We start from the raw sequence: 57209 nt of genomic DNA on the forward strand, positions 1-57209 counted from the left end.
CGTGTACTCAGGCGCCACCGTGCGGAATGACTAATTCAGTGGGCTACGAGGGCCAGTACGTACGCCCCCACGCGCTCGGTCCCGGCCGCGGCAGCCGGAGTGCCGCGACCCTGGCCGGGTCGGACCAGGCGGGGCGCGGCGTCGAAGGGCCCGGCGCCACGCTGCCCGAGGACGCGGCACGGGCCTGGACCACCGCCAGTGCGGCGGCCAGCTCCTCCGGGGTCGGGTTGCCCCGCACCACCTTGATCATGCTGGTCATGTTGGTCATGTCGGTCATGGGGGTCGAACTCCCTTCCTAGAGCGGGATGTTGCCGTGCTTCTTCGGGGGCAGGGTCTCCCGCTTGGTGCGCAACTGGCGCAGCCCGCGCACGATGTGGCGGCGGGTCTCGGACGGCATGATCACCGCGTCGACGTAACCGCGCTCGGCCGCCACGTACGGGTTGAGGAGGGTGTCCTCGTAGTCCGCGATCAGCTCGGCGCGAGTGGCTTCCTGGTCCTCGGCGGCGGCGATCGTGCGGCGGTGCAGGATGTTCACCGCGCCCTGGGCGCCCATGACGGCGATCTGCGCGGTCGGCCAGGCCAGGTTGAGGTCCGCGCCGAGGTGCTTGGAGCCCATGACGTCGTACGCGCCGCCGAACGCCTTGCGGGTGATCACCGTGATCAGCGGGACGGTCGCCTCGGCGTACGCGTAGATGAGCTTGGCGCCGCGCCGGATGATCCCGCCGTACTCCTGGTCGACGCCCGGCAGGAAGCCGGGCACGTCCACGAAGGTGAGCACGGGCACGTTGAAGGCGTCGCAGGTGCGGACGAAGCGCGCGGCCTTCTCGCTCGCGTTGATGTCGAGACAGCCGGCGAACTGCATCGGCTGGTTGGCGACGATGCCCACCGGGTGACCCTCGACGCGGCCGAAGCCGGTGAGGATGTTCGGCGCGAACAGGGACTGGGTCTCCAGGAACTCGCCCTCGTCCAGGACGTGCTCGATCGCCGTGTGCATGTCGTACGGCTGGTTGGCGCTGTCCGGGATGAGGACGTCCAGCTCCCGGTCCTCGTCGCTGGTCTCCAGGTCCGCCTCCTCGGGGAAGGCGGGCGCCTCGCTGAGGTTGTTCGAAGGCAGGTAGGAGAGCAGCGACTTCACGTACTCGATGGCGTCCTTCTCGTCGCCCGCCATGTGGTGCGCGACACCGGACGTGGTGTTGTGGGTGCGGGCGCCGCCCAGCTCCTCGAAGCCGACGTCCTCACCCGTGACCGTCTTGATGACGTCGGGCCCGGTGATGAACATGTGCGAGGTCTGGTCCACCATCACCGTGAAGTCGGTGATCGCGGGCGAGTAGACGGCCCCGCCCGCGCACGGGCCGACGATCAGCGAGATCTGCGGCACGACGCCCGACGCGTGCACGTTCCGCCGGAAGATCTCCGCGAACAGACCGAGGGCCGCCACACCCTCCTGGATGCGGGCGCCGCCGCCGTCGTTGATGCCGATGACCGGGCAGCCGGTCTTCAGCGCGAAGTCCATGACCTTGACGATCTTCTCGCCGTACACCTCGCCGAGCGAGCCGCCGAAGATGGTGAAGTCCTGCGAGTACACGCAGACGGGCCGGCCGTCGACGGTCCCGTACCCGGTGACCACGCCGTCCCCGTACGGCCGGTTCTTCTCGATGCCGAAGTTGGTGGAGCGGTGCCGGGCGAACTCGTCCAGCTCGACGAACGAGCCCTCGTCCATGAGGAGTTCGATCCGCTCGCGCGCCGTCAGCTTGCCCTTGGCGTGCTGCTTCTCGACCGCACGCTCGGAACCCGCGTGGGTGGCTTCTTCGATGCGGCGGCTGAGATCCGCGATCTTTCCCGCGGTGGTGTGGATGTCATTCTCTTGCGGTGCGGACACGGGGATGCGGCTCCCTGCTTCGACTGCGTCAACGGCAACGGGTCAACGTGGGCGGTCAACGGCGACGGTACGGACGGCTACTGGTCCGTAGCGTAATCGCGGGACTGCCCTGCGGCAGTGCGTCGTTTGCCACACCTACGCTGGCTTGCATGACGCCTCCCGATGCTTCAGAAGGCCGCTGGTCCGACCTGGACCGGCCTCCGCTCAACCCCGCCGCGCTCCGCCGCGGCCTGCTCCGCCCCGGCGGGCTGTGGACCTCGCTCGACGTCGTCGGGTCGACCGGCTCGACCAACAGCGACCTGGCCGGACGCGGAGGTTGTGGCCCGGAGGGCGTGGTGCTCGTCGCCGAGGAACAGACACAGGGCCGGGGCCGCCTGGACCGCCGCTGGTCGGCGCCCGCCCGCTCGGGCCTCTTCTTCTCCTTCTTCCTGAAGCCGGGGGAGTCCGTCCCCGTGGAACGCTGGGGCTGGCTCCCGCTCCTGACGGGCGTCGCGGTCGCCACCGCGCTGTCCCGGGCGGCGGGCGTGGACACGGCCCTCAAGTGGCCGAACGACCTGCTGGTCACGGTGGACGGCGAGGAACGCAAGACGGGCGGCATCCTCGCGGAACGGGTGGGGGACGGCGTCGTGGTCGGCGTCGGCCTGAACGTGTCCCTGCGCGCCGACGAGCTCCCCGTCCCGACGGCGGGCTCCCTCGCCCTGGCGGGCGCGACCACCCTCGACCGGGACCCGCTGCTGCGGGCCGTGCTGCGCTCGGTCGAGGAGTGGTACGAGGCCTGGCGCAAGGCCGACGGGGACCCGGCAGGCAGCCGGCTCCAGGAGGCGTACGCGGCGGGCTGCTCGACGCTGGGCCGGACGGTACGGGCGGAACTCCCCGGCGGACACGTACTGACGGGCGAGGCGGTGGCGGTGGACGGCGACGGGCGCCTGGTCATCGGGACGGGGGACGGGGTGCAGAGGCCGGTGGGGGCGGGGGACGTCGTGCATCTGCGCCCGCAGGGGTAGGGGTACCGGGGCCGGTTCGTGTGTGCGGGTGCGCTGTGGCCGGTCGCGCAGTTCCCCGCGCCCCTGAAGGCGTGGCCCTGATGTTCGGGCCGGGCGGAGTACTTCAGCCGCACGGCGTGCACCCCACCCGCCCCGCCAGGCCGGGAGTGAGCCAGGGCACATCTGCCGTATCGTTGAGGCGACCCGCGGCACGCGGTCCGTGACGGGCGGTCCGGATCAGTTCGCGCGACAGATCGACAGGTGGCGGCAGAGCAGTGCGCAGGGAACGGGCAGGAGGCGGCAGGTGACCGTCGACGACACCACGTCCGACGGGGACTCGGACCCCAACCCCTCTACTCCGGCGACTCCACAGGCCCCGGCGACTCCCGGGACCCCGGAGAAGAACCGGGAGAACGGCGAGGTCCGAGAAGCCCAGGAGCCCCCCAAGGCCCCACCCGCGTCCCCGGTGTTCCACGAGGTCGACCACACCGCCGAACCCTCCGACGACCCCCTCGCCATCCGCCTGGAGCAGCTCATCCTCGGCGCCGAGCGCCGGTACACCGCCTTCCAGGCGGCCCGTACCGCCGGTGTCTCCATGGATCTCGCCTCCCGCTTCTGGCGCGCCATGGGTTTCCCCGACATCGGCCAGGCCAAGGCGCTCACCGAGGCCGACGTCCTCGCCCTGCGCCGGCTGGCAGGACTGGTCGAGGCCGGGCTGCTCAGTGAGCCGATGGCGGTCCAGGTCGCCCGTTCCACCGGGCAGACCACCGCCCGCCTGGCCGAATGGCAGATCGACAGTTTTCTCGAAGGCCTCACGGAGCCTCCCGAGCCCGGCATGACCCGTACCGAGGTGACGTACCCCCTCGTCGAGCTGCTCCTGCCCGAGCTGGAGGAGTTCCTGGTCTACGTGTGGCGCAGGCAGCTCGCCGCCGCGACGGGCCGGGTCGTGCAGGCCGCCGACGACGACGAGATGGTGGACCGCCGGCTCGCCGTCGGCTTCGCGGACCTGGTCGGCTTCACCCGCCTCACCCGCCGCCTGGAGGAGGAAGAACTCGGCGAACTGGTCGAGGCCTTCGAGACCACCTGCGCCGACCTGGTCGCCGCGCACGGCGGCCGGCTCATCAAGACCCTCGGCGACGAGGTCCTCTACTGCGCCGACGACGCCGGTACGGCCGCCGAGATCGCGCTGCGCCTCATCGAGACCCTCTCGCACGACCAGACGATGCCCGCCCTGCGCGTCGGCATCGCCTTCGGCACCGTCACGACCCGCATGGGCGACGTCTTCGGCACGACGGTGAACCTGGCCAGCCGGCTCACGTCGATAGCGGCCAAGGACACCGTCCTGGTCGACGGTGCGCTCGCCGAGGAGCTGTCCCGTACCGGCGACGCCCCGGTCTCCGAGGCGGAGGCCGCCGCCGAGGCGGAGAAGGCGGAGAAGGAGGGCACGGAAGCCCCCACGTACCGCTTCGGCCTCCAGCCGATGTGGCAGCGTCCGGTGCGCGGACTCGGAATAGTGGAACCGTGGATGCTGGGCCGGCGCGCGAAGCCGGACTCTTCCTGAGCCCTTGACCCCGTGCCTAGGATCCTTCCGGAAACGATCGTTAACCGGGAGGGTGCAGTCGTGGCAGGCATGGACGAGCAGCGGTACGGAGAATTCGTAGCGGTACGACGCCACGGCGAGGGCGGTCACGTCGCCGAGCTCGTCCTGGACCGGCCCAAGGCGATGAACGCGGTGTCCAGTGCGATGGCCGCCTCGATCGCGGAGGCCTGCACGGCGCTGGCCGCCGACCAGGACGTCCGTACGACGGTCCTCACCTCCTCCCACGACCGCGCCTTCTGCGTCGGCGCCGACCTCAAGGAGCGCAACTCCTTCACCGACGCCGAACTGGTCCGCCAGCGCCCCACCGCCCGCGCCGCGTACACCGGCGTCCTCGACCTCCCGATGCCGACGGTCGCCGCCGTGCACGGCTTCGCCCTCGGCGGCGGCTACGAGCTGGCGCTGGCCTGCGACCTGATCGTCGCCGACGCGACGGCCGTCGTCGGCCTTCCCGAGGTCTCCGTGGGCGTCATCCCGGGCGGCGGCGGTACGCAGCTGCTGCCGCGCCGCGTCGGGGCGGCGCGGGCGGCGGAGCTGGTGTTCACGGCGCGCCGGGTGGAGGCGCCGGAGGCGGCGGAGCTGGGCCTGGTCGACGTACTGGCGGAAGCCGGTGCGCACGCGCGGGAGGAGGCGCTCGCGCTGGCGGCCCGTATCGCGGCCAATTCCCCCGTCGGCCTGCGCGCGGCCAAGAAGGCGCTGCGGCTCGGTCAGGGGCTGGACCTGCGGGCGGGCCTGGAGGTGGAGGACGCGGCCTGGCGGTCGGTGGCCTTCTCCGGGGACCGGGCGGAGGGCGTCGCCGCGTTCAACGAGAAGCGCAAGCCGCAGTGGCCCGGCGAGTGACACACGGGGTGCCCGTACAGGTCCCCAGGCGGGGGTGAGTGCAAAAGGCAGGGGTGAGTGCAAAGGCAGGGGCGCGTACAAAAGGCAGGGGTGCGTACAAAACCGGCCTAATCTGTACGAATGGGTGAGGACGTACGGGTGAAGGCCGTGGTCGCGCTGGCACAGGCGATGGCGGCGGCACACACCCCGCGCGAGACGTGGCGGGCGGCGGCGCTGGGCGTGCGGGACGCGCTCGGCGGCAGCTTCTCCGCGCTCTCGGTGTGGGAACGGGAGGCGGGCCGCCTCCGCGTCCTCGTCAACGAGGGGGAGCGTGCACCGGGCGAAGCGGAATTCCCGGAGGACGAGACGTACCCGGTCCACCAGTTCCCCGAGATCACCGAATTCCTGCACGAGCAGTGGGCGGGCGGCGGCGAACCGGACGCCTGGGTGGAGACGGCGGACGGCCCGGCGTCGCCCCGCCCCGGCTACTGCCACCAGCGCGTCGCGGCCCTGCGCCGCCGGGGCAGGGGCTGCTGCGTGGTCGCGCCGATCGTGCTGCACGGCAGGGCGTGGGGCGAGCTGTACGTGGCCCGGCCGCCGGGGGCTCCGGTCTTCGACCGCGCGGACGCCGACTTCGCGACGGTCCTCGCCTCCGTCATCGCCGCCGGGATCGTCCAGACCGAACGCCTGGAGGAAGTCCGCACCCTGGCCTTCACCGACCCCCTCACCGGCCTCGCGAACCGCCGTGCCGTCGACATACGCCTCGACGAGGCGGTGGAGGCACATCGCGCGTCGGGCGCGGTCGTCAGCCTGGTCGTCTGCGACGTCAACGGCCTCAAGCAGGTCAACGACACCCACGGCCACGCGACCGGCGACCGTCTCCTGGAACGCTTCGGCTGCGTGCTCTCGCGCTGCGGCGCCATGCTCCCGGGCGCGCTGGCGGCCCGCCTCGGCGGCGACGAGTTCTGCCTGCTGTCGGTGGGCCCGACGGCCGACGAGGTGGTCGCTGCGGCCGAGGAACTGTGCATGCGCGCGACGGAGTTGGAGTACGGGGACGGGGTGGCGTGCGGTGTCGCCTCCACCGGCGACCCGATCGGCGAGATCACCTCGGCCCGCCGCCTGTTCCGCCTGGCGGACGCGGCCCAGTACCGGGCCAAGGCGGCCCGCTCGCGCACGCCTGTGGTGGCGGGCCGGGACGGGGCGGTGCTCCCGCTGGCGGAGGCGCCGCGAAGTTCCCTGCCGGGGGCGGGGGACCGGAGGCGGTTCCGGGGGGCGGGGCGGGAGTAGGGCGGTGCGGGGCCGGCCGGGGCCCTGTGCGGGTCCGATCGGGCTGGCCGGGCTGTACGGGGCCGGCCGGGGCCCTGCGTGGATGTTCCACTCCTCGCGCGTGCCAGGAACCCGCCTCGGCGAAGCCGTAGAAGGGTCCCTGGCGGCCCGGAACGGGGGCGGTGCGGTGATGTTCCCCCGCTGGCAGGGGTCGGGTCCGCCGCTTCGCGCCGGAGCCCGCCAGGCCGCCGTTCCCGGCTCCGCCGACGCGCCACCAAACCCCCTCTGGCCTGGGCTTTTCCCTCCCCTCCTCCTAAAATTTCCCCGTACGCCAGAGACCGCTTGGGGGCCTTGATGGACCGGGACATACGTACCGTCGACGACGTGATGAACCTGCTGGACGGCCTGTTCGCACCGGAGGCCGACCGCTGGACCGAGGGTGCGTCCGACTGGTGGGACGGCTTCTACGCGGACCGCGACAGGCCCGTCCCCTTCTTCGTGTCGAAGCCGGACGAGAACCTGGTGTCGTACCTCGACAGCGGCTTGGTCCCGCCGGGCGGTACCCGCCCCCGTCGGGCCCTCGACCTCGGCTGCGGCCCCGGCCGCAACGCCCTCCACCTGGCCGCCGCAGGCTACGAGGTGGACGCCGTCGACCTCTCCCCGAAGGCGATCGCCTGGGCCGGGGACCGCGCCCGCGAGGCGGGCCCGGAGGTCTCGTCCCGGCTCCGCCTCCACCGCGCCGACGCGTTCGCGCTCACCGCAGCCGAACTGCCGGGTCCGTACGACCTGATCCACGACTCGGGATGCTTCCACCATCTCCCGCCGCACCGACGCGTCAGCCATCTCGCCCTGATCGGCCGTCTGTTGGCCCCGGGCGGGCACTTCTCCCTGACCTGTTTCGCGGCGGGCGAGGGTGGCATGGGCTGCGAACTCCCGGACGCGGAGCTGTACGGCGCGGCTCGTCCGCAACTCCATGGCGGGCTCGCGTACACCCCGGAATCGCTCCGCCGCATCTTCGCGGAGCTCCCCGGCCTGACGGAAGTCGAACTCCGCCGCATGCAGGACGAGCCCGCCGACTCCCGGTGCTTCGGCGAGCCGTTCCTCTGGGCGGTGCTCTTCCGGCGGGCCTCGACCCACGTGATGTGAGCGGCAGTTGACCCCTGCTCAGCCCTCGGCCGACGGGACCACGGCCAGCGCGTCGATCTCGACCCGGAATGCCGGGTTGACCAGGCCGGCCACCTGTACCAGCGAGCACGCGGGAGGCCGAGCGGCATCCTGGTGCTCGTCCCGCACGTGGCGGAACGCGGGCAGATCGCCCAGGTCGGTCAGGTACACCGTCAGCTTGACGACGTGCTGGAGGCCGGAGCCCGCTGACCGGAGGGCCGTCGTCAGATTCGCGTAGACCTGCCGCATCTGGGCCTCGGCATCCCCCTCGCCCACCACGCGGCCCTCCCGGTCCACCGGCACCTGCCCGGACACGGCGACCATCTGCCCGGCGTACGAGACGGCGTGGCTGTATCCGTTGACGGGAGGAGTCCCCTCCGGCCGGATGAAGTGCTGCATTTGGCTTTCCCCTTCGAATGATCAACTGATCAACTTCGTGGCCCTGAACCTACTCCTGGCGGCTCGGGACGGCTGGGACAGCAACGACGCAGTACGACATACCCGTCCACCGCGTACACCTGGCGGAAGCCGGGTTGTGTGGCACTCGGCGGGTCTGCGGAGAACGTGGTGTCCGTCGTGTCCAGGATCAGCCAGTCGACCCGTGCGTCCGGGCGGCCCGGGACGTGCAGGTGGACCGTGGTCCGGTCGGTGAGGTGGGGGGCGAGGCGGTTGGTGGCGGCGACCCGGGCCCCGTCGGGGACGAGCGAGAGCGCGTGGCGGCCGGCCGATGCCGTCGGTGGGTCCCGCCAGAAGGTGGGGCGTGCGGCCTCCGCCAAGGGGAGGGCGGTGGCAAGCAGTGCGGCCACGATCACAACTGCCGTACGGGTGTGGGGTATTGGCGGCAGCCTGCGATCCAGGGCGTCGATCAGGGCGAAGAAGACGATCGGCATCAGGACCGCCGAGTAGTGGTGGTCGGTGTCCCAGTACATCGGGTTGGTGGAGGTGAACCGCCAGGCCAGGGTGGGAAGTACGAGCAGGAGCAGCGGGCTGCGCAGGGCGAGGAAGAGGGTGGGGAGCAGGAGACAGAGGAGGGTGCCGGCCTTGGTGTCCAGGCCGGCGGGGGCGCCCGCGTCCGTACCGCCCGCGCTGGAGAGGTAGGTGTAGCCGCCGGCGGGGTTGAAGTGGGGGAGCACGACGAGTACGGCGAGGGCTGCCGCCGCAGGGCCCAGTACGCACAGGGTCAGGCCCGCCCGGCGGTCGCGGCGGAGCAGCAGCAGGCCCAGGACGAGGACCGTCGCCCCCAGGTCCTCCTTGACCAGGACCAGCCCTGCCGCCCACGCCGCACACGCCCGCCACCGGCCCTCCCGGTACGCCGCGAGGGAGAGGGCGAGGAGGGGGAGCGCGAAGGCCACCTCGTGGAAGTCGAAGCCGATGAGCTTCTGGACGCCCCAGGAGAGTGCGTACGCGGCGCCGATCCGGCGGCCCCCGGCGCGCGTGATCACGTACACCGACCAGGCCGCGAGAGCGGCTTGCGCGAGGAGCAGGGTCTCGACGTGCGGGGCGAGGCGGTAGAGCGGGGCGAGCGTGGCGAGGATCGGGTGGAAGTGGTCGCCGAGGAGGGGGAAGGGTGCGTCGGGGTCCGGTCCCGTGGCTGCCCTGATCTCCGAGGCGGGGAGGGTGAGTTGGGCGTACGAGCGGATCGCCTGGCCGAAGATGCCGAGGTCGTAGCCGGTCGTACGGAACCGGGCGTGCATCTGGAGCGCGTACGCGCCGTACAGGAGGAAGGCGAGCGCGGCCGTCACGGCGGAGGCGCGGCGGGAGGCACGGTGAGTGGCGCGGCGAGGGGCGCGGACGGCTCCGGGGGCTCCGGGAGCTCCGGGGGCTTCCGTGGGGCGGGTCCGGGGCGGGGTGCTGTGGGGCGGGGTGGCGAACACCGGGGGAGTGTCGCTCCCGCCCGCTGAGACGACGCTGAAGCTCCCTGAAGATCCCTTCAGGAAGGCTGCGCGCCTGCGTGAATACTGAACCGCATGAGACTGCTGGTGGTGGAGGACGAGGAGCGGCTCGCCGCGTCCCTGAAGCGGGGGCTCGGCGCGGCCGGGTACGCCGTCGACGTGGCGCACGACGGCCTCGACGGGCTGTGGCGGGCGACCGAGCACCCGTACAGCGCGATCGTCCTCGACATCATGCTGCCCGGCCTCAACGGCTACCGGGTGTGCGAGCGGCTGCGGCGGGCCGGGATCGACACCCCGATCCTGATGCTGACCGCGAAGAACGGCGAGTACGACGAGGCGGAGGCGCTCGACACGGGCGCGGACGACTACCTCGCCAAGCCGTTCTCGTACGTGGTGCTGGAGGCGAGGCTGCGGGCGCTGCTGCGACGCGGGGGCGCGCGCACCAGGACCGTACTGCGGCTGGGCGACCTGTGGCTGGACCCGGCGGCGAGGGAGTGCGGGCGGGGGGACGTCCGCATCCTCCTGACGGGGAAGGAGTACGCGGTACTGGAGTGCCTGGCGCGGCGGGCGGGGGAGGTGGTGCCGAAGGTGGACGTGATCGACGAGGTGTGGGACGCGTCGTACGACGGCGACCTCAACATCGTCGAGGTGTACGTGAGCGCACTGCGCAAGAAGATCGACGTGCTGTTCGGGCGGGCGGCGATCGGGACGGTGCGGGGCGGGGGCTACCGGGTGGCGGGCGACGGTGGCTGAGGCGGCACGCGGTGCGGCCGGGGGAGGTTCCGCCAGGGCGGGCGGTCGTGCTGCCCGGCTACGGCTACGGGTCACCTGGGTCGCCGCGCTCGCCGCAGCTCTCATGGTGGGGCTGGTGGTGACCTTCTGGCTGGTCGCCGATCGGGTGGTGCCCCGGGGGCAGGTCGAGGTGGTGGATCCGGGGGCGCAGCTGCGGTTGCGGCCGGTCGTCGACGGGCTGCTGGCCTTCGGGCTGCCGGTCGGGGCGTTGCTCGTCGCCGCCGCCGTGTGGTTCGCCGTCCGGCGGATGCGGGTGGTGCTGGTGGTGTCCGGTACCACCGGCGCGCTGCTCTGGGCGCACCTGATCTGGGCGCAGCACCTCAACAAGGCGGCCCCCTGGGAGACCAGCAGCGCGGCCTTGCGCGCCGGGTACGGGTTTGCGGTCCCGCTGACCGCGCTGCTCGTGGCCCTCGCCGCCTGGGTGGCCGCCGAGCCGCTGGGGCGCCTCGTGCCCTGGCGCGCCGGGTCCCGCCGGGCCCCCGCCGCCCTCGGTGCGGCGCTGGTCGTGGCCGGGTCGGTGTGGGGGTTCGTACGCCCGTGGGACCGCCTCCCCGGCCATGACGACGGCGGATTCCTGTGGCTGCTCGTCGTCGGCGTCACCCTCCTCCTCGTCGTCACCGGCTGGGTCGCCGCCCGCCTCACGCTGCGCCCCGTCGAGGCGATGCGTGCCGAGCTCGCCGACATCACCGCCCGGTCCCTGGACCGCCGGGTTCCGGTACCCGCCATCGGCGGCGTGCTGCACCAGCTCGCCCGCACCCTCAACGCCACCCTCGACCGGCTCCAGGCCGCCGCCGACCGGCAGGCCCGCTTCGTCGCCGACGCCTCGCACGAACTCCGCAGCCCCATCGCCAGCCTGCGCACCTCGCTGGAGTCCTCCCTCACCCACCCCGAAGGCGTCGACTGGCCGCACACCGTGCGCGGCACGCTCACCGACATCGAGCGCATCCAGCACCTCACCGACGACCTCCTGCTGCTCACCCGGATCGACGGGCCCGTGCCGGGCGTCGACGAGGAGGTTCAAGTCGCCGACCTGGCAAGCGACTTGGTCGAGGAGCTCCGCCACCTGCGCCGCAACAGGGCCCTGCGCGTCACCTGCACGGCCCCGGCCGACCTGCCCCTGCTCACCGGCAGCTCCCTCCGGCTGGAGCGGCTGCTGCGCAACCTGCTGGAGAACGCCTGCCGGCACGCCCGTACGGAGGTGGAGGTCGTCCTCGGCACGGACGGGACGCGCGAGACGGTACGCGTCGAGGTACGGGACGACGGCCCCGGCATCCCGCCCGCCGACCGCGAGCGCGTCTTCGAACGCTTCACCCGCCTCGACGACTCCCGCACCCGGGCCGACGGCGGCGCCGGACTCGGCCTCGCCATCGCCCGGGAGATCGCCGCACGACAGGGCGGGTCGCTGCACGTGGCGGACGGCGACGGGCCGGGGGCGGTACTGGTCGCGGAGCTCCCGGTCGTACGGGGCGCGGCGGACGGGGATCTCCTGGAGGACGCCCCCGGCGACGTGGCCCCGGCGGGCCGCCGTCCTCGTACGGTGCACCGGGTGGTGGGGGCGGTGGTCGCGGTGACGGTGCCGCTGCTCGCGGTGGCGTTCGTCCTTTCGGTGCGGGGGGCCTGGACGCCGGAGCGGATCGAGCCGTCGTCGGTCCCGGCCCCGGTCGACGGCGAGGCCCTGCGGGCGCCGGTCGACGCCCTGCACCCGGTTACCACCCTCCTCCGGGGAGAAACGCCCGTGAACGTCCACCTCTACGCCCCGGCCCGTACCGAGGCCGAGGCGTGGGAGCAGCTCGCCGCCGTCCGGAAGGCATGGCCCACCGTCCTGCCCGGCGGCGCCGTCCGCACCCCCGGGGCGAAGCTCCCGTTCGGCATCGGCAGCACCCTCTTCGTGGCGGGGATCCGGGAGGAGGACGAATCCGGCGTCCTCGCCTACGGAGCCCTGCCCGCCCCTGGTAAGGGCGGCACACGCACGGCCGCTGTCCTGGTGCCGGAGCCCGGGGGCGCCTTGGGCCACCACGTCGAGCTGGTTCTCGGCTGGGCCCCGCCCACCGTCGGCGCCGTGAGCTACCGGTGGGACGACGGAACCGTCAAGTGGCCACAGTTGCAGACAGTGCTGGGCTCGGACCGCCGCTGGTTCCTCACGAGGGGTGAACCCGGCGCGAAGTCGAAGGGGTACGACGTGTATGACCTCGCCGACCGCCGCACCGTCGGCAGCAGGTAAGGGTCCCGTCCCCGCTTTGCTAGTGACAGGCGTGCATTCAAAACGTAGGCTCCTGAATATGGATATGCACACCCTGGTCACCCCCGCCGCCCCCGCCACCGTCGTGCTCAACACCACCGGGACCACCGTCGAAGACGTCATCGCGGTGGCCCGGGGCAACGCCCGTGTCGAGCTGTCCGCCGAGGCCGTCGCGGCGCTCGCCGCCTCGCGCGAGATCGTGGACGCGCTGGCTGCCAAGCCCGAGCCGGTGTACGGGGTGTCGACCGGGTTCGGCGCGCTGGCGAGCCGCCACATCGGTCACGAGCTGCGGGCCCAGCTCCAGCGCAACATCGTGCGTTCGCACGCGGCGGGCATGGGGCCGCACGTCGAGCGCGAGGTGGTGCGCGCGCTGATGTTCCTGCGGCTGAAGACGGTCGCGTCCGGGCACACGGGCGTACGCCCCCAGGTCGCGCAGACCATGGCGGACGTGCTGAACGCCGGGATCACGCCGGTCGTGCACGAGTACGGGTCGCTCGGGTGTTCCGGGGACCTCGCCCCGCTGTCGCACTGCGCGCTGACGCTGATGGGCGAGGGGGACGCCGAGGGGCCGGACGGCACCGTCCGCCCCGCGGGCGAGCTGCTCGCCGAGCACGGCATCGCGCCCGTCGAGCTCAAGGAGAAGGAGGGCCTCGCCCTCCTCAACGGCACCGACGGCATGCTCGGCATGCTGATCATGGCGATCGCCGACCTGAAGCGGCTGTACACGTCCGCCGACATCACCGCCGCCCTCAGCCTTGAGGCGCTCCTCGGTACCGACAAGGTGCTCGCACCCGAGCTGCACGCGATCCGCCCGCACCCGGGACAGGGCGCTTCCGCCGACAACATGCTGCGGGTGCTGGAGGGTTCGGGGCTGACCGGGCACCACCAGGACGACGCGCCGCGCGTCCAGGACGCGTACTCGGTGCGCTGTGCGCCGCAGGTCGCGGGCGCGGGCCGGGACACCATCGCGTACGCGATCACCGTCGCCGAGCGCGAGCTGGCCGCCGCCGTCGACAACCCGGTGGTGCTGCCGGACGGACGCGTGGAGTCCAACGGAAACTTCCACGGCGCCCCCGTCGCGTACGTCCTCGACTTCCTCGCCATCGTCGCCGCCGACCTCGGGTCGATCGCCGAGCGGCGCACCGACCGGCTCCTCGACAAGAACCGGAGCCACGGGCTGCCCGCGTTCCTCGCCGACGACGCGGGCGTCGACTCCGGGCTGATGATCGCCCAGTACACGCAGGCCGCCCTGGTGAGCGAGATGAAGCGGCTGGCGAATCCGGCGTCGGTCGACTCGATTCCGTCGTCCGCGATGCAGGAGGACCACGTCTCGATGGGGTGGTCGGCGGCGCGCAAGCTCCGTACGACCATCGACAACCTCACCCGGATCGTCGCCGTCGAGCTGTACGCCGCCACCCGCGGCATCGAGCTGCGGCACGGGCTGACCCCGGCACCCGCCTCGCAGGCCGCCATCACGGCGGTACGTGCGGCGGGCGTGCAGGGGCCCGGCCCCGACCGGTTCCTGGCGCCGGACCTGGCCGCCGCCGACGCGTTCGTACGGAGCGGCGCCCTCGTCGCGGCCGTCGAGCCGGTGACGGGGAAGCTGGCCTAGCAGCAGCACGCGGAGGAGGGGCGTCCGGCACACCGCCGGGCGCCCCTCCTCCGTGCGTTGCGGATCGGCGCACCCCGCTGTTACCTTCATCGTGGAAATACTTCACCATGGAGGAATCGTGATGCAAGGCCCCCCACCCCACAGCAACACCCGCCGCTGGCTCGGCCTCATCGCCATCGCCCTCGGTGTCGCGCTGATCGTCGTCGACACCACGATCGTGAACGTGATCGTGCCCTCGGTCATCGAGGACCTGGACGTCGACTCGGCCCAGACGCAGTGGATCCAGGAGTCGTACGCGATCGTCTTCGCGGCCCTGCTCCTGCTGGTCGGCCGCTTCGCCGACCTCGTCGGCGCGCGGCGGATCTTCATCGCCGGTGTCGTGATCTTCGGTCTGACGAGCGTGCTCGCCGGGCTCGCGCCCAACGGTGAACTGCTCGTCGTCGCCCGCTTCCTCCAGGGCGCCGGTGGCGCGATGATCCTGCCGACCTCGCTGTCCCTCCTCAACGCCACCTTCACCGGCAAGGCACGCGGTCAGGCCTTCGCCGTGTGGGGTTCCACCATCGGCGCCGCCTCCGCGCTGGGCCCGCTGCTCGGCGGCTGGCTGGCCGAACACGCCACCTGGCGCTGGGCGTTCGGCATCAACGTGCCGCTGTCGATCCTCATCGCGGCGGGTGCGCTCCTGTACATCGCGCCGTCACCGAAGACGAAGGGGAGGATCGACGTCATCGGTGCGGCCCTGTCCGTCGCCGGCCTCGGGCTGCTCGCCTTCGGGCTGGTGGAGGGGCGTACGTACGGCTGGTTCGCCACCGTCCGCACGCTGGACCTCTTCGGCTTCGAGTGGAGCGGCGGACCCTCGCCGGTCCTGGTCGCGCTCGTCCTGTCCGTCGTCTCCCTGGGGGCCTTCGTGACCCGGCAGGCGGCGATCACCCGCAGCGGCGACCCGTCGCGTGCGCTCATGGACGTACGGCTCTTCTCCATCTCCTCCTTCCGCAACGGCAACATCGCCACGCTGATCATCGGCCTCGGCGAGTTCGGCATCGTGGCCGTGCTGCCGCTGTGGCTGCAGTTCACGCTCGACTACAGCGCCGTACAGGCGGGACTCGCGCTCGTCCCCATCGCCATCGGCAGCTTCGTCGCGAGCGGCGCCGGCTTCGGGCTCGCCGCCAAGGTCCACGCGCTCAACCAACTGCGGGTCGGGCTCGCGCTCGAAGTCGTCGGACTGGCCGGACTCGGACTGATCGCCGCGACCGACAGCCCGTGGTGGACGGTCGCGTTCGTCCTCTTCCTGTACGGAATCGGGGTCGGCTTCGCGACCGCCCAGGTCACGAACGTCGTGCTCGCCGAGATCCCCGACAGCAGCGCGGGCCAGGGCTCCGGCATCCAGAGCGCCTTCAGGCAGCTGGGCTCCGCGCTCGGCATCGCCGTCCTGACCACGCTGTTCTTCACCACGCTCAGCAACAAGCTCGGCGACAGGCTGGACGGGCTCGGCCTCCCGGCCGCCCAGGCCGACAAGCTCACCCACGCCGTCACCGACAGCGCGGGCGCCGCGATCGGCCCCCTCGCAGGCAACCCGCAGACCGCACCGGTCGCCGACGCCGCCCGCTGGGCGATGACCGAGGGCATCACCCTCGGCGGCTACATCGCGGCGGGCTTCGTGGTCCTCGGCCTGATCGCCACCGTGCTCATCCCGTCGGCGGGGGTACGGGCGGCCACCTCGGCGGCGGAGGAGGTCCCGGTCGCCGGTTAGGTTGGGCGGCGGTGACGTACCGGCCCGGAAGAGAGAAGCGGACAGCCTCGATGAATGCCACGGAGCGCAAGCCGAACGCGACGGAGCGCAAGCAGCGCGGCACGCCCGCCCCCGAGGGCGCCGGCGGACAGCGGGAGCGGCTGACCGAGGGGCTGCGGCTGTACGGGGCCGACTACCAGGAAGTGGGGCGGCGGTTCGCCTCCTGGCTCGGCCTGCACACCACCGACGCCGAGGCCCTGGTCCAGATCCTGTACGGGGAGGAGCGCGGCGAGCCCCTCTCCCCGGCCCGCCTCAGCGAGCGCATCCAGCTCTCGTCCGGCGCCACCACCGCGCTGCTCAACCGGCTGGAGAAGGCGGGCCATGTCGTGCGCACCCGCGAGCAGACCGACCGGCGGGTCGTCACGCTGCGCGGCAGTGCCCGCATCCAGGAGCTGACCGACGACTTCTTCCGGCCGCTGGGGGCGCGCATGGACGCCATGCTGGGCCGCTACACGCCCGAGCAGCTCCAGCAGTTCGAGGGCTTCCTGAACGACCTGCACCTCACCTTGAACGAGCAACTGGTCGAGCTGGACGAGAACCCGCCGACGGCCTCCCGGCCAGGGCCCCCTGCCTCCTAGACCAGGCCCCCGGGCGCCCCGGCCGGGCCCCTGCGCCGCACCGAGTACGTCACGAAGCCCGCGCCGATCCCCAGGAAGGCCGTACCGCCGATGACGTACGGGGTGGTGTCGACGCTGCCGGTGTCGGCGAGGGCGAGCTGCGCGTCCGGCGCGGAGGGGGTCCGGGCGGAGTCCGTGGAGGCGGCCGAGCCCGTGGAGCCGGGGGAGTCGGTGGTGGGCTGGGCGGCCTGCCGGGCCGGTGCGGACCCTCCGCCGTTACCGGCCGTCCGCCCGGGGACCTCCCCCGTCGCGTTCGCCGACGGTACGAACCACAGCGCGGCCAGCAGCCCACCGGCAGCGGTGGCGGTCAGCAGTGGTCGGAGTGCGGCCACGGTATCGATCCCCCTTGAGGCACCCGCGAATTGGTCGTGCGCGCCGATGCTAATGAAAGCAGCGGGTCCAAGGAAAGGGATGTGGGGGTGGAACCTTTCCTTCCGCCCGTCGAAACAGTCCTGAAACGGACTTACCTCCACCCCGGAATCACTGCTTCCCATGCATGACCCCGCCCGAGCAGGGGCAAAAGGGGCGGCGTAGCGTCAAAAGCGAGCAGGTGTCGAGCAGCCGCTCCCGCGAGTGGCATTGCCCACACTTTCCGCGAAAGTGGAACGGAGGCGTCGGTTCGAGGGTTGTAACTGCTTTGACGGGGATGTGCTGCCCGGCAAGACCCGGGGAGTCCCGGCGGGGCCGGGGAAGAGCGCGTGGGAAGCGGCAACGATGGAGAAGCGTGTGATCACGAACAGCAAGCGACGCAAGGGTCTGATAGCCGCGTCCGCGCTGCTCGGCGGCGTTCTGGTGCTTTCGGGCTGTAGCGACGACGGCAAGGGCGACGGCGGCAACAGCGCCGACGGTGCGAAGAAGTCGCAGGAACAGGCCGACGCGGCAGCGGCCAAGGACACCTCCAAGGCCCGAATAGAGATCACCCCCAAGGCCGGCGCCACCAACGTCGGCATCAACAGCGACACCAAGGTCACCGTCGCCGACGGCAAGCTGACGTCGGTCAAGCTCACCGACGCCGCCGGCAAGGAAGTCAAGGGCAGCATCTCCGCCGACGGCCTGAGCTGGAAGCCGGAGGGCCGCCTGGAACGCGCCACCGTCTACAAGCTCAGCGCGACCGCCGTGGACGCCGACAAGCGCAGCGCCCACGAGAACCGCTCCTTCACCACGGTCTCCCCGAAGAACAGCTTCATCGGCAGCTTCACCCCCGAGGACGGCTCCAAGGTCGGCGTCGGCATGCCGGTCTCGCTCCGCTTCGACAAGCCGATCACGAACAAGAAGGCCGTGCAGGACGGCATCACCGTCACCTCCAGCAGCGGCCAGGAGGTCGTCGGCCACTGGTTCGACTCGCAGCGCCTCGACTTCCGCCCCCAGGACTACTGGAAGGGCAACTCCACCGTCACCATGAAGCTCGCGCTGGACGGCGTCGAGGGTGCGGACGGCGTGCTGGGCGTCCAGGACAAGACGGTCAAGTTCACCGTGGGCCGCAACCGGGTCTCCACCGTCGACGTCAAGACGAAGCAGATGACCGTCACGGAGGACGGCAAGGTCGTCAAGACGATCCCGATCTCCGCCGGTTCGCCCTCCAACCCCACGTACAACGGCAAGATGGTGATCTCCGAGAAGTTCAAGGAGACCCGCATGGACGGTGCGACGGTCGGCTTCACGGACGACGACGGCAAGGGCGAGTACGACATCAAGGACGTGCCGCACGCCATGCGGCTGTCCACGTCGGGCACCTTCATCCACGGCAACTACTGGGGCAAGGGCATCTTCGGCAGCGCCAACACCAGCCACGGCTGCGTGGGCCTGGCGGACGCCCAGGGCGCCGACGACCCGAACACGCCCGGCGCGTGGTTCTTCAACAACTCGATGATCGGCGACGTCGTCGTCGTGAAGAACTCCCCGGACAAGACCATCAAGCCGGACAACGGCCTCAACGGCTGGAACCTGGACTGGGCGGCCTGGAAGGCCGGCTCGAAGGCCTGATCCGCCCGGCTCGACGGGGCTGATCCGTCCGGCTCGACGGGGTCCGGTCCGCTACGGCTTCCAGACGAACCGGACGTCCGGCTCCCGCTCCTCGTTGCGGGAGCCGTCCGTCCGCTCGGCCTCGGTGAAGCCGTGCCGTACGTAGAACCGGTGGGCGGGGGTGTTGACCTGGAAGGTCCACAACTCCAGCCCACCGGGCCGCAGTTCCTTGGCCCTGGCCACGAACAGGTCGCCGAGTCCGCGCCCGCGCCGCTCCGGGGCGAGGTACAGCTGGTCGATCCCGGCCTCGTCCAGCACCATCACACCCGCGAGCGCACCGGCCGCGCTGGCCGTCCCGCCCGCACCGCCCGCGCCGTCCTCCGCGACCCAGGTGTCGCCGCCCGGCACCAGTACGTACCGGAACCAGCCCCGCACCTCGTCGTCGCTGTGCGCCCGCCGCACGTCGGGCAGGGCGGCGTCGTACGAACGCAGCCACACGTCGGCGGCGGCCTCCGCATCGGCCTCGGTGGCCCGGCGGAGGGTGAACGGGGCCGGTGCGTGCTGGTCCTCAAGATCCATCCGGTCAACCTACCGCTGCCGCGATCGACCCCGCACGGGCTTTTCGGCGGGAGATGAGGACCGCCACCCCGTCCAGGATCCGCTCCACCCCGAACGCGAACAGGCTGTCCAGGTCCAGTTCGAAGTCGTCCTGCGCGAAGAGTGCGCCGAGGACCGGATACTCGCCGGACGCCTGGACGGCCAGCGCGCGCGGCTCGTGGGAGGCCATCCACTCCTCCGGGGTCATCCCGGTGTCCTGCCGGGCCCGGTGCTCCAGCTCCAGCGTGGTGGCCAGCCCCTGGACGTGCCCGAAGAGGGTGAGGTGGACGTGCAGCATCTCGTACGGGGTGAGCCCCTGGCCGTCCAACGCCCGCAGCACCCACTCGGTGTACCGCATGGCGTGCGGGGCGACCGTCGGCCGGGTGAGGGTCGCCATGGCCTGCGCCATCCACGGGTGCCGCGTGTACATCTCCCACAACCAGCCTGCCGCGTGGACGAGTTGGGGCCGCCACTCCGGCAGCGGACCGCCCTTCAGGGGGCGCTCCGCGAACACCGCCTCCGACATGAGGTGCACGAGCTCCGCCTTGCCCGGGACGTGCCGGTACAGCGCCATCGTCGAGGTTCCGAGATCGGTGGCGACGCGGCGCATGGTGAGGGTGGCGAGCCCCTCGGCGTCCGCGATCGCGAGGGCGGTGCGGACGACGCGCGCCCGCGTCAGCCCGCCCGGCCGCGGCCCGGCCGGGCTGACGCGCCCGGCGGGCGCCCCCGCGACGACCGTGCCCACGCCGGGCACCGGCCGTACGAGACCCTCCTGTGCGAGCGCCGCGAGGGCCTTGCTCGCGGTGGCCATGGCGACGCCCCACTCCTGGGTGATGCGCCGGGTGGACGGAACCCTGTCGCCCGGCGCGAGGGCGCCGGAGGTGATGCGGCGGCGGATGTCGTCGGCGATACGGGCGGAGGGATTCATGCGGGGAGTGTACTAGTGCACTGTGACACCGTGAAAGCCCTCAACTGCCCAGTTCCACGAGTGCACTAGGTCGCTGATTGCCGGAGCGCGGCAGGGCTGTTTACCTCGTACGCAGACAGCCTGCGTACGTTGTACGGACACCCACCGGGAGCCCCCGTGACCACCACCGCACCCCCACCCGTCACCCCCCTCGCGGGGCGCCGCGAATGGATTGCCCTCGGCGTCCTGATGCTCCCGCTCCTCCTCGTCTCCATGGACGTCTCCGTCCTCTACTTCGCGATCCCCTTCATCGGCCGCGACCTCGCCCCGAGCGCCACCCAGCAGCTCTGGATCCTCGACGTGTACGGCTTCGTACTCGCCGGACTCCTCATCACGATGGGCGCACTCGGCGACCGCATCGGCCGCCGCAAGCTGCTCCTCCTCGGCGCGGCGGCCTTCGGGGCGGCATCGGTGGCCGCCGCGTACGCCCGCACGCCCGAAATGCTCATCGCCGTACGGGCGTTGCTCGGCATCGGCGGCGCGACCCTGATGCCCTCGACGCTCGCCCTCATCCGCAACCTGTTCCGCGACGCGGGCCAGCGGGCCAGGGCCATCACCGTCTGGACGGCCGTCATGACCGCCGGGATCTCGCTCGGCCCGGTCCTCAGTGGCGTACTCCTCGAACACTTCTGGTGGGGCTCGGTCTTCCTCGTCAACCTCCCCGCGATGCTCCTGCTCCTGGCCCTCGCACCCTTCCTCCTCCCGGAGTTCAAGGGTTCGGCGGCCGGGCGCTTCGACCTGCCGAGTGCCGCACTCTCCCTCGCCACCGCGCTCCCCGTCATCCATGGCATCAAGGAACTGGCCAAGAACGGCGCCCAGTCGACCCCGTTCCTGACCATCGCGGCCGGTCTCGCCGTCGGCGCGCTCTTCGTCCGCCGCCAGCGCACCCTCGCCCACCCCATGGTCGACCTGGCCCTGCTGCGCCGCCGGATGTTCGGCGGAGCGGTCCTGGCGAACGTCGTCGCGATGTTCGGCACGGTGGGCTTCGCGGTCTTCTTCACCCAGTACCTCCAGTCGGTGCGCGGCATGAGCCCCCTCACCTCCGCCCTCTGGAGCCTGGTCCCGTCGGCCGCGGTGCTCGTCCTCGCCCCGGCGGGCGCGGCGCTCGCCGCCCGCACGGACCGCGCGTACGTCATGACCGGCGGCTTCCTCCTCGCCGCGAGCGGCTTCCTCTGGCTGACCGCCGTCCGCCCCGACACCTCCCTCGGGTACGTCCTCACCGGCTGCTCGCTGTACGTCGGCGGCATCGTCGTCGCCATGACCCTCGCCAACGAGATGGCCCTCGGCGCGGCCCCGCCGCAACAGGCGGGCTCGGCGGCGGCGGTCGTCGAATCGGGCACGGAGTTCGGCGGCGCACTGGGCATGGCGATCCTCGGCAGCATCGGCGCGGCGGTCTACACCCGGGGAATGGCCGACACGACCCCTGCGGCGGTACGGGAAACCCTGGGCGGCGCACTCGCCACCGCCCCCCAACTCCCCTCCCCTCGGGCGGAGTCACTCCTCACCACGGCCCGCGACGCGTTCACGGACGGCCTGAACTGGGCGGCCCTGGGCGCGGCGGTCGTCATGCTGACGGCGGCGGCACTGGTCTGCACGCTGCTGCGGACACGGAAGCAGACGCCTCGGGCCGGGCGGGGGGAGAGGGCGGCGGCGCGGGGGTGAGGGCGCCGGAGCCGTCGGGGCGGGCAGGGCGCGAGCTTCCCAAGGGCGCGGCCCGCATGACGCCGGCCCGCCCGGGCCAGGTATCCAAGGGTCCACCCTCCACCCCGCCACCTCAAGGAGCCCCGGATGCACCCCCAGTCACCCCAGTCGCCCCAGCAGCCCCGCCCCGTCCGCATCGCCGCCGCGAGCGTCTCCGACCTCCATCTGATGCGTGCCTGGGCGGACGCGGAGGGCTGGAACCCGGGGATCGCCGACGCCCAGCCGTTCTTCGCCGCCGACCCGCGAGGCTTCCTGATCGCCCGCCGCGAGGGCGACGACACCCCCACGTCCTGCGTCTCCGTGATCCGCTACGACACCGACCACGCCTTCCTCGGCTTCTACCTCACCCGCCCCGACCTGCGCGGACAGGGCTACGGAATCCAGGTCTGGAACGCAGGCATGGAACGCCTGGCAGGCCGCAACGTCGGCCTCGACGGCGTAGTCGCCCAGCAGTCCAACTACCGCAAATCCGGCTTCACTTCAGCCTGGACGAACACCCGCTACGAGGGAATCCCGGAGGGCGGCACCTCCTTCGGTTCCCTGGGTCGCGCTCCCGCCGACGGCGCCACCTCCTTCGGCGGCGCTCCCGCCGACGGCGTCACCGTGGTCGACGCCACCACGCTCCCCTTCGAGCTCCTCGCCGCATACGACCGCCGTTTCTTCCCGGCCCCGCGCGACGCCTTCCTCGCCTCCTGGCTCACGGCCCCGCACCGTACGGCCCTGGCGGCGATCAGCGACGGGAACCTCGCAGGTCTGGCCGTACTCCGCGGCTGCCCCGGCGCCTCCCGCGTCGGCCCCCTCTACGCCGCGACCCCCGACATCGCCGCCACGCTCCTCACCACCCTGGCGGCCACCACCCCCGGCATCCCGATCGCCCTGGACGCCCCCGACTGCAACCCCGCCGCGATCCACCTCGCGGAACGGCTGGCCCTGACCCCGACCTTCGAAACGGCCCGCATGTACACGGCCGGACCCCCGGACATCGACCGCACGGGCCTGTACGCGGTCACCACCCTGGAACTGGGCTGACTACCTCTGCACCGTCAGCCCGCGCGGATCGGGCCACCCGGCCTCCGGCTCGTCCGCCCCGGTGTAGATCTCCAGCCCCGACAGATACCCGTCGGCGGTGAAGAGCAGCACCCCCGCCCCGTACTCCGAATCCGCGCAGAACCCCTCCGCCACCGGGCTGCTGTGCCCCGGCGCCGCAGCCACGGCGGCCCGGTCCACCCCCAGATCCACGGTCGCGCACCCACACCGGCACCGCCCCGTCACGCGCACGTACGGAACCTGCTCCCGCAGTGCGGCGAGCACCGCCCCCGGCCCGTCCAGCAGGACGTCGAGGACGGCGGCGGCGTCGGGAGTCAGCGGCTCGTGCAACGGCTCACGCAGGGACTCTGCCGTCACCCCTCGGCCGACGCGATGCCCGTCGGGCAGGACCTGCCCCAGTTGGTCTCGGAAGGGGCGCTCAGGGTGACTCCCGTGCCGCCGATTCCGCAGTAGCCGTCCGGGTTCTTGTCCAGGTACTGCTGGTGGTAGGGCTCGGCGGGCCAGAAGGGGTTGTCCGACGCCGGGAGGATCTCGGTGGTGATGCGGCCGAAGCCGGAGCCCGTCAGGACCTCCTGGAAGGCGGCGCGGGAGGCTTCCGCCTCCGTCGCCTGCTCAGGGGTGTGCGGGTAGATCGCGGAGCGGTACTGGGTGCCCACGTCATTGCCCTGGCGGAAGCCCTGGGTGGGGTTGTGGGATTCCCAGAAGAGCTTCAGGAGGGTGGGGTAGGAGACGACGGCCGGGTCGAAGACGACTCGGACGACCTCGGTGTGGCCGGTGAGGCCCGAGCAGACCTCCTCGTACGCCGGGTTGGGGGTCGAGCCGCCCTGGTAGCCGACCAGGGTGGTCCAGACGCCCTTGGTCTGCCAGAACTTCCGCTCGGCGCCCCAGAAGCAGCCGAGGCCGAAGTCGGCGACCGCCAGGTGGGCGGGGTACGGGCCGGAAAGCGGGTTGCCGAGGACCGTGTGCCGGGACGGGACCTCGAATTCCGGGGTCGCGCGGCCCTTCAGGGCCTGCTCGGGGGTCGGGAGCTGCGGCGTACGGCCGAAGAGCATGGTTCTCCTCCAGGGACAACAGGGAAGTCGGTTCGTACAACGTGGGAGGGGCGGTGGGGATTCCCCGCCCCGCCTCTCCCGACCGTGTGACCGGGTGCCCGGGGTGCCCATGCGCCCCGGTCAGCTCCGCAGCGTCGCCGGGCTGCCGCCGTTCGCCTCGTAGCCCGCCACCGCGAGGTTCCGGTGGACGGTGTAGTCGGCGGCCGGGTCCTGGCTGTGGGTCCAGGGGAGGGCGCCCACGTAGCCGTCGACGGACGCGATCTGCCGGACCGCCTCCGCCCAGCGCTCGGAGCGTACGAGGAAGAGGACGAGGAGGTGGCGTACGTGCGCCAGCATCGGGTCGTCGGGGCGGGCGGCGTGCACCGCGAACAGTGCGCCCTCGACGGCCCGGGTCACCACCGCGCTCTGGTAGAAGCTGCCGACCAGGACCACCTCGGGCAGGTGGTCGTAGACGGAGAAGAGGGGGAGGGCGGCGAGGAGCGAGCCCTGGGGGGCGCGGGAGGCGGCGTGCGTGGCGAAGGTGTCCGCCTCGGCGCGCGAGCCGTGCCACTTCTCGGAGAGGTAGTGGAGAGCGACCAGGTGCGCCCCCATGTGCGTCGGGGCGCGGTCGATCACCTTCGCCCAGAGCTTGTCGAATTCGGGGCGCGGGTAGGCGAGGCCGCGCGCGACGGAGAGCTCGACGATGTAAGGGATCGGGTCGCCGGGGGCGAGGAGTGCCGCCTGGGCGCAGAGGTCGCGGGCCTCCTCCAGGATGATCCGGAAGTCGTCCGTACCGGTGGAGGAGGAGCGCCAGGCCTGCTGCACCAAGAATTCTGCGTGAACTTCCGCGCCGCCCGCGTCCTTGGGGGACTCCGAACGCCAGTCGCGCAGCCAGCGGCCGCCCTCGCCCGGGCGCTGGGCGAGTTCGAGGGACGCCGCGCCCGCGAACGACTGCACGCGCTGCCAGCGCACCTCGCCCTCCTTCGGCGTACCGGCGAGCAGCTGCTGCGCGGCCCGCCAGTCCTGCGTGCGCTGCACGACGTCCAGCACGTCGATGAGGTCCTGGTCGGGTCCCGGCAGGCGGACGTCCAGCGCTTCCTGCCGTACGAAGCCGTACTCCTCCGGATCCGCCGCGTCGGGCGAACCGGGCGCCGCCAGCCGGATGCCGCCGCGCCTGCGCAGCAGGAACGGACCGAGGGCGGCACCCAGCATGAGCGCCGCGATCAGGAACCAGAGAATCTCCATACCCCCATTGTCCCGGACAACGGACGTGGCGTGCCGGACGGCGAACTACCCTCGGGCCCATGACCCATGAGCAGAGCCGCCCAGAGCGCGCCTTCGAGACCCTCGCCATCCACGCAGGCAACACCGCCGACCCCCTGACCGGCGCCGTCGTACCGCCGATCTACCAGGTGTCGACGTACAAGCAGGACGGGGTGGGCGGGCTGCGCGGCGGATACGAGTACAGCCGCAGCGCCAACCCGACCCGCACCGCCCTGGAAGAGAACCTCGCCGCCCTGGAGGGCGGCCGGCGCGGGCTCGCCTTCGCGTCGGGCCTGGCCGCCGAGGACTGCCTGCTGCGGACGCTGCTGTCGCCCGGCGACCACGTGGTGATCCCCAACGACGCGTACGGCGGGACCTTCCGGCTGTTCGCGAAGGTCGTTTCGCGCTGGGGCGTGGAGTGGTCGGTCGCCGACACCTCCGACCCGGCCGCGGTACGGGCCGCCCTCACGCCCCGTACCAAGGTCGTGTGGGTCGAGACGCCGTCCAACCCGCTCCTCGGCATCACGGACATCGCCGTCGTCGCCGAGATCGCGCACTCGGCGGGGGCGAAGCTCGTCGTCGACAACACCTTCGCCAGCCCGTACCTGCAGCAGCCGATCGCCCTCGGCGCGGACGTCGTCGTGCACTCGACCACCAAGTACATGGGCGGCCACTCGGACGTGGTCGGCGGTGGTCTGGTGACCAACGACGCCGAGATCGCCGAGGAGTTGGCGTTCCACCAGAACGCGATGGGGGCCGTCGCCGGGCCCTTCGACGCCTGGCTCGTGCTCCGCGGCATCAAGACCCTCGCGGTCCGGATGGACCGGCACAGCGAGAACGCGACGCGGATCGCGGACATGCTGACCGCGCACCCCTCCGTCACCCAGGTCCTCTATCCCGGGCTGCCCGAGCACGCCGGGCACGAGATCGCCGCCAAGCAGATGAAGGCCTTCGGCGGCATGGTGTCGTTCCGCGTCAAGGGCGGCGAGGAGGCCGCCGTGGAGCTGTGCAACCGGACGCAGCTCTTCACGCTGGGGGAGTCCCTGGGCGGTGTCGAGTCGCTGATCGAGCACCCGGGACGGATGACGCACGCGTCGGCGGCCGGTTCCGCACTGGAGGTGCCCGCCGACCTCGTCCGGCTCTCCGTCGGCATCGAGTCCGGCGACGACCTGCTCGCCGACATCAAGCAGGCGCTGGGATAGGCGAGTTGGCCTGCTGATCCGTACGGGACGGCTGCGGAAGGCCTCGTACGGTTCTGCCACGGGACGGCTGCGGAAGGTCTCGTACGGTTCGCTAGAAGCCCTCCACCGGCGGCGTGCTGTCCGCCGGTGGAGCCAGCCACGGCTGCGCGATCGACGCCCACACCAGGAACGCGATCCAGGCCGCCACCGCCAGCACCCACAGCACCCGCCGCAGCACCTTGCGCCGCCGCAGGCCGCGCGCCCCGCGCGCGGTGGCCCGCACCAGCAGATCGGCCGGTACGGGCGGGTGCGGGGCCCGCTCCAGGATCAGCCGCACCTCGTCCTCCTTCGGCCGGCGCAGACTCACGGCGCGGCCACCGCATCCCCCTGCGGGCCCTGCGGCTGCGGGCCCCGGGTGGCCTCGTACACCCGGGAAACGGCCCGGGCGCAGATCGCCCGCACCCGCTGCACCGGCAGTCCGAGCTGGGCGGCGGTCTGCTCCTCGGGGACCCCCTCGTACAGCCGCAGCACCACGATCAGCCGCTCCTGCGGAGTGAGCGACTCCAGCAGGCCGCCGCCTCGGGCGGGCTCTTGCCGCTGCCGCTGCCGCTGCCGTTGCCGGTGGGGGAGGTGGCGGGGGGTGCGGCGGGGCAGGCGGCGCCGGTGGTGCCAGGCGGTGCGTGCGAAGCGTGCGGCGAGTTCCTGCCGGGTGCGGTCGTACGGGTCCTCGCCGCGCAGCGACGCCCAGCGGGCGTACGTGGCGGCGAGCGCGGCGGCGAGGAGGCGCTGGGCGCGCGGATTGGCGTCCGGCGGCTCGGCGCTGAGCAGCGTCGCGGTATGCAGCAGCCGGCCCGCCGCTCCCGCGACGAACGCCTCGAACTCCCCGGCGTGGCGCCGCTGTTGGGCTGCCTCGCGCTCGCGCACCGTGCCTCCCGGTTCCTGCTCCCGGTCCTCATATGAGGACAGCGGATGCGCCAGGTCAAGAGGTCGGCGGGGGGCTCGGCGGGACAGGGCCCCGGGGACGGTTCAGGAAGCGGGCGGGGCGTCGCCCGTGGCCGCCGACTGGCGGGCGGAGAGTGCGCCGTTGAAACGGGTCAGCAGCGTCGTGAACGCCTCCCGCTCGTCCTCGCTCCAGCCGTCCGTCACCTGTGCCATCAGCTCGCGCCGGGAGGACCGCACCTCGTCGAGGCGGGCGTGGCCGCGCGGCGACAGCTGGAGCACGACCGCGCGCCCGTCCTCGGGGTGCGAGGTGCGCTTCACCAGGCCGGAGTCGACGAGCGGCGCGACCTGCCGGGTCACGGTCGACGAGTCGATGCCCATGCCGGCGGCGAGCGCCTTGACGCCCATCGGGCCTTCCTGGTCGAGGCGGTTGAGCAGCAGGTAGGCCGCGCGGTCCATGGAATTGCGGACCTGGCCGACGCCGCCGAGGCGGGTCTGTTCCGCACGCCGGGCGAAGACGGCCACCTGGTGCTGAAGGGCATCGAGGAGACCGGCGGCGGGGTCGGTCGTCATGTCCTGGGTAGGGGGCATGGCTCGGGCTCTCTTCGTACGGTGGTCGGTTGGTGGGGCAAGGGTACGCGGCCCCCGGCACGCACGTACCTGCGCTGCGCAAACCTGTGGACAAGGTAAGGAGTGCGCAGGCCCGGAAGGCCATACCGGCGCCGTATCAGGGGCGTACCGGGGGCGAACGGGTGCCGCAGCAGCGCCGCGGCAGCGACGGACCGGCGACGGACTTGGCGCGGACCCGGCGCGGACCCGGCGCGGGCTCGGTGTCGGCCCCGGCGCGGACCAGGCGCGGCCGCGGCGCGGGTTCCGCGTCGGACCCGGTGTCGGACCCGGTGTCGGGCCCGGCGTCGGACCGGACCCGGTCCGGTCCCTGGGACGCCCCCGGCCCCGGCCCGGCCGAGCTGCGAGACTTGCTGCCATGAGCTTCCGCACGCCCGAACACGCCCGCAGCCTGATCCTCGACGACGTGCGCGGTGCGCAGAAGATGCTCTCCGGGGTGGCCCGCTGCACGCCCATGGAAGGCAGCCGGTATCTGACGCGCCTGGTCGGGGCGCCCGTCCACCTCAAGTGCGAGAACCTCCAGCGGACCGGATCCTTCAAGCTGCGCGGCGCGTACATCCGGATCGCCGGGCTCTCGCCCGAGGAGCGCGCGGCCGGGGTGGTGGCCGCCAGCGCGGGCAACCACGCGCAGGGCGTGGCGCTGGCCTCCTCGCTCCTGGGCGTGCGGTCCACGGTGTTCATGCCGGTCGGCGCACCCCTGCCGAAGGTCGCGGCCACCCGTGAGTACGGCGCGGAGGTGAGGATGCACGGACAGGTCGTCGACGAGACCCTTGCCGCCGCGCAGGAGTTCGCGCACGACACCGGGGCCGTGTTCATCCACCCCTTCGACCACGAGGACATCATCGCAGGCCAGGGCACGGTCGGCCTGGAGATCCTGGAGCAGTGCCCCGAGGTGGGGACGATCGTCGTCGGCGTGGGCGGCGGCGGGCTCGCGGCGGGCATCGCGGTCGCGGTGAAGTCGGTGCGGCCGGACGTGCGGATCATCGGCGTGCAGGCGGAGGGCGCGGCCTGCTACCCGCCTTCGCTGGCCGCCGGGCGGCCGACCACGGTCGGCTCGTTGCAGACGATGGCCGACGGCATCAAGGTGGGGCGCCCGGGCGACGTGCCGTTCGCCATCGTCAACGAGCTGGTGGACGAGGTGCGGACGGTCTCGGAGAACGAGCTCTCCAGCGCGCTGTTGCTGTGTCTGGAGCGGGCCAAGCTGGTCGTGGAGCCCGCCGGGGCGAGCCCGGTGGCGGCGCTCCTGAGCCGCCCGGAGTCCTTCGAGGGGCCGGTCGTCGCGGTGCTGTCGGGCGGCAACGTGGACCCGCTGCTGATGCAGCGCACTTTGCGGCACGGAATGGCCGCGGCCGGTCGTTATCTGTCACTGCGGCTGCGGCTGACGGACCGTCCGGGGGCGCTTGCGACGCTTCTCGGGGTGTTGTCGGTGGCGGACGCCAACGTCGTTGACGTGAGCCACGCGCGGACCGGTCCTGAGCTCGGACTCACGGAGGTGGAGGTGGAGTTGCAGCTGGAGACGAAGGGGCCGAAGCACTGCACGGAGGTGCGGGACGCGCTGCGGGGCGCGGGGTATCTGGTCGTGCCGTAGGGCGCGTCCGGCCCTCCGGCCGGCCCTGCGATCGGCCCCTCGGCCGGCCCTCCGGCCGGCTTGTGGAAACCCTTCTCCAGACGCGATGTATCGCGATACGGTGTGCCTCGTGCTGCCCCGCCGGGCACCGCACCCTGCTCTGCCGGGGGCCGCATCCGGCTCCGCCCGGCGCCGCATCCGGCCTCGCCGGGCGGGATGGACCCGGCAAACCTAAAATTCGCGTAGGAACCACCCACACACATGGGGGACCCCTTATGCCAGGCGCCATCTATGCCGAGGGGCTGGTCAAGACCTTCGGCGACGTGAAAGCCCTGGGAGGCGTCGACCTCGACGTCCCCGAGGGCACGGTCCTCGGACTGCTCGGGCCGAACGGCGCGGGAAAGACCACCGCCGTCCGCGTCCTGACCACCCTGCTCCAGCCCGACAGCGGCAAGGCCTTCGTCGCCGGGATCGACGTACTGAAGCACCCCAACGAGGTGCGGCGCTCGATCGGCCTCTCCGGCCAGTTCGCGGCCGTCGACGAATACCTCACCGGCCGCGAGAACCTCCAGATGGTCGGCAGGCTCTACCAGATGTCCGCGAAGGCGGCGAAGGCCCGCGCCGCCGAGCTCCTGGAGCGCTTCAACCTCGCCGAGGCCGCCGACCGCACGGCCAAGACGTACTCGGGCGGAATGCGCCGCCGCCTCGACCTCGCGGCGGCCCTCGTCGTCTCCCCGCCCGTGATGTTCATGGACGAGCCGACCACCGGCCTCGACCCCCGCAACCGGCAGCAACTCTGGGAAGTCATCCAGGAGTTGGTCGCCGGAGGCACCACCCTCCTGCTCACCACCCAGTATCTGGAGGAGGCCGACCACCTCGCCCACGACATCTGCGTCATCGACCACGGCAAGGTCATCGAGCGCGGTACGTCGGACCAGCTCAAGGCCCGCACCGGCGGCGAGCGCATCGAGGTCGTCGTGCACGAGCGCGAGCACATCGTGATCGCCGACGAGGTCCTGCGCGGCTTCGGCAAGGGCGACACCAAGGTCGAGCAGCACACCCGCAAGCTGACCGTCCCGGTCACCGGCGGCGCGAAGCTCCTCGCCGAAGTCATCCGCGAACTGGACGCGCGCGGCGTGGAGATCGACGACATCGGCCTGCGCCGCCCGACCCTCGACGACGTCTTCATCTCGCTGACGGGTCATGCGGCGGAGGAACCGGCCGAGGGCCGGGAAGACGGCCAGGAGGTGGGCAAGAAGTGAGTACCGACACCGTGACGACGGCCAAGTCCCTGGCACCCGTGCCGGGCGGCGGCATCGGCCAGTCGGTCACCGACTCGCTGACCATCGCCAAGCGCAACCTGATCCGGATGTCCCGAATTCCTGAGATGATCCTGTTCGGGGTCATTCAGCCGGTGATGTTCGTGGTGCTGTTCACGTACGTGTTCGGCGGCTCAATGAGCGTGGGGGGATCAACCGACCCGAGCGTCTACAAGAACTTCCTGATGGCGGGCATCTTCGCCCAGACCGTCACCTTCGCCACGGCGGGTTCAGCCGCCGGCATCGCCGACGACATGCACAAGGGCCTCATCGACCGCTTCCGGTCGCTGCCCATGGCACGCGGCGCGGTCCTCACCGGCCGCACCCTCGCCGACCTGGTGCAGACGTGTATCACGCTGGCTGTACTTGCTGCCGTTGCCCTACTCGTGGGCTGGCGAACGGGTTCTGCCGAGCCAACCAATGTGGGCAAGGTTCTTGGGGCCTTCGGTCTGCTCCTGCTCCTGGGGTACGCGTTCACGTGGGTCGGCGCATTGATCGGCCTGTCCGTCCGTACCCCGGAGGCGGCCACTTCAGGAGGAATCATCTGGCTGTTCCCCGTCACGTTCGTTTCGAACGCCTTCGTGGATACCAGCATGATGACGCCCTGGCTGCGTCATGTCGCCGACTGGAATCCATTCAGCGCGATCGTGCAGGCGTGCCGGGAACTCTTCGGCAACCCAGGCGTCTCGCAGTCTTCGGCCTGGCCCATGGAGCATCCCGTGTGGGCCTCCCTCGCCTGGTGCGTTTTGATCATCGCGGTCTTCCGGACGCTCGCCGTCCGCAAGTACCGACGAGCAGCCAACTGACACCGAAGCCCCCGGAAGACAAATCCGGGGGCTTCGTCGTGCCAAGGACCGTTACTGAAAGCCACATGGCGGAAGCTTTAGGTGACCAACATTGCTTGATCGCCGGGAGCACCTCCATGTACCTGAAGCGCGTAAGTGTTGTCGCTGCAACAACTCTCATGGCCCTCGTGGCAGGCGTCGGCGCAGGCACTGCCCAAGCCCCAACTGCGGTCGCAACGCCTCCATGGGTCCTCCATGGCCGAATCCACGCACATGGGGAACTCAAGGGAGCGCTTCCACGGGGAGCCAAGTTCTGTGTTGCACTGCTGTCCGCGCACCCCTATGTTCCGGCTGTGATTCAGGCAACCGGTTGTTCGCCGGCCAAGAACAACCCTGCCGTGCTCTTGGCGATCCCCGTGTTCTGCGGGAAGTACCACACGCTTGTCACTCTCGGCAGGCCGGGGCAACGGCCCATGATCTACAAGGAATCCCCGTCGAGGGTTCTTTGTCGTAGGTCCTGACCGAAGCCGCTCCAAGCAGTTTCCCCCGTGGTCTTGCGGACGCTCGCCGTCCGCAAGTACCGCTCGGCGACCGTCTGAGCGCGCGTAGACACGCAGGAGCCCCCGGCGTTCATCGGCTGCCGGGGGCTCCTGCGTACGTACGAAGAAAACTGAGGAATCGGCCCTGGTAGGGCGTCGCCTCCAGGATCCGCACCGTGGCCTTCTTGCCGTTCGGCAGTTCGTACTCGGCGTCCTCGCCGACCTTCTTGCCGATCACGCCGGTGCCCAGGGGGGACTGCGGCGAGTACGTCTCGATGTCGGAGCTCGGGTACTCGCGGGAGGCGAGCAGGAAGGTCATCGTGTCGCTCTCGTCGCCGTCGAAGGCGATCTTCACGACCATGCCGGGAGCCGCCTCACCGCTCGCCGTGGGCGCCTCGCCGACCTTCGCACGCTCCAGGAGCTGCTTCAGCTGGCGGATGCGGAGCTCCTGCTTGCCCTGCTCCTCCTTGGCCGCGTGGTACCCGCCGTTCTCACGGAGGTCGCCCTCCTCGCGGGCCGCAGCGATCTTCGCAGTGATCTCACCGCGCGCCGGACCCGACAGGTGCTCCAGCTCTGCCACGAGCTTGTTGTACGACTCCTGGGTCAGCCAGGTGACGTCGTCGCTGGTCTGGGTCACAGGTGCTCCTCGAAGTTACGGATAACAAAGCATCGCCCTACCCAGAAGGATGTGCCTCCACGGGCGGGCGAAACCACGAGCCTAACAATTCGATGCCCCGAGGGGGAGAACCAAAACCGTCAGACCTGCGTCAACGCAGGTCAGAGGGTGTAGTTACGGGTACGGGAGGCCCGCCCGGTCACGGTCGGCTACTGTCCGTCCGCGGTGCAGCTCAGCAGCTCCGCACTGGTCGCCCTGCCCGTCGTACGGATCGCGTAGATCTCGTCGATCCGGCTCTTGCCCTTCTCCGTGATCCGTACGTCCTTGCGCCCGACCTCGGCCCCGCTCTCGGCGATCGCGCGCACCGTGCACGTACCGGTGGAGTCGGCCTCCTTGCGGATCTCCAGGTGCACCCGCACCTCGGACTGCGACGAATTCAGATCGAACTTGATCATCTCGGCGCTGATGACCTGCTTCGAGATGTACCCGTACCCGATCCAGCCGATCAGCAGGAGCAGCAGCACCCCGAGCACCGAACCGATGATCTTCAGCTTGCGGTCCGCGCGCTGGTCGGCGGAGCGGCCGTAGCGGTCCGCGGGGGCGCCGGAAGCGCCGGAACCACGGGCGGCACCGGGAGCATCAGGGGCACCGGCATCCCCGGGGGTACCGGAAGCTCCGTCGCGTACCGCATTCATGCTGTGATCCTCCGGCTGCGCAGGGGGCAGGAATATTCCCACCCCCGGTTCGGTCACTATATGAGTCGTACTTTGCGCCGCAGACACCGAGGGCGCCCGGATCACCGAGGATCAGAATCTTGACTGAGCAACTGCGCCTGATGGCCGTGCACGCCCACCCCGACGACGAGTCGAGCAAGGGTGCGGCCACGATGGCGAAGTACGTGTCCGAGGGGGTGGACGTCCATGTCGTGACCTGCACGGGCGGGGAGCGCGGCTCCATCCTCAATCCGAAGCTCCAGGGCGACAAGTACATCGAGGAGCACATCCACGAGGTGCGCCAGCGCGAGATGGACGAGGCCCGCGACATCCTGGGCGTCAAGCAGGAGTGGCTCGGCTTCGTCGACTCAGGGCTGCCCGAGGGCGACCCGCTGCCGCCGCTGCCCGAGGGCTGCTTCGCACTGGAGGACGTCAAGGAGGCGGCCGGCCGTCTGGTGAAGTCGATCCGTGCCTTCCGGCCGCAGGTCGTCACCACGTACGACGAGAACGGCGGCTACCCGCACCCCGACCACATCATGACCCACCAGATCTCCATGGTGGCCTTCGACGGAGCGGGCGACCCGGCGGCCTTCCCGGAGGACGAGTTCGGGCCGGTCTGGCAGCCGCTGAAGCTCTACTACAACCAGGGCTTCAACAAGCCGCGCACGGTCGCGCTGCACGAGGCGCTGCTGGCCCGCGGCCTGGAGTCGCCGTACGGGGACTGGCTGAAGCGGTGGGAGGAGTTCGAGCGCGTCGAGCGCACGCTGACCACCTTCGTGCCCTGCGGGGAATTCTTCGAGATCCGCGACAAGGCGCTGCTCGCGCACGCCACGCAGATCGACCCGGACGGCGGCTGGTTCCGGATCCCGATGGAGATCCAGCGGGAGATCTGGCCGACCGAGGAGTACGAGCTGGCGAAGGCACTCGTGCCGACGTCCCTCCCCGAGAGTGACCTCTTCGCGGGCATCCGCGACAATGCCTAGGTGAACGTTTCCCAGGCAATGACTCAGCTCGTGCCGCTCGCCGCCGACAGCTTCGACAAGAACAAGGTGACCCCGGGAATCCTGGGCTTCATCGTGTTCGCGGCGCTGGCGATCGGTGTGTGGGCGCTGATGAAGTCGATGAACCGGCACATGGGCAAGGTCTCCTTCGAGGAGGCACCGGATCCCCAGGCGCCGGCTTCGGCGGCGGAGGGCGACGGCAGGGCGAAGGTCGCGGCGACGTCCGCGGCTGCCGCTGCGCCCGCTGCGTCCGAGGCGCCCGCCAAACCGTCCGGTGCTTCGGTCAAGGGCTCCGGCAAGGGTTCTGGCAAGGGCTCCGGCAAGAAGAAGTAGCCCGCCGGGCCGGCTGTTCAGTGGCTGGGCCGCTCAGTGGCTGGGCCGCTCAGCGCGAGTAGTCCGCCAGTGACAGCAGCAGGTGCGCGGACTCCGGCCGCAGATGGTCGGAGTGCGCGCCCGCCGGTCCTCGCCCGTCGGTGAAGACGGCGCCCGCGTCGACGCTGACGAACCACTGGTCGAGGGCGCGGACGTCGTACGGCTCGTCCGGCGCCAGCATCCTGACCCCGGACACCGGCCGGGGCGCTGCGTTGATGCCCTGGCTGCCGGTGCCGGCGCGCTTTTCGGCGATGCGGTGCCAGAGGCCGGTCGCCCAGTCGCGCTGTGCGTACGTCGCGACGATCGGGCCGCGCAGCGGCGCGTCCGCGAGCGCGGTGAAGGTCGACTCGAAGGCGGCGCGCGGCGCGGCCATCTGCAACAGCAGCATGCTGTCCACGGTGAACGGCCGGCCCGGGTGCCCGGGCCGCGCCGACCACCCGGGGGATCCCCGGTCCGAGGCGGCCCACCGCACGGCCTCGCACAGGAACCTGCACCCGAAGGAATGCCCCACCAGGTGCAGGTACTGCCCGTCCCGGGTGCCCAGCACCGCGCCCTTCGGGTCCCCGCGCTTCGCATCGAGGTACCCCAGCAGCTGCCCCAGGATCCGGGGCGCGTCCCCGTCGCTCATCGCATGCGCCCGGTCCCGGATCCGCCGGTGGCCGCGCAGCCCGGGCCCACTGGCCGAGGGCCACCGTACGAGCAGCACCCACGGCTCGAAGGGCCCCAGGCGGGCGTACAGCGACCGCTGACGCTCGTACTGCTCCCGCAAGAGGGCCAGGAGCCGCAGGGCGGACCGGACGGCGGAGGCGGGCGAGGTCTGCCAGCCGTGGACGTAGACGAAGAGGTCGGTGGTGCCGGGCGGGGGAGTGAGCCGCTCGGCGAAGAAGCCGGGGAGTGCGGGGTGGGGGACGGGGCGGGGACCGTCGGGGGTGTCCTCCAGGAGCCGGCCGCGGGTGTTGAGGTCGACGAGGCGGAGGCCGGGTTCGATGTTCACCGGGCGACCCGGGGCGCGAACGGGCGTACGGCCGGGCGATGGGCCGCCGGGCGTATCGCCGGGCGTATCGCTGGACGGGCCGCCAGGCGTACCGCCGGGCGTATCGCCGGACGGACCGCCAGGTGTACCGCCGGACGGACTGCCAGGCGTACCGGCAGGTGGGTCGCCGGGCCGTCGGTGGCGCGTCCGTACGGTATGTGCGTTGCTGCGGCCACAAGTGCCCCCGTCCCGGCCGGAGTTCCGCCACCAGCATCCCAGCCCCGCGAACGCCCCCACAAGCGCTTCGCCGCGCACGTCCTGCCGCTACTTCACCGCCCCCACCGGAACCCCCATCACCTCCCGCGAATGCCGGTTCGGCACCATCCCCAGCCGCCACGCCTGCCACCCCGCCGCCAGGTCCGCGCCGCGCCCCAGCACCACCCGGTACGCCTCCGCGCAGTCCGCCAGCCGGTCGTCGCGGGTGGGGTGGGACTCCGAGAGGAGCAGGGCCAGCTCCTCCTCGGCCATGGACGTGCCCACCTCCGCGCCGCCCGGGTGGGCGAAGGGGAGCAGGGTGCAGCGCAGGAAGCGGGCCCAGTCGCCGCCCCGCCTGTCGTCGTACGAGGAGAAGAGAGCGATCGCCTCGTCGCAGAGGGAAAGGGCCTGCTCCGGGCGGGAGTTGCCCGCGTCGACGACGACCAGTTCCAGGACCGTCCAGGCCTCGCCGTGGGCCACGCCGATGCGGCGGAAGTCCTGGCGGGCGTCCATCAGGAGCTGGCGGGCGAAGCCGGAGTTGCGGAGGTTTCCGGTCTGCACGGCCCGCTGGTCGCGGGTGACGCGGCCGGAGTGGTGGCGGGCGCAGGCCAGGCCGTACACGTCGCGCATCCGGGAGAACATCGTGCGGGCGCGCTCCAGCTCGCGGACGGCCTGGTCGTGGTCACCGCGCTCCTCCAGGGCCTGGCCCAGGTAGTACAGCGTCCACGCCTCGCCGCGCGCGTCCTCGTTGTCGAGGTGACGGGAGAGGGCCTGGCGCAGGCCGTCGACCGCCGGGCCGGGATCGCCCGCGACCAGCCGGGCGCGGGCGAGCTGGGTGAGCGCCCACGCCTCGCCGCGATCGTCGCGGGTACGGCCGTACAGATCGAGGGCGGAGCGCAACTCCCCCTCAGCGCGCGCCACTTCACCCATCCGCAGACACACCTGGCCGAGCTGGAAGTGCGCCCACGCCTGCCCGTGCAGCGACTCGCCCTCCCGGTGCAGGGCCAGCGCCGTGTCGAGGAGCTCGACGGCCTCGCTCAGATTCGCCCGGTCGCGCTCCACCGCCGCGAGCGCGTGCAGGTTCCACGCGCGGTCGCCCGCGAGTGCCGCCGAGGACTGGAGGTCCAGTGCCTCGCGCAGCTTCGCCGACGCCTCGGTGAGATTGCCCTGGTGGTGGAGGGTGATGCCGAGCGAACCGAGCGCGCGGGCCGCGCCCGCCTCGTGCTGCGCCTCGAAGTAGAGGTCGACGACCGAGGAGAGCGTGGTGCGCGCCTTGTCGAGCTCACCGAGCTGGCGGGCCGCGATGCCGGTACGCCACTGGACCGAACGTACGAGAAGCCCCTGGTCGACGGCCTGCGTCAGCTCGCTGATCTCACCCAGCCGGTACAGGTCGCCGCGCAGCAGACAGTAGTCGCACAGCGCGCCCAGCAGATTGAGGACCAGCTGCTGGTCCACGCCCTCCGCGTGCCGCAGGGCGGCCGTGATGAACGACGACTCGTCGTCCAGCCAGCGCAGCGCCGCGTCCAGCGACGTGAAGCCGTGCGGGCCGAAGCGGTCCGCACGGGTCGAGTTCTTGCCGTCGACGAGACGGATCACGGAGTCGGCCAGCTCGCCGTAGTTCTGGATGAGACGTTCCTGCGCGGCTGTCCGCTCGGCCGGTTCCTCCTCGTCGAGCAGCCGCGTGTACGAGAAGGAGCGCACCAGGTCGTGCAGCCGGTAGCGGCTGCCGCCGACGTGGTCGATCAGCCCCGCCCTCGACAGCTCGGTCAGACGCCGCCGCGCCTCCTGCTCGTCGGTGGCCAGCAGCGCTGCCGCCGCCGCACCGCCGAGACTGGCCCGGCCCGCGAGCGAGAGCCTGCGCAGCAGCCGCCTGCCCTGCTCGGACTGGTCGGCGTAACGGAGCGAGAGCGCCCGCTCGACCGGATCCAGCGGCCCGTACGCCCCGAGGTCCGCGGCCAGCGCGCGCATGCTGCGCGGGCCGAGCGACGACCCCGCGACGCGCAGTGCGAGCGGCAACCCGCCGCACAACTCCCGTGTCAGATCGGCGGATTCACCGTCGTAGGGGGCTTCGTGCGACGGGTGGTCGTCCTCGGTGACCGCCCGCAGCAGCTCCTCCGCGCCCGCGCAGTCCAACGGCTCCACCGCGAGCTGGTGCACCCACGCCGGGGTGTCGTCCGGCAGGTCCAGCGGGGTGCGCGCGGTGACCAGGACCAGGCTGTCCGAACGCTCGGGGATCAGGGTGCGCACCTGCTCCGCGTCGGTGGCGTCCTCCAGCACGACGGTCACCGGCAGACCCGTGAGGTGCTGGTGGTACAGCTCGGTCAGCCGCTTCAACTGCTGTTCCCGCGTGGCCCGTTCGGAGTGCTGCTCGCGGAAGAGGAGCTGCTCGCGCGGTGCGCCGAGCCGGTTGAGGAGATGCAGCAGGGCGTCCCGCGTGGACGTGGGCACCTCCGTCTTGCCCGGCGCGCCGTTGCGCAGATCGACCACGCAGGCACCCCGGAACTGGTCCTTCAGTCCGTGCGTCGCCCGCAGTGCGAGCGTCGAACGCCCGGAACCCGGCTCGCCGTACAGCACGACCACCGTCGGTCGCGTCTGCGTGCTCGCCCGCGCCGCGTGCACCCACTGCGCGATCTGCGCCATCTCCGCCCGCCGCCCCGCGAACGGCCCGTCCACCTGCCGCAGCTGGGCGAACGACTGCTCCAGTACGGTCCTGCGCCGCGCCGCCGCACTGCGATTGCCGCCACGCAGCGGAACCGGGGCGGCCACCGTCTTCTGCGTGGCCCTCGGCGCCTGCGACCGGGTCGCGGCGGCCACCATCCGCTGCTGGTCCAGGTACGGGCGCACGCCCCGCACCTCCAGCGCCGTCAGCCACGTCAGCTTCAGCTGCTCGGGCCCGCCGGGCTGCCCCAGCGCACCCGCCCGCCGGTGCGCGGCCGGCCAGTGCGTGGCGGTCACCTTGGCCACGGTCGCGGCTGCCCCGGCGACGGCGACCACGGCCCCGGCGGCGAAGGCGGTCCCCGACGCCGTGCCCAGTGCCAGATCGGCGAGGAACGCGGCGAGCGCCGCCACACCCGTCACGAGTACCGGGGTGCCGATGCTCTTCCTGCTGAATCGTTCCGACAGGGGCTGATGCCCGGCGCCCGCCTTGTCGAGTGCGGCGACGTACGCGGCGTACTCCTCGGCGGCCGGCGCGCACATCTCGCCCAGCACGGCTCGCCCGCGCACCAGCAGCGCCCGCCCGTCGGTCCGCCCGCCGGAGCGCCGCACCTCCTCCTCGACGGCCCGCTCCAACACCCGCTCGGCATCCGCCCGGTGGCTCTCCCTCATGTGCGTCCCCCTCCGCAGCGATGTCCGGACGCGGCGGGGAGGTCGTGGCCCCGCTGTGGGACGCCCGGATGGGTCAAGTGTCCTGCTTGACGGGCCAGGACGCGAGGGAGCGAGGGCGTTGAGGGCCGAAGCGGCCGGTGTCGTGCAGGATGGTGGGTATGCCGAATCGCCTGGCCCACGAGACGTCCCCCTACCTCCTGCAGCACGCCGACAACCCGGTCGACTGGTGGCCGTGGTCGCCGGAGGCCTTCGAGGAGGCGCGGCGGCGGGGGGTGCCGGTGCTGCTGAGTGTGGGGTACAGCAGTTGCCATTGGTGCCATGTCATGGCGCACGAGTCCTTCGAGGACGAGGCGACCGCCGCCGTCATGAACGAGCACTTCGTGTCGGTGAAGGTGGACCGCGAGGAGCGCCCCGACGTCGACGCCGTCTACATGGAGGCCGTGCAGGCTGCCACCGGGCAGGGCGGCTGGCCGATGACCGTCTTCCTCACCCCGGACGCGCAGCCCTTCTACTTCGGTACGTACTTCCCGCCCGAGCCGAAGCACGGCATGCCGTCGTTCCCGCAGGTCCTGGACGGGGTGCGGGCCGCGTGGACGGACCGGCGGGCGGAGGTCGACGAGGTCGCGGGGAAGATCGTCAAGGACCTGGGCGAGCGGTCGCTGGCCTTCGACTCGCCCGAGATGCCCGGCGAGGAGGATCTGGCGACGGCCCTGCTCGGGCTGACCCGCGAGTACGACGCGCGGCACGGGGGCTTCGGAGGGGCGCCGAAGTTTCCGCCGTCGATGGTGCTGGAGTTCCTGCTGCGCCACGCGGCGCGCACCGGCTCCGAGGGGGCGCTGCAGATGGCGTCCGACTCGTGCGAGGCGATGGCCCGCGGCGGCATCTACGACCAGCTGGGCGGCGGCTTCGCCCGCTACTCGGTGGACCGGGAGTGGATCGTCCCGCACTTCGAGAAGATGCTGTCCGACAACGCACTGTTGTGCCGGGTGTACGCGCACCTGTGGCGTGCCACCGGATCGGACCTGGCCCGGCGGGTCGCGCTGGAGACCGCCGACTTCCTCGTCGCCGAACTCCGCACCAACGAGGGCGGGTTCGCGTCCGCGCTGGACGCGGACAGTGAGGACGGGAGCGGGAAGCACGTCGAGGGCGCGTACTACGTCTGGACGCCGGAGCAGCTCCGCGAGGTGCTGGGCGAGTCCGACGCGGCGCTGGCGGCGGCGTACTTCGGGGTGACCGAGGAAGGCACCTTCGAGGAGGGTTCGTCCGTCCTCCAACTCCCGCAGGGGGACGGCGTGGTGGCCGACGCCGCCCGTGTCGACGACATCCGGGAGCGTCTCCTCGCGGCCCGCGCCCAGCGCCCCGCTCCGGGCCGGGACGACAAGATCGTCGCGTCCTGGAACGGCCTCGCGATCGCCGCCCTGGCCGAAGTCGGCGCGTACTTCGACCGCCCGGACCTGATCGAGCGGGCGACGGAGGCCGCGGACCTTCTCGTACGTGTGCACATGGACGACGCGGCGCGGCTGGCCCGTACGTCCCGTGACGGTCAAGTGGGCGCGAACGCCGGTGTGTTGGAGGACTACGCGAACGTCGCGGAAGGCTTCCTCGCCCTCGCGTCGGTGACGGGGGAGGGGGCGTGGCTCGACTTCGCGGGCTTCCTCCTCGACCACGTACTGATGCGGTTCGTGGGGGAGGGCGGTGCGCTGTACGACACGGCGCACGACGCGGAGAAGCTGATCCGCAGGCCGCAGGACCCGACGGACAACGCGGCCCCTTCGGGCTGGACGGCGGCGGCGGGCGCACTGCTGTCGTACGCGGCACACACGGGCTCCGAGGCGCACCGGGAGGCGGCGGAGGGAGCGCTGGGCGTGGTCAAGGCCCTGGGCTCGCGGGCCCCGCGCTTCATCGGCTGGGGCCTGGCGGTGGCGGAGGCGGCGCTGGACGGGCCGCGGGAGGTGGCGGTGGTGGGGGACCCGGCGGATGCCGACGCGCGGGCGTTGTGGCGGGCGGCGCTGCAGGGGACGGCACCCGGCCTGGTGGTGGCGTTCGGCGCACCGGGAAGCGAGGAGTTCCCGCTGCTGGCCGGGCGGCCGGGGGCGGGGGCGTACGTCTGCCGCCGGTTCGTGTGCGCGGCGCCGACGGGGGAGGTGGGGGTGCTGGTGGAACAGGTGGGCGGACGCCTCTAGACCGCCGGTCCACCTCCGCCTGCCGGCCTGCCCCCATCGCCTGCCTGAACTCTTCGGCTGTCCGGCATCTTCAGCCCGTCGGGCATCTTCAGCCCGTCCGGCGTTTGAGGACGCGCGGCGCAGCCGTGCACCGGGCGCAGCCCGGGACCCCGGCCCCCACCGGCGCGAGCCGTGAACCGTCTCTGCCCCGCGGCGAGCGGTTTAGGTGGAGGGGCGGGGAGGGGCCATCCCGCGAAGCGGCCCACCGGTCCGCACCGGTGCGTGTGCCGGAGTAAGGGGCGGGGCTCCGCGTGGGGGCCGCCCCCTTGCCCACCCGTTCCGCCCCCCGGGGGCGGCCCCGCTGCCCAAGAGGGCTCGGGGGCTATGGGGCTAGGGGTGGGCGGGCGGTGGGTGGCGGGCGGCGATAGCCGCCCGTTGGGGGGTGGCGTCGTCGCCCGCCGGGGACCTGCCTCAGCCCGTTCGGTTCGGTACTCGTTCCGGGACCCGGCCCGGGAGCCCGGTGCGGGCTGCCCTGCGGCGTCGGTAGAGCCAGCGGTCCACGACCAGGAAGCGGCCCGCGAACACGATCACCATGCTGAGTGCCGTCGCCGGAACCGGTGCCAGGGACGCCGTCGTGACGAGCAGTGCGGCGAGCGGGATGCGGGCCAGCAGGTCCGCGTTGCCGACCACCGCGAAGCTCAACAGCCGGGCGGGCAGCCGCCGTTCACCCCGCTGGGTGCGGTAGAGGAAGGCATCGACGAGGAGGAAGTTCCAGAGCAGCCCTGCCTGGTTGGCGATGATCTCGGCGGGGGCGTAGTGGATGCCGCCGGGGCCGTTCAGCACCCACAGCAGTGCCAGGTTCGGTACGAAGCCGGACAGGCCGATCAGGCCGAAGACGACCATCCGGGCCCGGGGGTCCGACGTCCGCAGCGTCACCAGGTGGCGCAGGAAGCGCAGCCCCTCCGCCACCGTCGACTTCGACTCGCCCGCATGCCGTTCCCCGAACGCGTACGGCACCTCTGCGATGCCGCGCGGCCGGCACCGTACCGCCAACTCCAGCAGGATCTTGTACCCGAGGGGCTGCAAGCCGCCCCCGGCCGGAGGGCCGGCCGCCGCCGGAGGTGCGCCCTCCGCCGGAGAGCCACCTGCCTTCGCAGTGCCGGCCGCCTTCGCGGTGCCGTCCACCCCCGGAAGGGCGTCCACCACCGCGGCGCCGTTCCCCGCCGGAAGGGCGTCCACCGCCGCGGTGCCGTCCGCCGTCGGAGCACCGCCCCCCGCCGAACCGCCCGCCCGCTCCACCGCTTCCCGCCGGATCGCGAAGAACCCGCTCATCGGGTCGCTCAGTCCGCGCAGTGCCCGCGGGAACAGTGACTTCGTCAGCAGTGTCGACGCCCCGGACACCGCCAGCCGGTACCCGCCCGCGAGCCCCGACCGGCTGCCGCCCGCCGCGTACCGGCTCGCGACGACCAGCTCGGCGCCGCTCGACTCTCCCCGGGCTATCAACTCCGGCACCAGCTCCGGAGGATGCTGGAGATCCGCGTCGATCACGACGATCCACGGGGCGCGGGCCCGCCCGATGCCCTCGACGACCGCCCCGCCGAGCCCTGCGGTCGGTACCTCGCGGTGGTGCAGCACCACGGTCAACGGGCAGGTGATCGCCGCCTGTTCGACCACTTCACAGGTGTCGTCGGTCGAGTCGTCCGCGAAGATCACCTCGGCGGTGAGGGGTGAGTTCGCGAAGGCCGCCACGAGCCTTCGTAGTAACTCCCCTACGTTTCCTGCCTCGTTGAACGTCGGTACGACGATGGAAAGATCCACGGGAGCAGCTGGCTCCGAGGTCACCGGGCCTCCTGGGGCTGGTCGTTGCCGACACCCACGGGTGCGCCGGGTGAAGGAGTGAGGGAGAGAGGGGGAGTGCGGGAGGTGAGGGGAGTGCGGGGGGCGAGGGGAGTGCAGGAGACGGGGGAAGTGCGGGAGATGGGGCGGAATCCACGAATTGCCCCTCCTCCCTCTCGGGCCGTTCCCACGGTTCGGCCCTTGCCCGTTCGGGAAGCTAGCAGGTCGCTCAAATCGTCGGCAATGACTTCACGTATAAGCGAAATACGAATGGATCTTCATCGCTTGTGGAATGAATGGTTCTTCTTATGCGGTAGGCCTCGATGTGTCATATTGCGGTGGTATGTCAGGGTTGGGTGAGCGCTCCTGGGTGCCGAGGGTCAGGGAGGCGCGGGCGTGCGAGGGGGCTTCGTGGGCAATGGCGTGCCGCGCCCGGGTGCTCAACCGGACAGAACGGGCGGGGATTCGCTTTCCGTCACCGTCGTATCCATGTCGCCCGTGCTGGAATTCGGGCCGCTGGAAAAGCGGACGGGGTCCGTTTTCCGATTGTTCCGGCGAGATTTATTCGGGGCCGCACCGCTATTGATTCCCGCAGGGCGCCTGTGCGGCGTGACGAGGGGGTCTCGCCCGTGGACGTGACGAGGGGGCTCACCCGTCGATACGGGTGAGACCCCCCTCGAAGGTCCGCAGCATCCGGTCGATCAGCTCCACCAGGTCGTCCCGCTGCCCGCGCTCCGCCCAGTACAGCGTCGTCTCCAGCACGGCCGCGAGCAGCCCGGTCGCGAAGATCCGCACCTCCAGCTCGCCGGCGTCCCGCCCGGTGCGCTCGGCGATCACCCGGCACAGCATCCGGCTGGTGACGCTCACGCTCTCCACCATCCGGGCCCGTACCGCGGGCACCTCCAGCATCAGCCGGGTGCGCAGCAGCACCTCGTCCGGCGCATCGTCGAGGGAGCGGCGCATGGCCGCCGTCACCACGGCCCGTACGGATTCGAGGAGCGGCTCCCCGGGCGGGCGCTTCCGCAGGGCGCCCTCCATCACCGGGTCGTACTCGTCGGTGAGGACGATGTCCTCCTTCACCGGGAAGTACCGGAGCACGGTGCTCGGCGAGACGTCCGCCTCCGCGGCGATCTGCTCGACGGTCGTGGCGTCCCAGCCCTGGGTGGAAACCAGCCGGAAGGTGGCCCGGCGGATCTGGAGACGCGTCTTGATCTTTTTGCGTTCGCGCAGGCCGGGGCGGGTGTCGGGGGTGCTGGGGGAGGTGCGGGGCGCGGCCATGGCGCCATTGTCTGCCATCTTCGCGCACCTTTGACGGCCGATCGATTGTCAGTGCGGGGTGTCACGATGTGTAGTGGGTACTCGAACTGTCCGTGAAAAGACGACAGATGTGCGGAGTGGTAGAGGGAAGGGGAGGCATGAGAAGAGTCGTGAATGCGGCGACCGCGCTGGTGGCGGTCCTGTGCGTGCTGGGTTTCCTGGTCTGGGGAGCGGGGGCGGTGCTCGCGGTGGTGCTGGTCTTCGTCGCGGTGCTGGCATGGCAAGTGGCCGCGGCTTCGAGGCCACGGCCACAGCACAGAGCGGGTGCGGGTGCGGGTGTAGGTGCAGGTGCAGGTTCGGGTGAGCGGCGCGATACCGGTGCCGGTACGGCCTCAGGCCGAATAGGCCACCAGCGAGATGCCCACGTAGTGCGCGACGAAGGCCGCGAGAGTGAGGGAGTGGAAGACCTCGTGGAAGCCGAACCACCGCGGTGACGGGTTGGGGCGCTTGAGGCCGTAGATCACGCCGCCCGCGCTGTAGAGCAGCCCGCCGACGACGACCAGGACCAGCACGGCGATGCCGCCGGCCCGCATGAAGTCGGGCAGGAAGAAGACGGCGGCCCACCCCATCGCGATGTAGCAGGGGGTGTACAGCCAGCGCGGGGCGCCGACCCAGAAGACCCGGAAGGCGATGCCGGCCAGTGCCGCCCCCCAGACCGCCCACAGCAGGGTCCGGCCGGTCGACTCGGGGAGCAGCAGCATGGTCAGCGGGGTGTAGGTGCCCGCGATGATCAGGAAGATGTTCGCGTGGTCGAGGCGGCGCAGGACGGCTTCGCCGCGCGGGCCCCAGGTGCCCCGGTGGTAGACGGCGCTCACGCCGAAGAGCATGCACGCGGTCAGTACGAAGATGCTGCACGAGACGCGGGCGCGGGTGGAGTCGGCGAGCACGATCAGCACGATGCCGGAGATCAGTACGGCGGGGAACATGCCGGCGTGCAGCCAGCCGCGCAATCTGGGCTTGACCGGTGGCGGGTCGATCTCGGTGACCTGGGCGGGCACGGCATGCGACGTCATGCCTCGAATGCTACCTACGGTTCCGTAAGTTCTGACTGTGGCCAAGGGTCGTCTTCGTCACGGAGCGCGGGAGCGGTCGGGAGTGGCCGGGGGTGGCCGGGGGTGGCCGGGGTGGCCGGGAGTGGTGATGCTCACGTGTGCGGCCCTCTGGACATATGGGCGGAGTACCCGGATGATCAAATGAGTGCGGTCGGCACCGGATGAGCGCCAGAGGGACCATGTGAAGCATCCGGGTCGCAGCCCCCACGGGGCAACAAACCACAAAACCCCTCAACAAGGAGCAATCGTGGCGCGCGACATCGCGGCTCCCACCACCGTCCCGACCAACCACCAGGAGCTCGTCTCCTGGGTCGACGAGATCGCAGCCCTCACCGAGCCCGACCGGATCGTCTGGTGCGACGGTTCCGAGGCCGAGTACGAGCGGCTCTGTGCGGAACTCGTCGCCAAGGGCACGTTCAAGAAGCTCGACGAGACCAAGCGCCCGAACTCCTACTACGCCGCCTCCGACCCGTCCGACGTCGCCCGCGTGGAGGACCGCACCTTCATCTGCTCCGAGAAGGAGCAGGACGCGGGCCCGACGAACCACTGGAAGGCCCCCGCCGAGATGCGGGAGCTGTTCCAGGGCAAGGAAGGCAACGGCGGCATCTTCCGCGGCTCGATGCGTGGCCGCACGATGTACGTCGTCCCGTTCTGCATGGGCCCGGTCGGTTCGCCGCTGTCCGCGATCGGTGTCGAGATCACCGACTCGGCGTACGTCGCCGTCTCGATGCGCACGATGACCCGGATGGGTCAGGCCGTGCTGGACGAGCTGGGCACGGACGGCTTCTTCGTGAAGGCCGTGCACACCCTGGGTGCCCCCCTCCAGGAGGGCGAGGCCGACGTCCCGTGGCCCTGCAACACCACCAAGTACATCTCGCACTTCCCCGAGGACCGCGAGATCTGGTCCTACGGCTCGGGCTACGGCGGCAACGCCCTGCTCGGCAAGAAGTGCTACGCCCTGCGCATCGCGTCCGTCATGGCCCGCGACGAGGGCTGGCTCGCCGAGCACATGCTGATCCTGAAGCTCACGCCCCCGCAGGGAGAGTCGAAGTACGTCGCGGCTGCCTTCCCCTCCGCGTGCGGCAAGACCAACCTCGCCATGCTGGAGCCCACGATCTCCGGCTGGACCGTCGAGACCATCGGCGACGACATCGCCTGGATGCGGTTCGGTGAGGACGGCCAGCTGTACGCGATCAACCCGGAGGCCGGCTTCTTCGGCGTCGCGCCCGGCACCGGCGAGCACACCAACGCCAACGCCATGAAGACCATGTGGGGCAATTCGGTCTTCACGAATGTCGCGCTGACGGACGACAACGACGTGTGGTGGGAGGGGATGACGGAGGAGGCTCCGGCGCACCTCACGGACTGGAAGGGCAACGACTGGACCCCCGAGTCCGGTACGCCCGCCGCCCACCCGAACGCCCGCTTCACCGTCCCGGCCGGCCAGTGCCCGATCATCGCGCCCGAGTGGGAGGACCCCAAGGGCGTGCCGATCTCGGCGATCCTCTTCGGTGGCCGCCGCGCGACCGCGGTGCCGCTGGTCACGGAGTCGTTCAACTGGCAGCACGGCGTCTTCCTCGGTGCGAATGTCGCGAGCGAGAAGACCGCCGCCGCCGAGGGCAAGGTCGGCGAGCTGCGCCGCGACCCGTTCGCCATGCTGCCGTTCTGCGGCTACAACATGGGCGACTACATGGGCCACTGGGTGAAGGTCGGTGCCGACAAGCCCGACCAGTCCAAGCTCCCGAAGATCTACTACGTGAACTGGTTCCGCAAGAACGACGCGGGCAAGTTCGTGTGGCCCGGCTTCGGCGAGAACAGCCGCGTCCTGAAGTGGATCGTGGAGCGCCTGGAGGGCAAGGCCGAGGGCGTCGAGACGCCGATCGGCATCCTGCCCGCGAAGGGCTCCCTGGACACGGACGGGCTGGACCTCTCCGAGGCCGACCTCGACTTCCTGCTCACCGTGGACAAGGAGGTGTGGCGCGAGGAGGCAGCCCTGGTCCCCGAGCACCTCAACACCTTCGGTGACCACGCGCCGAAGGAGCTTTGGGACGAGTACCGGGCGCTGGTCAAGCGCCTGGGCTGAGTCCCGCCCCCCCAGACGTGTCGGAGCCGGCCTGTTCCCCGGCTCCGGCCAGCCCCACCCCCTCCCTCCGGGTGCACGAACACCCGGGGGGAGGTGAGTGGGGGCCGCTCTCGGATCGTCACGACACCGCCCTGACCTGTGGGATCACCGGGACGAGCAGCGGAGACACCGGCCCCCGAAGCCCCCTCACGGCTTCGGGGGCCGGCGTATTTTTCCGGCGTGGCGGCGGCCGGTGGCGGTAGTGGTGGCGGTGGTGATGGCAGTGGCAGTGGCAGTGGCGGTGGCGGTGGTTAGTTCCCGCGGCGTTCCCTCAGGTAGTGGGTCAGCGACTCCTGACGCTGCGCCTCCGCGTCCTGCAGTGCCGCGGCCATGGCGGTCAACTGCTCGTGGATCAGGCCGAGTTGATGCTCCAACTGCCGCTCCGGAGGTTCGTTTCCCGGGGCGAAGCGGGTCCACCAGCGGGCTCGTACGTACGTGTCGATCGCTTCGGGTACGTCCTCGCGGACCGACCGCGTCAGGGTGTGGAAGGAGTCCGGGTCCGAGGACCACTCCCCGTGTCCGACCAGGGCCGCCAGCAGTGCGTCCAGTTCGGTCAGCCTTCCGGTGGCCGCCGGGGGGAGCTGGACCGAGGCCACGTACTGCTGGAGTCGTGCGAAGTCCCCGCGCAGGACGTCCAGTTGCTCGGCCGCGTCCGGGAAGTGCGGTGCGGCGACGCGTTCGGGCGGGGCGATCAGCGCTCCCGCCCCGTACAGGCCGGCGACGACCAGCGGCCAGTACGCCCCGGCCGCACCCGTGAAGGTGAGGGCGAGGCCCGCGAGTCCGCCCGCGCATCCGGCCAGGTTCTTCCGGGACTCCGCGAAGCGCAGAACCCCCCGGCCGGTCCCCCTGCCGCGCGCCCTACTGGTAGCCACGGATCTCCTCGAAGGCCCGGTCCAGCGAGCCCTGCTTGGCGTCGAAGAGCTGCCCGCCCGTGAGGGACGCGATGTGCTCCAGCTCCCCCTTGCTGGCGTCTCCGAACAGCACGGGGAAGACGGGTGTGCCGCGCCGGTCGGGGGGCAGCGCCGAGTAGAAGGCGTCGAAGTCGCCGGCCGAGTCGCCCTCGGTGTTCTTGCCGTCCGTCATCAGCACGATGCTGGTGAAGGCGGCGCCGGGCGGTCCGAGACGTTCGTACGCCTCGCGCAGGCTGCTGTAGATCGCGGTCCCGCCGTGCGTCTCCAGCGCTGCCGCGTCCGCCCGGATCGCGTCGAGCGCCGCGGCGGGCCGGGCCGGGTCGACGGTGTGCCGCACGATCTTCCTGACCTCCGAGCCGAACGGCATCAGCGTCACCTCCTCCCGGTCCCTGAAGCGCTGCCCCACGGGGGAGTCGGCCGTCCCCGTCATCCGGCCGAGCGCGTCCTTGAGCTGCTGCAGCCGCGCGCCCGCCATCGACCCGGACGTGTCGAGGACGTACACGGTGCGCGAAGGCCGCCGCAGTACGTTCTCGTACGAGGCGAGCAGCCCGTCCGCGACGGACCGCGACCCGGGGAACGGCAGCTCGCGCCGCGCGGAGGCCCCGGACGCGGGCGGCACGCCGACGACCGGCCGCCGGAAGGTCTGCGCGGCGAGGGACTTCTGCACGTCCGCCCGGCGCAGGTACCCGGTCAGCTTCGTCCCGTCCTCCTTCGCCCGCGCCGAGGCCGAGGCCAGCAGCGAGAAGGGGTAGTCGGCGGTGACCACACCGTCCCGCGGGCGGATCACGGTGAGTCCCGACCGCCTGTCCCGGTTCATGGTCAGCAGTACGGACTCGTAGTTGATCAGTGCGTCGACGCGGCTGCGCCGGGTGTACGCGTCGGCCAGCCAACCGGATGACCCGGAGGTCAGCTCCTGTCCGACGAAGAACTCCTTGAGCCGGGGCGTGACCTTCCTGATGTCCGCGTCGGTGAGTGCGCCCTGCGCCTTCGACAGCCCCGACGCGACCGAGACCAGCGCCGCGAAACCGGAGTTGGACCGCACCGGGTCGGTCATTCCGTACGTCAGCTTCCCGGCCGCGACGGCCCGGTGCACATCGGTCCAGCCGACGCCGTCGGCCGTCCAGCCCAGCCGCCCCAGCTCCGCCGTCCGCACCCCGATCGCGACCGGGGAGGTCATGACGGACGTCTCGGACGTCAGCTTCCCGGCGGCCTCGGGCCGCAGCCGCAGGTAGTCGTTGGACGACAGCCAGACCGCGTCGTACGCCCCGTCGGCCTTCCCCGACGCGACCTGCTCGACGGCGTCGAGGGTCCCGGCCCAGGTGGCCCGCACCTCGACCCCCGTGTCCTTCCTGGCCTGTTCGAGTACGGGCGCCAGGTCGGACAGCTCGCTCGAAGCGAGCACCCGCAGCGTCCCGGTCCGGTACGCGCCGTCGTCGCGCGGCGGCTCCCCGCCGCCCGCGCACCCGGCCAGCACCGCGCACAGGGCCAGTGCCCCCACCACTGCGCGTCCTCTCATCCCGGGCCTCCCTCGGACGCCCGGCTGCGCTCCAAGTAGCCGCCGGCTGCCGCGAGTTCCCCCGACAGCGACTCCACCGTCGTCGCCATCGCCTCCGTCGCCTGCGCCTTGTACGTGTCGATGGCGTCCAGCGTCGAGAAGATCTGCCGGAACGCGACCCGCAGCGTCTCCGGGTCCACCGCCGGGTCGGCGGCGATCTGCTGGATCTCGCCGCTCTGCGTGGCGAGCATCTGCGCGTTGGCCCGGATCAGCTCTTCCGTCGTGCCGCGCAGGGCGTTGACCTGCCCGATGACCTTCTTCTGGTTCTCCAGCGCGGACGCCAGCATCACCCCGATGCGCAGTGCGGTCACGGTCGTGGTGGCGGCGCGCTCGACGCCCTTGATCAGCTGCTCGTTGTTGCGCCGCACGACGTCCATGGCCAGATAGCCCTGTGCGCAGACGGCCAGTTGCGTCAGCAGGTCCTGGTGCTTCTGCCGTACGGGGAAGAGCACGTCGGCCCGCAGCGCGTCGGCCTGCGCCGGGTCGGTGCCCTCGGCGGCGGTCACCCGCTGCTCGACCGCCTCGTCCAGCGCCGCGGTCAGTACCGCGTACTCCTGGAGCTTGCCCATGGTGTCCCAGAGTCGGGCCCGCTCGGTGTGCAGGGCGGCGTTGTCGCGCCGCAGCTCGTCCTGCCCGCCGCGCAGCGAACCCACGATCCGGTTCAACGTCCCCTGCGAGGAGGCGTACTTGGCGAGGTGGTCCCGGAACCGGTTGCCGCCGGGCAGCTTGCCGAGCAGTCGCCGGGCGCCCCGCCCCGGAGTGTCCCGGGGGTCCAGGTCCTCGACGGTGCGCCGGAGCTCGACCAGCGACGAACCCACCCGCGACTGGGCGTCCTCGCCCTCGCTCGTCAGCGACCGCACGGTCCGCTCCAGCATCCGGTTCGACTGCTGGGCCGCGCCCCGGATCTCCCCGCCGCCCAGTGCGGCGATCTCGCCGATCCGGGTGGCGAACTCCGGGGAGCGGGCGTCGAGCCCGGCGAGCGAGTCCACGTACGCGGCGGCCCGCCGCGCCATCTCCTCCCGTACCGCCGCGTCCACCGGAAGCAGCCCGGCGGCCTGCTCGGCCCGCACCGGCGCCACGGCCTCCGGCGGCGTCAGTACCAGTGGTGTTTCCTGCGAAGTGGTCATGAAGATCCCCCCTGTGCGCGCCGCGCCAGCGCGTGCAGCACCGCGGAGGTGGGCACGGGTGCCTGGCGGACACCGGTCAGCGTCCTGTTCAGATACGAGGCGTACGGCGCGGTGGCCGCCGTGAAGTCACCCGGAGCGCCCTGCGGCCGGAACCCGTGCCGCACCGCGAGGGCCCGCAGCCGGGCGTCCTTCACCAGCAGCTCCCCGAGCTCCCGGCCGGGTCCGGTGACCGGGACCACCGTGTGGTCACTGCTCACGGTCGTGTCCGGGTAGAGCACCACCAGGTCTCCCGCCGCCTGCTTCTGCATCAGCAGCGAGGCCACCTGCGACTCGTACACCAGCACCAGCGGATTGCCCACCCCGCTGACGAAGTCCCGGAACGGCGCGTCACTGCTGGTCTGCTGCGCGCCCTGTACGGCGACGAGCTTGCGCAGCAGCGGTGCGGTGCGCCCCACCGCCGCGTCCCCGTCCGCGACCCGCCCGCCGTCGGCGACGTACGAGGCGGCGGCCAGATACAGCGCGCCGGAGCTGGAGGACCCGGGGTCGGTGGTCGAGACGAAGACCGCCCCGCCCAACTCGCCGTGCTTCTCGGCCCCCTTGAGCTGCTGCCAGGTGCGGTCCGCCCCGGCCGCGGCGAGGAACTCCTTCATCCGCAGCGTCCCGGAGTGTGTGCCGCGCAGCGTCACGAGACCGGCGTCGGCGAGCACCCGTGCCGCGTTGCTGTGCGCGACGACGACCAGCGGCGAGTAGAACGGCCGCAGCGGACCGCCTGCACCGCCGGTCTTCTTCCGCAGCTCGTCGGCCGGGGCCCTGCTCGAAGGGAAGACGAAGTCGTATCCCTTCAGGGGTAGTTGCTCCATGGCCCAGGACCCGGACGTCTCCGCCCGTACGGTGTATCCCTTGGCAGCAAGGGCCTTCACCACCTCCGGATCGGCGAAGAACTCGGCCTTCTCCGATCCGATCACTCCTCGCACGGTCTTCGTTGCCGTGCCTGTGCCCTGTTCTTCACGGCCCGCCACGACGGCAACTGCCACACCGCCGATCAGCAGCACCGCCAGGACGATTCCCAGGATGCGTCTCACAGGTGCAGAGTGCTCCCGGAAACCCACGTTCCGGGCGGAGTTGGATGAACGCGGGGTGTACGTCCCATCCCGGTACGCAACCGGAACTCAAGCCGCCGGTACGGCAGTTGGTGGCACCCGGTCCACGGGCCTCCGCGGCCGTGGACCGGGGCCGATCAGAGGCCGGCCGGGGCGACCGGGCCGGCGGATGCCGCCGCGGTGTGCGCGTCCATGCGCTCGGCGGCGAGGATCGCGGCGGCGGTGTCCGCGCGCGAGGCGGCGACCACCAGGGCGCGGCCCGCGAGGGTGTGCGCGCGGCGGTGCAGGGTGGCGGGGGCCTCGCGGCGGTGTCCGGCGTGCCGGGCGGGCGGGGCGCCGCGCAGCCGTGCGACCTGTACGGCGATGCGGTCGGCGGCCACGGCGAGCCCGAGCTCGTCGGTGACCGCGAGCAGTGCGGACAGGTGTCCGGCGAGCTGGATGTCCAGCTCCTCCTCGCGCGAGCGGTGCGGGAAGCGGGGGTCGGCGTCGGAGTCGGCCATGGTGTGGACCGACTTGTTGCGGATCGGTTCGTACATGACGGGATGGCCTCCTGCGTCGAGCGTCAGGAGACCATCCTAGCTTAGATCCAGTCTAAAGTTGACCGGAGTAGAGCGAGCGTGGTGTCAGTGTTGTCCGTAGCCGTCGAGGAAGTTGCCGATCCTCGTCACCGCGTCCGCCAGGTCCTCCGTGTTCGGCAGCGTCACGATGCGGAAGTGGTCCGGCTCCGGCCAGTTGAAGCCCGTACCGTGCACCACCATGATCTTCTCGGCCCGCAGCAGGTCGAGGACCATCTGCCGGTCGTCCTTGATCTTGTAGACGTTCGGGTCGAGCCGCGGGAAGAGGTACAGGGCGCCCTTCGGCTTCACGCACGTCACGCCGGGGATCTGCGTCAGCAGGTCGTACGCCGTGTTCCGCTGCTCCAGGATCCGCCCGCCCGGCAGCACCAGGTCCTCGATGGACTGCCGGCCGCCGAGTGCGGTGGCCACCGCGTGCTGCGACGGCATGTTGGCGCACAGCCGCATGTTGGCGAGGATCGTCAGCCCTTCGATGTACGACGAGGCGTGGGCCTTCGGGCCGCACACCGCCATCCAGCCGCTCCGGAAACCCGCCACCCGGTAGTTCTTGGAGAGCCCGTTGAAGGTGAGGACCATCAGGTCGGGGGCGATCGCGGCGGTCGGGGTGTGCGTGGCGCCGTCGTACAGGATCCGGTCGTAGATCTCGTCCGAGCACACGATGAGGTTGTGCCGGCGGGCGATCTCGGTCAGCCCTCGCAGCATCTCGTCGTCGTACACCGCACCCGTCGGATTGTTCGGGTTGATGATGACGATCGCCTTGGTGCGGTCGGTGATCTTCCGCTCGATGTCCGCGAGGTCGGGCATCCAGTCGGCCTGCTCGTCGCACCGGTAGTGCACGGCGGTGCCGCCCGCGAGCGAGACGGACGCGGTCCACAGCGGATAGTCGGGCGCCGGGACGAGCACCTCGTCGCCGTCGTCGAGCAGTGCCTGCATCGACATCTGGATCAGCTCGGAGACGCCGTTGCCAAGGTAAACGTCCTCGACGTCGAGGTCGATCCCCTTGGTCTGGTAGTGCTGCATCACCGCCCGCCGCGCGGACAGCAGCCCCTTCGCGTCCCCGTACCCGTGCGCACTGCCGAGGTTGCGGAGCATGTCCTCCAGGATCTCGGGCGGGCACTCGAACCCGAAGGCCGCCGGGTTCCCGGTGTTCAGCTTGAGAATGCGGTGTCCGGCCGCCTCAAGACGCATCGCCTCCTCAAGCACCGGTCCCCGGATTTCGTAACAGACGTTGGCGAGTTTCGTTGACTGGATCACCTGCATGACGGCGAGCTTACGGCCGGGTAAAGCATGCTGCGCGTGATTATGCCCCGGCCGCCCGCGGGAGTGCGCAGCCGCGGCCCGCCGTGTCTTCCATCGCAAAGCGCGCACCCGTCACGGCCCGCCCAAACGCAAGGCGGGCCCGCCCGGGGGTTAAGAAACCGCCGGACGGGCCCTCTCCTGGTGTCCTACGTCACTTGCCGCGCCTGCCGGTGCCGCGCACCGCCCGCCCCGCCAGCACGTCCGTCCGCCGGCCGTCCCGCATCACGAACTTCCCGTCGACGAGTACGTGCGGAATGCCCACCGGCAGCGTGCGCGGGGCCTCGAAGGTGGAGCCCGCCGCGACCGTCTCCGGGTCGAAGAGCACCAGGTCCGCCCGGTAGCCCTCGCGGACCAGGCCCCGGTCGGCGAGCCGGAGCCGGGCGGCCGGGCGGGAGGTCAGGTGGGCGACGGTCTCCTCCATGGACAGGACGCCCAACTCCCGTGCGTACCGGCCGAGATACTGCGGGAAGGTGCCGTACGCGCGCGGGTGCGGCTTGTACCCCTGGAGGATGCCGTCGCTGCCGCCGGTGTGCACGCGGTGGCGCATGATGGCCCGTACGTTCTCCTCGTGGCCGACGTGCTGGAGGATCGTCGAGCCGAGGCGGTCGTTGACGAGGAGCCGCCGGGCGGTCGTCCAGGGGGCCTCGCCGCGCGCGGCGGCGGAGGCGGCGATGGTCTTGCCGACGCAGCCCGCGAGACCGGGGTCGGAGACTCCCGAGACCTCGATGGTGTCCCACTCGATCGGCACGCCGTGGCAGCCGTCCGCGCCGATCACCTCCATGTGGTGGCGGATCTTCTCGGCCGTCGTGTCGTCCTGGAGGCGGGCCATGATCGAGTCCGGGCCGCCCTCGCTCGCCCAGCTCGGCAGCATCGCGACGAGCGTCGTGCAGCCGGGGGTGTAGGGGTACGTATCGAGGCTGATGTCCGCGCCGTCGGCGAGCGCCGCGTCGAGCAGGGCGATCAGGTCGGGGGCCTTCCCCTTGTTCACGCCGAAGTTCATGGTGGCGTGCGCGAGGTGCAGCGCGCACCCGGCGGTGCGGGTGAGGTCCACCATCTCCTCGTACGCTTCGAGCGCCCCCGCGCCGTACGAGCGGTGGTGCGGGCAGTAGTAGCCGTCGTACGAGGCGACCACCCGGCACAGCTCGGTCAGCTCGGCGTCGTCGGCGTACATGCCGGGCGTGTACGTCAGCCCGGACGACATGCCGACGGCGCCCTGCTCCATCCCCTCCGCCACCAACTGCCGCATGCGGTCGAGCTGTTGGGGGGTGGCGGGCCGGTCGTCCCAGCCGACGGCGTGCATCCGCACCGTGCCCTGCGGGATCAGGTACGCGGCGTTGACCGCGATGCCCTGCCCGCCGAAGTTGCGGTCGAGCCGGTCCAGGTACTCGCCGACCGTGCGCCAGTCGAAGTCGATGTCCGAGCCGTCGCCGTTCCACCCGGTGATCGCCGTGCGGACCGCGGCCAGGGTGCGGTCGTCGACGGGTGCGTACGAAAGCCCGTCCTGGCCGAGCACTTCGAGGGTGACGCCCTGTGCGGCCTTCGCCGAGTGGGCCGGGTCGCGGAGCAGGGCGAGGTCGGAGTGGGCGTGCATGTCGATGAAGCCGGGGGAGAGGGCGAGCCCGTCGGCGTCCAGCACCTCGGCGGCGGTGAGGCGTGCGTCCGTCGAGATGGTGGTGATGCGGCCGTCGGTGACGCCGACGTCGGCGCGGTAGGAGTCGCCGCCCGAGCCGTCGACGACCAGGGCGCCGCGTATCGCGAGATCCATGGAGGGGGCCGGCCCTTCTAGAAGAACGTACGGACGAAGTCGACAGCGGTGCCGTCGGCGTCGACGACGGGGATCAGCTGCCACTTGTCGAAGATGGTGCAGGGGTGGGAGAGGCCGAGACCGACCCAGTCGCCGACCTCAAGGCCCGCGCCGTCCTCCGTCGCGGCGTCCGTCGCCCCGGTCGTCAGCCAGCCGTGCTGGTCGGACAGGCCGGTGAGGGTGATGCCGGTCGCCGGGCGGACCTTGCCGTCGCGCGCGGAGCGGACGACCTGCGCCTCGGGCAGGTGGAGGTCGTACGCGGCGTCGCGCTTGCCCGCGTTGATGAACGCCTGCGTGGGCGTCGGCCGGGACACCACCTGCGCCCAGAGCCGGAACGCGGGCTGCAACTCCCCTTCCTCCGGCACCCGGTTGAAGGGGGTCAGCTCCTTGTAGTGACCGTCGTCGTGCGAGACGTACGCCCCGGAGCGCAGCAGCTTCAGCACGGGAAGCGACAGCTTCGGGACCTCGGCGAAGACGTCGGCGACCGCGTCGAACCAGGCGCTGCCGCCCGCGCTGAGCACGATCTCGTCGATGCCGGCCTCCAGGAAGTACCCGGCCCGGTCGAACTCGACCGCCAGCGAGACGAGTTGCCGCAGCCAGGACCGCACCCGCTCGCCGTCGGCCTGCGGCACCTCGCCCTCGTACCCGGCGACACCGACCAGCCGCAGCGTGTCGGCCACGGCCACCGCGTCGGCGACCCGCGCGCAGTCGGCCGGGGTGCGCGCCCCGGTGCGCGCGCCGTCGCCCGCACCCAGCTCCACGACCACGTCGAGCGGACGCGAGGCGCCCGCCGTGCGCAGTGCCTCGTCCATCAGCTCGACGCCGCGCACCGAGTCGACGTAACAGACGAAGCGGAAGTCGGGGTCGGCGTCCAGCTCGCCCGCGATCCAGCGGAGCGCGGCGGCGTCGACGACCTCGTTG

The 57209-nt window shown here is 71.7% G+C and carries 48 protein-coding genes and 1 pseudogene (1 of these 49 running past the window's edge); 21 read left to right on the forward strand and 28 right to left on the reverse strand.

What is annotated here, in order from left to right; all coding sequences use genetic code 11:
• Positions 1-43: 43 nt before the first annotated feature.
• Positions 44-250, reverse strand: coding sequence for an acyl-CoA carboxylase epsilon subunit (locus ACWGIG_RS01565; RefSeq protein WP_453319524.1), 207 nt, complete (start codon positions 248-250; stop codon positions 44-46).
• Positions 251-295: 45 nt separating this feature from the next.
• Positions 296-1879 (reverse strand): acyl-CoA carboxylase subunit beta, encoded by a 1584-nt coding sequence (locus ACWGIG_RS01570; RefSeq protein ID WP_453319446.1) that lies wholly within the window; start codon positions 1877-1879, stop codon positions 296-298.
• A gap of 149 nt (positions 1880-2028) precedes the next feature.
• Here ACWGIG_RS01570 and ACWGIG_RS01575 point away from each other — a divergent pair, with 149 nt between their 5' ends.
• The 5 genes from ACWGIG_RS01575 to ACWGIG_RS01595 all read left to right on the forward strand — a co-directional run bounded on the left by ACWGIG_RS01575 (position 2029) and on the right by ACWGIG_RS01595 (position 7690).
• Positions 2029-2883 carry a biotin--[acetyl-CoA-carboxylase] ligase gene (locus ACWGIG_RS01575; protein ID WP_453319447.1) on the forward strand — a complete coding sequence of 285 codons (855 nt, stop codon included), beginning with the start codon at positions 2029-2031 and terminating at the stop codon, positions 2881-2883.
• A 445-nt stretch (positions 2884-3328) separates the two neighbouring features.
• Complete coding sequence (locus ACWGIG_RS01580) at positions 3329-4423, forward strand: adenylate/guanylate cyclase domain-containing protein (RefSeq protein ID WP_453319525.1); 1095 nt, start codon at positions 3329-3331, stop codon at positions 4421-4423.
• Positions 4424-4492: 69 nt separating this feature from the next.
• A complete protein-coding gene (locus tag ACWGIG_RS01585) occupies positions 4493-5299 on the forward strand; it encodes an enoyl-CoA hydratase/isomerase family protein (RefSeq protein ID WP_453319526.1) in 807 nt (268 codons plus the stop codon).
• A gap of 120 nt (positions 5300-5419) precedes the next feature.
• Positions 5420-6565 carry a diguanylate cyclase domain-containing protein gene (locus ACWGIG_RS01590; RefSeq protein WP_453319448.1) on the forward strand — a complete coding sequence of 382 codons (1146 nt, stop codon included), beginning with the start codon at positions 5420-5422 and terminating at the stop codon, positions 6563-6565.
• 333 nt (positions 6566-6898) lie between these two features.
• Positions 6899-7690, forward strand: a complete 792-nt coding sequence (locus tag ACWGIG_RS01595) for a class I SAM-dependent methyltransferase (protein ID WP_453319449.1) — start codon at positions 6899-6901, stop codon at positions 7688-7690.
• A gap of 18 nt (positions 7691-7708) precedes the next feature.
• Here ACWGIG_RS01595 and ACWGIG_RS01600 read toward each other — a convergent pair whose 3' ends face one another.
• Positions 7709-8107, reverse strand: coding sequence for a RidA family protein (locus tag ACWGIG_RS01600; RefSeq protein WP_453319450.1), 399 nt, complete (start codon positions 8105-8107; stop codon positions 7709-7711).
• Positions 8108-8136: 29 nt separating this feature from the next.
• Entirely contained in the window at positions 8137-9582 is a 1446-nt protein-coding gene (locus tag ACWGIG_RS01605; RefSeq protein ID WP_453319451.1) for a DUF2079 domain-containing protein, read from the reverse strand.
• Positions 9583-9675: 93 nt separating this feature from the next.
• Here ACWGIG_RS01605 and ACWGIG_RS01610 point away from each other — a divergent pair, with 93 nt between their 5' ends.
• From ACWGIG_RS01610 to ACWGIG_RS01630, 5 genes are all read left to right on the forward strand, one after another.
• The gene (locus ACWGIG_RS01610; RefSeq protein ID WP_453319452.1) at positions 9676-10353 is read left to right on the forward strand and encodes a response regulator transcription factor; all 678 of its coding nucleotides are present in this window, start codon (positions 9676-9678) and stop codon (positions 10351-10353) included.
• Positions 10346-12613 carry a sensor histidine kinase gene (locus tag ACWGIG_RS01615; RefSeq protein WP_453319453.1) on the forward strand — a complete coding sequence of 756 codons (2268 nt, stop codon included), beginning with the start codon at positions 10346-10348 and terminating at the stop codon, positions 12611-12613. The genes ACWGIG_RS01610 and ACWGIG_RS01615 overlap by 8 nt, the downstream gene beginning before the upstream one ends.
• Positions 12614-12677: 64 nt before the next feature.
• Positions 12678-14243 carry a histidine ammonia-lyase gene (gene hutH, locus ACWGIG_RS01620; RefSeq protein WP_453319527.1) on the forward strand — a complete coding sequence of 522 codons (1566 nt, stop codon included), beginning with the start codon at positions 12678-12680 and terminating at the stop codon, positions 14241-14243.
• A gap of 121 nt (positions 14244-14364) precedes the next feature.
• Complete coding sequence (locus ACWGIG_RS01625) at positions 14365-15990, forward strand: DHA2 family efflux MFS transporter permease subunit (protein WP_453319454.1); 1626 nt, start codon at positions 14365-14367, stop codon at positions 15988-15990.
• Positions 15991-16040: 50 nt separating this feature from the next.
• Positions 16041-16607 (forward strand): MarR family winged helix-turn-helix transcriptional regulator, encoded by a 567-nt coding sequence (locus ACWGIG_RS01630; RefSeq protein WP_453319455.1) that lies wholly within the window; start codon positions 16041-16043, stop codon positions 16605-16607.
• Here the strand turns inward: ACWGIG_RS01630 and ACWGIG_RS01635 are convergent.
• Positions 16604-16978, reverse strand: coding sequence for a hypothetical protein (locus tag ACWGIG_RS01635; RefSeq protein WP_453319456.1), 375 nt, complete (start codon positions 16976-16978; stop codon positions 16604-16606). The two genes, ACWGIG_RS01630 and ACWGIG_RS01635, sit on opposite strands and share 4 nt — an antisense overlap.
• A 382-nt stretch (positions 16979-17360) precedes the next feature.
• On the opposite strand from ACWGIG_RS01635, the gene ACWGIG_RS01640 reads away from it, so the two are divergent.
• Positions 17361-18629, forward strand: a complete 1269-nt coding sequence (locus ACWGIG_RS01640; protein ID WP_453319457.1) for a L,D-transpeptidase — start codon at positions 17361-17363, stop codon at positions 18627-18629.
• Positions 18630-18680: 51 nt separating this feature from the next.
• On the opposite strand, the gene ACWGIG_RS01645 is transcribed toward ACWGIG_RS01640, so the two are convergent.
• Complete coding sequence (locus tag ACWGIG_RS01645) at positions 18681-19187, reverse strand: GNAT family N-acetyltransferase (protein WP_453319458.1); 507 nt, start codon at positions 19185-19187, stop codon at positions 18681-18683.
• 4 nt (positions 19188-19191) lie between these two features.
• Positions 19192-20133, reverse strand: coding sequence for a TetR/AcrR family transcriptional regulator C-terminal domain-containing protein (locus tag ACWGIG_RS01650; protein ID WP_453319459.1), 942 nt, complete (start codon positions 20131-20133; stop codon positions 19192-19194).
• A 228-nt stretch (positions 20134-20361) separates the two neighbouring features.
• Between ACWGIG_RS01650 and ACWGIG_RS01655 the strand changes: the two genes are divergently transcribed.
• The gene (locus tag ACWGIG_RS01655) at positions 20362-21834 is read left to right on the forward strand and encodes an MFS transporter (protein WP_453319528.1); all 1473 of its coding nucleotides are present in this window, start codon (positions 20362-20364) and stop codon (positions 21832-21834) included.
• A gap of 126 nt (positions 21835-21960) precedes the next feature.
• On the forward strand, positions 21961-22902 hold the full coding sequence (locus ACWGIG_RS01660; RefSeq protein WP_453319460.1) for a GNAT family N-acetyltransferase: 942 nt from the start codon (positions 21961-21963) through the stop codon (positions 22900-22902).
• Here the strand turns inward: ACWGIG_RS01660 and ACWGIG_RS01665 are convergent, their stop codons facing one another.
• From ACWGIG_RS01665 to ACWGIG_RS01675, 3 genes are all read right to left on the reverse strand, one after another.
• Positions 22903-23277 (reverse strand): hypothetical protein, encoded by a 375-nt coding sequence (locus ACWGIG_RS01665; RefSeq protein ID WP_453319461.1) that lies wholly within the window; start codon positions 23275-23277, stop codon positions 22903-22905.
• On the reverse strand, positions 23274-23972 hold the full coding sequence (gene msrA, locus ACWGIG_RS01670; protein ID WP_453319462.1) for a peptide-methionine (S)-S-oxide reductase MsrA: 699 nt from the start codon (positions 23970-23972) through the stop codon (positions 23274-23276). The genes ACWGIG_RS01665 and msrA overlap by 4 nt, the downstream gene beginning before the upstream one ends.
• Before the next feature lie 120 nt (positions 23973-24092).
• Complete coding sequence (locus ACWGIG_RS01675) at positions 24093-25196, reverse strand: hypothetical protein (protein ID WP_453319463.1); 1104 nt, start codon at positions 25194-25196, stop codon at positions 24093-24095.
• Positions 25197-25255: 59 nt separating this feature from the next.
• Between ACWGIG_RS01675 and ACWGIG_RS01680 the strand changes: the two genes are divergently transcribed.
• Positions 25256-26416, forward strand: a complete 1161-nt coding sequence (locus ACWGIG_RS01680) for a cystathionine gamma-synthase (RefSeq protein ID WP_453319464.1) — start codon at positions 25256-25258, stop codon at positions 26414-26416.
• Between the two features lie 91 nt (positions 26417-26507).
• On the opposite strand, the gene ACWGIG_RS01685 is transcribed toward ACWGIG_RS01680, so the two are convergent.
• From ACWGIG_RS01685 to ACWGIG_RS01695, 3 genes are all read right to left on the reverse strand, one after another.
• Positions 26508-26762, reverse strand: coding sequence for a hypothetical protein (locus ACWGIG_RS01685; protein WP_453319465.1), 255 nt, complete (start codon positions 26760-26762; stop codon positions 26508-26510).
• Positions 26759-27319, reverse strand: a complete 561-nt coding sequence (locus ACWGIG_RS01690) for a sigma factor-like helix-turn-helix DNA-binding protein (RefSeq protein WP_453319466.1) — start codon at positions 27317-27319, stop codon at positions 26759-26761. Before ACWGIG_RS01690 ends, ACWGIG_RS01685 begins: the two co-directional genes overlap by 4 nt.
• 102 nt (positions 27320-27421) lie before the next feature.
• Positions 27422-27925 (reverse strand): MarR family winged helix-turn-helix transcriptional regulator, encoded by a 504-nt coding sequence (locus ACWGIG_RS01695; RefSeq protein WP_453319467.1) that lies wholly within the window; start codon positions 27923-27925, stop codon positions 27422-27424.
• 394 nt (positions 27926-28319) lie between these two features.
• On the opposite strand from ACWGIG_RS01695, the gene ilvA reads away from it, so the two are divergent.
• The 3 genes from ilvA (at position 28320) to ACWGIG_RS01710 (ending at position 31653) form a co-directional block, all read left to right on the forward strand.
• The gene (gene ilvA / locus ACWGIG_RS01700; RefSeq protein WP_453319468.1) at positions 28320-29549 is read left to right on the forward strand and encodes a threonine ammonia-lyase; all 1230 of its coding nucleotides are present in this window, start codon (positions 28320-28322) and stop codon (positions 29547-29549) included.
• Positions 29550-29803: 254 nt separating this feature from the next.
• The gene (locus ACWGIG_RS01705; RefSeq protein ID WP_453319469.1) at positions 29804-30790 is read left to right on the forward strand and encodes an ATP-binding cassette domain-containing protein; all 987 of its coding nucleotides are present in this window, start codon (positions 29804-29806) and stop codon (positions 30788-30790) included.
• A gap of 11 nt (positions 30791-30801) precedes the next feature.
• A complete protein-coding gene (locus tag ACWGIG_RS01710) occupies positions 30802-31653 on the forward strand; it encodes an ABC transporter permease (RefSeq protein WP_453319529.1) in 852 nt (283 codons plus the stop codon).
• A gap of 609 nt (positions 31654-32262) precedes the next feature.
• On the opposite strand, the gene greA is transcribed toward ACWGIG_RS01710, so the two are convergent.
• Positions 32263-32808, reverse strand: a complete 546-nt coding sequence (gene greA / locus ACWGIG_RS01715) for a transcription elongation factor GreA (protein ID WP_453319470.1) — start codon at positions 32806-32808, stop codon at positions 32263-32265.
• A 188-nt stretch (positions 32809-32996) separates the two neighbouring features.
• Complete coding sequence (locus ACWGIG_RS01720) at positions 32997-33482, reverse strand: DUF4307 domain-containing protein (RefSeq protein WP_453319471.1); 486 nt, start codon at positions 33480-33482, stop codon at positions 32997-32999.
• A 119-nt stretch (positions 33483-33601) separates the two neighbouring features.
• Here ACWGIG_RS01720 and mca point away from each other — a divergent pair, with 119 nt between their 5' ends.
• Complete coding sequence (gene mca / locus ACWGIG_RS01725; RefSeq protein WP_453319472.1) at positions 33602-34483, forward strand: mycothiol conjugate amidase Mca; 882 nt, start codon at positions 33602-33604, stop codon at positions 34481-34483.
• Between the two features lie 18 nt (positions 34484-34501).
• Positions 34502-34708 (forward strand): annotated as a pseudogene (locus tag ACWGIG_RS01730) (hypothetical protein); the annotation flags it as partial.
• A 175-nt stretch (positions 34709-34883) separates the two neighbouring features.
• Here the strand turns inward: ACWGIG_RS01730 and ACWGIG_RS01735 are convergent.
• Together ACWGIG_RS01735 and ACWGIG_RS01740 are read right to left on the reverse strand one after the other, a co-directional pair.
• Entirely contained in the window at positions 34884-35867 is a 984-nt protein-coding gene (locus tag ACWGIG_RS01735) for a hypothetical protein (RefSeq protein WP_453319473.1), read from the reverse strand.
• A 303-nt stretch (positions 35868-36170) separates the two neighbouring features.
• Positions 36171-39428 carry a tetratricopeptide repeat protein gene (locus ACWGIG_RS01740; protein ID WP_453319474.1) on the reverse strand — a complete coding sequence of 1086 codons (3258 nt, stop codon included), beginning with the start codon at positions 39426-39428 and terminating at the stop codon, positions 36171-36173.
• Positions 39429-39586: 158 nt separating this feature from the next.
• Here ACWGIG_RS01740 and ACWGIG_RS01745 point away from each other — a divergent pair, with 158 nt between their 5' ends.
• Positions 39587-41611, forward strand: coding sequence for a thioredoxin domain-containing protein (locus ACWGIG_RS01745; protein WP_453319475.1), 2025 nt, complete (start codon positions 39587-39589; stop codon positions 41609-41611).
• Between the two features lie 450 nt (positions 41612-42061).
• Here ACWGIG_RS01745 and ACWGIG_RS01750 read toward each other — a convergent pair whose 3' ends face one another.
• The 3 genes from ACWGIG_RS01750 to trhA form a co-directional block, all read right to left on the reverse strand.
• Entirely contained in the window at positions 42062-43432 is a 1371-nt protein-coding gene (locus ACWGIG_RS01750) for a glycosyltransferase (RefSeq protein WP_453319476.1), read from the reverse strand.
• 642 nt (positions 43433-44074) lie between these two features.
• Positions 44075-44722, reverse strand: coding sequence for a TetR/AcrR family transcriptional regulator (locus ACWGIG_RS01755; RefSeq protein ID WP_453319477.1), 648 nt, complete (start codon positions 44720-44722; stop codon positions 44075-44077).
• 353 nt (positions 44723-45075) lie between these two features.
• The gene (gene trhA, locus ACWGIG_RS01760) at positions 45076-45756 is read right to left on the reverse strand and encodes a PAQR family membrane homeostasis protein TrhA (RefSeq protein ID WP_453319478.1); all 681 of its coding nucleotides are present in this window, start codon (positions 45754-45756) and stop codon (positions 45076-45078) included.
• 286 nt (positions 45757-46042) lie between these two features.
• On the opposite strand from trhA, the gene ACWGIG_RS01765 reads away from it, so the two are divergent.
• On the forward strand, positions 46043-47878 hold the full coding sequence (locus ACWGIG_RS01765) for a phosphoenolpyruvate carboxykinase (GTP) (RefSeq protein ID WP_453319479.1): 1836 nt from the start codon (positions 46043-46045) through the stop codon (positions 47876-47878).
• A 290-nt stretch (positions 47879-48168) separates the two neighbouring features.
• Here ACWGIG_RS01765 and ACWGIG_RS01770 read toward each other — a convergent pair whose 3' ends face one another.
• The 8 genes from ACWGIG_RS01770 to ACWGIG_RS01805 all read right to left on the reverse strand — a co-directional run.
• Complete coding sequence (locus ACWGIG_RS01770) at positions 48169-48789, reverse strand: hypothetical protein (protein ID WP_453319480.1); 621 nt, start codon at positions 48787-48789, stop codon at positions 48169-48171.
• The gene (locus ACWGIG_RS01775; protein WP_453319481.1) at positions 48776-50344 is read right to left on the reverse strand and encodes a substrate-binding domain-containing protein; all 1569 of its coding nucleotides are present in this window, start codon (positions 50342-50344) and stop codon (positions 48776-48778) included. Before ACWGIG_RS01775 ends, ACWGIG_RS01770 begins: the two co-directional genes overlap by 14 nt.
• Entirely contained in the window at positions 50341-51510 is a 1170-nt protein-coding gene (locus ACWGIG_RS01780; RefSeq protein WP_453319482.1) for a toxic anion resistance protein, read from the reverse strand. The genes ACWGIG_RS01775 and ACWGIG_RS01780 overlap by 4 nt, the downstream gene beginning before the upstream one ends.
• Positions 51507-52619 carry a hypothetical protein gene (locus ACWGIG_RS01785; protein WP_453319483.1) on the reverse strand — a complete coding sequence of 371 codons (1113 nt, stop codon included), beginning with the start codon at positions 52617-52619 and terminating at the stop codon, positions 51507-51509. Before ACWGIG_RS01785 ends, ACWGIG_RS01780 begins: the two co-directional genes overlap by 4 nt.
• 128 nt (positions 52620-52747) lie before the next feature.
• On the reverse strand, positions 52748-53146 hold the full coding sequence (locus ACWGIG_RS01790) for an SCO4983 family protein (protein WP_453319484.1): 399 nt from the start codon (positions 53144-53146) through the stop codon (positions 52748-52750).
• An 87-nt stretch (positions 53147-53233) separates the two neighbouring features.
• The gene (locus ACWGIG_RS01795) at positions 53234-54445 is read right to left on the reverse strand and encodes a pyridoxal phosphate-dependent aminotransferase (protein ID WP_453319485.1); all 1212 of its coding nucleotides are present in this window, start codon (positions 54443-54445) and stop codon (positions 53234-53236) included.
• 190 nt (positions 54446-54635) lie between these two features.
• Positions 54636-56249 (reverse strand): N-acyl-D-amino-acid deacylase family protein, encoded by a 1614-nt coding sequence (locus tag ACWGIG_RS01800; RefSeq protein WP_453319486.1) that lies wholly within the window; start codon positions 56247-56249, stop codon positions 54636-54638.
• A 17-nt stretch (positions 56250-56266) separates the two neighbouring features.
• On the reverse strand, positions 56267-57209 hold the 3' portion of the coding sequence (locus tag ACWGIG_RS01805; RefSeq protein ID WP_453319487.1) for an alanine racemase. Its footprint extends 395 nt past the window's final position; only the last 943 of its 1338 coding nucleotides appear in the window; the start codon falls outside the window, past its right edge — the gene reads right to left on this strand; the stop codon is at positions 56267-56269.

The sequence above is a fragment of the Streptomyces sp. NPDC054863 genome (assembly GCF_053610825.1).

Excerpts from the sequence above, each read along its gene's own strand:
- ACWGIG_RS01565 (WP_453319524.1), bottom strand. The coding sequence starts at position 250 with ATGATCAAGGTGGTGCGGGGCAACCCGACCCCGGAGGAGCTGGCCGCC.
- ACWGIG_RS01575 (WP_453319447.1), top strand. The coding sequence starts at position 2,029 with ATGACGCCTCCCGATGCTTCAGAAGGCCGCTGGTCCGACCTGGACCGG.
- ACWGIG_RS01585 (WP_453319526.1), top strand. The coding sequence starts at position 4,493 with ATGGACGAGCAGCGGTACGGAGAATTCGTAGCGGTACGACGCCACGGC.
- ACWGIG_RS01590 (WP_453319448.1), top strand. The coding sequence starts at position 5,420 with ATGGGTGAGGACGTACGGGTGAAGGCCGTGGTCGCGCTGGCACAGGCG.
- ACWGIG_RS01595 (WP_453319449.1), top strand. The coding sequence starts at position 6,899 with ATGGACCGGGACATACGTACCGTCGACGACGTGATGAACCTGCTGGAC.
- ACWGIG_RS01600 (WP_453319450.1), bottom strand. The coding sequence starts at position 8,107 with ATGCAGCACTTCATCCGGCCGGAGGGGACTCCTCCCGTCAACGGATAC.
- ACWGIG_RS01610 (WP_453319452.1), top strand. The coding sequence starts at position 9,676 with ATGAGACTGCTGGTGGTGGAGGACGAGGAGCGGCTCGCCGCGTCCCTG.
- hutH (WP_453319527.1), top strand. The coding sequence starts at position 12,678 with ATGCACACCCTGGTCACCCCCGCCGCCCCCGCCACCGTCGTGCTCAAC.
- ACWGIG_RS01625 (WP_453319454.1), top strand. The coding sequence starts at position 14,365 with ATGCAAGGCCCCCCACCCCACAGCAACACCCGCCGCTGGCTCGGCCTC.
- ACWGIG_RS01630 (WP_453319455.1), top strand. The coding sequence starts at position 16,041 with ATGAATGCCACGGAGCGCAAGCCGAACGCGACGGAGCGCAAGCAGCGC.
- ACWGIG_RS01640 (WP_453319457.1), top strand. The coding sequence starts at position 17,361 with ATGGAGAAGCGTGTGATCACGAACAGCAAGCGACGCAAGGGTCTGATA.
- ACWGIG_RS01645 (WP_453319458.1), bottom strand. The coding sequence starts at position 19,187 with ATGGATCTTGAGGACCAGCACGCACCGGCCCCGTTCACCCTCCGCCGG.
- ACWGIG_RS01650 (WP_453319459.1), bottom strand. The coding sequence starts at position 20,133 with ATGAATCCCTCCGCCCGTATCGCCGACGACATCCGCCGCCGCATCACC.
- ACWGIG_RS01655 (WP_453319528.1), top strand. The coding sequence starts at position 20,362 with ATGCTCCCGCTCCTCCTCGTCTCCATGGACGTCTCCGTCCTCTACTTC.
- ACWGIG_RS01660 (WP_453319460.1), top strand. The coding sequence starts at position 21,961 with ATGCACCCCCAGTCACCCCAGTCGCCCCAGCAGCCCCGCCCCGTCCGC.
- msrA (WP_453319462.1), bottom strand. The coding sequence starts at position 23,972 with ATGCTCTTCGGCCGTACGCCGCAGCTCCCGACCCCCGAGCAGGCCCTG.
- ACWGIG_RS01675 (WP_453319463.1), bottom strand. The coding sequence starts at position 25,196 with ATGGAGATTCTCTGGTTCCTGATCGCGGCGCTCATGCTGGGTGCCGCC.
- ACWGIG_RS01680 (WP_453319464.1), top strand. The coding sequence starts at position 25,256 with ATGACCCATGAGCAGAGCCGCCCAGAGCGCGCCTTCGAGACCCTCGCC.
- ACWGIG_RS01695 (WP_453319467.1), bottom strand. The coding sequence starts at position 27,925 with ATGCCCCCTACCCAGGACATGACGACCGACCCCGCCGCCGGTCTCCTC.
- ilvA (WP_453319468.1), top strand. The coding sequence starts at position 28,320 with ATGAGCTTCCGCACGCCCGAACACGCCCGCAGCCTGATCCTCGACGAC.
- ACWGIG_RS01705 (WP_453319469.1), top strand. The coding sequence starts at position 29,804 with ATGCCAGGCGCCATCTATGCCGAGGGGCTGGTCAAGACCTTCGGCGAC.
- ACWGIG_RS01720 (WP_453319471.1), bottom strand. The coding sequence starts at position 33,482 with ATGAATGCGGTACGCGACGGAGCTTCCGGTACCCCCGGGGATGCCGGT.
- ACWGIG_RS01740 (WP_453319474.1), bottom strand. The coding sequence starts at position 39,428 with ATGAGGGAGAGCCACCGGGCGGATGCCGAGCGGGTGTTGGAGCGGGCC.
- ACWGIG_RS01745 (WP_453319475.1), top strand. The coding sequence starts at position 39,587 with ATGCCGAATCGCCTGGCCCACGAGACGTCCCCCTACCTCCTGCAGCAC.
- ACWGIG_RS01755 (WP_453319477.1), bottom strand. The coding sequence starts at position 44,722 with ATGGCAGACAATGGCGCCATGGCCGCGCCCCGCACCTCCCCCAGCACC.
- trhA (WP_453319478.1), bottom strand. The coding sequence starts at position 45,756 with ATGACGTCGCATGCCGTGCCCGCCCAGGTCACCGAGATCGACCCGCCA.
- ACWGIG_RS01775 (WP_453319481.1), bottom strand. The coding sequence starts at position 50,344 with ATGAGAGGACGCGCAGTGGTGGGGGCACTGGCCCTGTGCGCGGTGCTG.
- ACWGIG_RS01780 (WP_453319482.1), bottom strand. The coding sequence starts at position 51,510 with ATGACCACTTCGCAGGAAACACCACTGGTACTGACGCCGCCGGAGGCC.
- ACWGIG_RS01790 (WP_453319484.1), bottom strand. The coding sequence starts at position 53,146 with ATGTACGAACCGATCCGCAACAAGTCGGTCCACACCATGGCCGACTCC.
- ACWGIG_RS01795 (WP_453319485.1), bottom strand. The coding sequence starts at position 54,445 with ATGCAGGTGATCCAGTCAACGAAACTCGCCAACGTCTGTTACGAAATC.
- ACWGIG_RS01800 (WP_453319486.1), bottom strand. The coding sequence starts at position 56,249 with ATGGATCTCGCGATACGCGGCGCCCTGGTCGTCGACGGCTCGGGCGGC.